The organism is Streptomyces longispororuber (genome assembly GCF_014656095.1).
In the GTDB taxonomy this organism is placed as follows: domain Bacteria; phylum Actinomycetota; class Actinomycetes; order Streptomycetales; family Streptomycetaceae; genus Streptomyces; species Streptomyces longispororuber.
The window spans coordinates 1-54,154 of record NZ_BNBT01000005.1; the positions used below are offsets into that span (position 1 = coordinate 1).

Annotated in this window: 60 protein-coding genes and 2 pseudogenes (1 of these 62 cut by a window edge); 37 read left to right on the top strand and 25 right to left on the bottom strand. The window is 73.1% G+C overall.

Features of this window, described 5'->3' with window-relative positions; genetic code table 11:
* A partial coding sequence (locus IE330_RS02565; RefSeq protein WP_190134162.1) for a beta-ketoacyl synthase N-terminal-like domain-containing protein occupies positions 1-354 on the bottom strand: 354 nt, incomplete at its 3' end.
* 570 nt (positions 355-924) lie between these two features.
* On the opposite strand from IE330_RS02565, the gene IE330_RS02570 reads away from it, so the two are divergent.
* Positions 925-1,092: a hypothetical protein gene (locus tag IE330_RS02570; RefSeq protein ID WP_190134163.1), complete on the top strand. Its 168-nt coding sequence runs from the start codon at positions 925-927 to the stop codon at positions 1,090-1,092.
* Between the two features lie 607 nt (positions 1,093-1,699).
* Here the strand turns inward: IE330_RS02570 and IE330_RS02575 are convergent.
* A complete protein-coding gene (locus tag IE330_RS02575) occupies positions 1,700-1,954 on the bottom strand; it encodes a hypothetical protein (RefSeq protein ID WP_190134164.1) in 255 nt (84 codons plus the stop codon).
* Between IE330_RS02575 and IE330_RS02580 the strand changes: the two genes are divergently transcribed.
* Positions 1,938-2,147 (top strand): hypothetical protein, encoded by a 210-nt coding sequence (locus IE330_RS02580; protein ID WP_190134165.1) that lies wholly within the window; start codon positions 1,938-1,940, stop codon positions 2,145-2,147. The genes IE330_RS02575 and IE330_RS02580 overlap by 17 nt on opposite strands.
* Positions 2,148-2,378: 231 nt before the next feature.
* Here the strand turns inward: IE330_RS02580 and IE330_RS02585 are convergent, their stop codons facing one another.
* Positions 2,379-2,594, bottom strand: coding sequence for a hypothetical protein (locus IE330_RS02585; protein ID WP_190134166.1), 216 nt, complete (start codon positions 2,592-2,594; stop codon positions 2,379-2,381).
* A 257-nt stretch (positions 2,595-2,851) separates the two neighbouring features.
* Between IE330_RS02585 and IE330_RS02590 the strand changes: the two genes are divergently transcribed.
* From IE330_RS02590 to IE330_RS02605, 4 genes are all read left to right on the top strand, one after another.
* Positions 2,852-3,073 (top strand): hypothetical protein, encoded by a 222-nt coding sequence (locus IE330_RS02590; protein ID WP_190134167.1) that lies wholly within the window; start codon positions 2,852-2,854, stop codon positions 3,071-3,073.
* Positions 3,074-3,207: 134 nt separating this feature from the next.
* The gene (locus IE330_RS02595) at positions 3,208-3,447 is read left to right on the top strand and encodes a head-tail connector protein (protein WP_190134168.1); all 240 of its coding nucleotides are present in this window, start codon (positions 3,208-3,210) and stop codon (positions 3,445-3,447) included.
* Positions 3,448-3,518: 71 nt separating this feature from the next.
* The gene (locus tag IE330_RS02600; RefSeq protein ID WP_229925296.1) at positions 3,519-3,707 is read left to right on the top strand and encodes a hypothetical protein; all 189 of its coding nucleotides are present in this window, start codon (positions 3,519-3,521) and stop codon (positions 3,705-3,707) included.
* 130 nt (positions 3,708-3,837) lie between these two features.
* A complete protein-coding gene (locus tag IE330_RS02605; RefSeq protein WP_190134169.1) occupies positions 3,838-4,065 on the top strand; it encodes a hypothetical protein in 228 nt (75 codons plus the stop codon).
* Positions 4,066-4,069: 4 nt separating this feature from the next.
* Here IE330_RS02605 and IE330_RS02610 read toward each other — a convergent pair whose 3' ends face one another.
* Entirely contained in the window at positions 4,070-4,639 is a 570-nt protein-coding gene (locus IE330_RS02610; RefSeq protein ID WP_190134170.1) for a hypothetical protein, read from the bottom strand.
* A gap of 76 nt (positions 4,640-4,715) precedes the next feature.
* On the opposite strand from IE330_RS02610, the gene IE330_RS02615 reads away from it, so the two are divergent.
* The 8 genes from IE330_RS02615 to IE330_RS02650 all read left to right on the top strand — a co-directional run bounded on the left by IE330_RS02615 (position 4,716) and on the right by IE330_RS02650 (position 9,035).
* Positions 4,716-5,189 carry a minor capsid protein gene (locus IE330_RS02615; RefSeq protein ID WP_229925298.1) on the top strand — a complete coding sequence of 158 codons (474 nt, stop codon included), beginning with the start codon at positions 4,716-4,718 and terminating at the stop codon, positions 5,187-5,189.
* An 11-nt stretch (positions 5,190-5,200) separates the two neighbouring features.
* Positions 5,201-5,674: a phage tail tube protein gene (locus tag IE330_RS02620; protein ID WP_190134171.1), complete on the top strand. Its 474-nt coding sequence runs from the start codon at positions 5,201-5,203 to the stop codon at positions 5,672-5,674.
* On the top strand, positions 5,674-6,183 hold the full coding sequence (locus IE330_RS02625) for a DUF7426 family protein (RefSeq protein WP_190134172.1): 510 nt from the start codon (positions 5,674-5,676) through the stop codon (positions 6,181-6,183). Before IE330_RS02620 ends, IE330_RS02625 begins: the two co-directional genes overlap by 1 nt.
* 14 nt (positions 6,184-6,197) lie before the next feature.
* Entirely contained in the window at positions 6,198-6,413 is a 216-nt protein-coding gene (locus IE330_RS02630) for a hypothetical protein (protein ID WP_229925300.1), read from the top strand.
* A gap of 426 nt (positions 6,414-6,839) precedes the next feature.
* A complete protein-coding gene (locus tag IE330_RS02635; protein WP_190134173.1) occupies positions 6,840-8,045 on the top strand; it encodes a hypothetical protein in 1,206 nt (401 codons plus the stop codon).
* A gap of 30 nt (positions 8,046-8,075) precedes the next feature.
* On the top strand, positions 8,076-8,423 hold the full coding sequence (locus IE330_RS02640; RefSeq protein WP_190134174.1) for a hypothetical protein: 348 nt from the start codon (positions 8,076-8,078) through the stop codon (positions 8,421-8,423).
* 37 nt (positions 8,424-8,460) lie between these two features.
* On the top strand, positions 8,461-8,844 hold the full coding sequence (locus IE330_RS02645; protein ID WP_190134175.1) for a hypothetical protein: 384 nt from the start codon (positions 8,461-8,463) through the stop codon (positions 8,842-8,844).
* The gene (locus tag IE330_RS02650; protein WP_190134176.1) at positions 8,841-9,035 is read left to right on the top strand and encodes a hypothetical protein; all 195 of its coding nucleotides are present in this window, start codon (positions 8,841-8,843) and stop codon (positions 9,033-9,035) included. The genes IE330_RS02645 and IE330_RS02650 overlap by 4 nt, the downstream gene beginning before the upstream one ends.
* A gap of 73 nt (positions 9,036-9,108) precedes the next feature.
* Here the strand turns inward: IE330_RS02650 and IE330_RS02655 are convergent.
* Positions 9,109-10,245 (bottom strand): annotated as a pseudogene (locus IE330_RS02655) (IS630 family transposase).
* 76 nt (positions 10,246-10,321) lie between these two features.
* The gene (locus IE330_RS02660; protein ID WP_190134177.1) at positions 10,322-11,053 is read right to left on the bottom strand and encodes a dienelactone hydrolase family protein; all 732 of its coding nucleotides are present in this window, start codon (positions 11,051-11,053) and stop codon (positions 10,322-10,324) included.
* 1,058 nt (positions 11,054-12,111) lie between these two features.
* Here IE330_RS02660 and IE330_RS02665 point away from each other — a divergent pair.
* Complete coding sequence (locus IE330_RS02665; protein WP_190134178.1) at positions 12,112-12,885, top strand: polysaccharide deacetylase family protein; 774 nt, start codon at positions 12,112-12,114, stop codon at positions 12,883-12,885.
* 272 nt (positions 12,886-13,157) lie between these two features.
* Here IE330_RS02665 and IE330_RS02670 read toward each other — a convergent pair whose 3' ends face one another.
* The gene (locus tag IE330_RS02670; RefSeq protein WP_190134179.1) at positions 13,158-13,619 is read right to left on the bottom strand and encodes a pyridoxamine 5'-phosphate oxidase family protein; all 462 of its coding nucleotides are present in this window, start codon (positions 13,617-13,619) and stop codon (positions 13,158-13,160) included.
* A gap of 510 nt (positions 13,620-14,129) precedes the next feature.
* Between IE330_RS02670 and IE330_RS02675 the strand changes: the two genes are divergently transcribed.
* On the top strand, positions 14,130-14,810 hold the full coding sequence (locus IE330_RS02675; protein ID WP_190134180.1) for a response regulator: 681 nt from the start codon (positions 14,130-14,132) through the stop codon (positions 14,808-14,810).
* Positions 14,811-15,097: 287 nt separating this feature from the next.
* Positions 15,098-16,822 carry a sensor histidine kinase gene (locus IE330_RS02680; RefSeq protein WP_190134181.1) on the top strand — a complete coding sequence of 575 codons (1,725 nt, stop codon included), beginning with the start codon at positions 15,098-15,100 and terminating at the stop codon, positions 16,820-16,822.
* Positions 16,823-16,962: 140 nt separating this feature from the next.
* On the opposite strand, the gene IE330_RS02685 is transcribed toward IE330_RS02680, so the two are convergent.
* Entirely contained in the window at positions 16,963-17,859 is an 897-nt protein-coding gene (locus IE330_RS02685; RefSeq protein WP_190134182.1) for a universal stress protein, read from the bottom strand.
* A 36-nt stretch (positions 17,860-17,895) separates the two neighbouring features.
* Positions 17,896-18,387, bottom strand: a complete 492-nt coding sequence (locus IE330_RS02690) for a LysM peptidoglycan-binding domain-containing protein (protein ID WP_190134183.1) — start codon at positions 18,385-18,387, stop codon at positions 17,896-17,898.
* 612 nt (positions 18,388-18,999) lie between these two features.
* On the opposite strand from IE330_RS02690, the gene IE330_RS02695 reads away from it, so the two are divergent.
* The gene (locus IE330_RS02695; RefSeq protein ID WP_190134184.1) at positions 19,000-19,467 is read left to right on the top strand and encodes a Crp/Fnr family transcriptional regulator; all 468 of its coding nucleotides are present in this window, start codon (positions 19,000-19,002) and stop codon (positions 19,465-19,467) included.
* 71 nt (positions 19,468-19,538) lie between these two features.
* Here IE330_RS02695 and IE330_RS02700 read toward each other — a convergent pair whose 3' ends face one another.
* Entirely contained in the window at positions 19,539-19,691 is a 153-nt protein-coding gene (locus IE330_RS02700) for a hypothetical protein (RefSeq protein ID WP_190134185.1), read from the bottom strand.
* Positions 19,692-20,345: 654 nt separating this feature from the next.
* On the opposite strand from IE330_RS02700, the gene IE330_RS02705 reads away from it, so the two are divergent.
* Positions 20,346-21,002 carry a tetratricopeptide repeat protein gene (locus IE330_RS02705; protein ID WP_190134186.1) on the top strand — a complete coding sequence of 219 codons (657 nt, stop codon included), beginning with the start codon at positions 20,346-20,348 and terminating at the stop codon, positions 21,000-21,002.
* Between the two features lie 91 nt (positions 21,003-21,093).
* Here the strand turns inward: IE330_RS02705 and IE330_RS02710 are convergent, their stop codons facing one another.
* Together IE330_RS02710 and IE330_RS02715 are read right to left on the bottom strand one after the other, a co-directional pair.
* A complete protein-coding gene (locus tag IE330_RS02710) occupies positions 21,094-21,756 on the bottom strand; it encodes a class I SAM-dependent methyltransferase (RefSeq protein WP_190134187.1) in 663 nt (220 codons plus the stop codon).
* Between the two features lie 299 nt (positions 21,757-22,055).
* Positions 22,056-22,508, bottom strand: coding sequence for a VOC family protein (locus IE330_RS02715; RefSeq protein WP_190134188.1), 453 nt, complete (start codon positions 22,506-22,508; stop codon positions 22,056-22,058).
* A 201-nt stretch (positions 22,509-22,709) separates the two neighbouring features.
* Here IE330_RS02715 and IE330_RS02720 point away from each other — a divergent pair, with 201 nt between their 5' ends.
* Positions 22,710-23,309: a TetR/AcrR family transcriptional regulator gene (locus IE330_RS02720; protein WP_190134276.1), complete on the top strand. Its 600-nt coding sequence runs from the start codon at positions 22,710-22,712 to the stop codon at positions 23,307-23,309.
* A gap of 310 nt (positions 23,310-23,619) precedes the next feature.
* A complete protein-coding gene (locus IE330_RS02725; protein WP_190134189.1) occupies positions 23,620-26,364 on the top strand; it encodes a discoidin domain-containing protein in 2,745 nt (914 codons plus the stop codon).
* A gap of 87 nt (positions 26,365-26,451) precedes the next feature.
* Here IE330_RS02725 and IE330_RS02730 read toward each other — a convergent pair whose 3' ends face one another.
* From IE330_RS02730 to IE330_RS02745, 4 genes are all read right to left on the bottom strand, one after another.
* A complete protein-coding gene (locus IE330_RS02730; protein ID WP_229925306.1) occupies positions 26,452-27,741 on the bottom strand; it encodes a CynX/NimT family MFS transporter in 1,290 nt (429 codons plus the stop codon).
* A 53-nt stretch (positions 27,742-27,794) separates the two neighbouring features.
* On the bottom strand, positions 27,795-28,517 hold the full coding sequence (locus tag IE330_RS02735) for a FadR/GntR family transcriptional regulator (RefSeq protein WP_190134190.1): 723 nt from the start codon (positions 28,515-28,517) through the stop codon (positions 27,795-27,797).
* Positions 28,518-28,705: 188 nt separating this feature from the next.
* The gene (locus IE330_RS02740; RefSeq protein WP_190134191.1) at positions 28,706-30,010 is read right to left on the bottom strand and encodes an amino acid permease; all 1,305 of its coding nucleotides are present in this window, start codon (positions 30,008-30,010) and stop codon (positions 28,706-28,708) included.
* 233 nt (positions 30,011-30,243) lie between these two features.
* Entirely contained in the window at positions 30,244-30,912 is a 669-nt protein-coding gene (locus IE330_RS02745) for a cysteine hydrolase family protein (protein ID WP_190134192.1), read from the bottom strand.
* A 174-nt stretch (positions 30,913-31,086) separates the two neighbouring features.
* On the opposite strand from IE330_RS02745, the gene IE330_RS02750 reads away from it, so the two are divergent.
* From IE330_RS02750 to IE330_RS02760, 3 genes are all read left to right on the top strand, one after another.
* Positions 31,087-31,419, top strand: a complete 333-nt coding sequence (locus IE330_RS02750; protein WP_190134193.1) for a hypothetical protein — start codon at positions 31,087-31,089, stop codon at positions 31,417-31,419.
* Between the two features lie 235 nt (positions 31,420-31,654).
* Positions 31,655-32,314 (top strand): hypothetical protein, encoded by a 660-nt coding sequence (locus tag IE330_RS39840; RefSeq protein WP_190134194.1) that lies wholly within the window; start codon positions 31,655-31,657, stop codon positions 32,312-32,314.
* A gap of 306 nt (positions 32,315-32,620) precedes the next feature.
* Positions 32,621-33,265 (top strand): CatB-related O-acetyltransferase, encoded by a 645-nt coding sequence (locus tag IE330_RS02760; RefSeq protein ID WP_190134195.1) that lies wholly within the window; start codon positions 32,621-32,623, stop codon positions 33,263-33,265.
* Positions 33,266-33,469: 204 nt separating this feature from the next.
* Here IE330_RS02760 and IE330_RS39845 read toward each other — a convergent pair.
* Positions 33,470-33,523: pseudogene (locus IE330_RS39845) on the bottom strand (hypothetical protein); the annotation flags it as partial.
* A 364-nt stretch (positions 33,524-33,887) separates the two neighbouring features.
* Here IE330_RS39845 and IE330_RS02770 point away from each other — a divergent pair.
* The 8 genes from IE330_RS02770 (at position 33,888) to IE330_RS02805 (ending at position 42,836) form a co-directional block, all read left to right on the top strand.
* Positions 33,888-35,399, top strand: coding sequence for a phosphoinositide-specific phospholipase C-related protein (locus tag IE330_RS02770; RefSeq protein WP_190134196.1), 1,512 nt, complete (start codon positions 33,888-33,890; stop codon positions 35,397-35,399).
* Positions 35,400-35,520: 121 nt separating this feature from the next.
* On the top strand, positions 35,521-35,793 hold the full coding sequence (locus tag IE330_RS02775; RefSeq protein WP_229925308.1) for a hypothetical protein: 273 nt from the start codon (positions 35,521-35,523) through the stop codon (positions 35,791-35,793).
* A gap of 92 nt (positions 35,794-35,885) precedes the next feature.
* A complete protein-coding gene (locus tag IE330_RS02780; protein WP_190134197.1) occupies positions 35,886-36,413 on the top strand; it encodes a DinB family protein in 528 nt (175 codons plus the stop codon).
* Positions 36,414-36,695: 282 nt separating this feature from the next.
* Positions 36,696-38,135 (top strand): FG-GAP-like repeat-containing protein, encoded by a 1,440-nt coding sequence (locus tag IE330_RS02785; RefSeq protein ID WP_190134198.1) that lies wholly within the window; start codon positions 36,696-36,698, stop codon positions 38,133-38,135.
* Between the two features lie 147 nt (positions 38,136-38,282).
* Positions 38,283-38,786 (top strand): GNAT family N-acetyltransferase, encoded by a 504-nt coding sequence (locus IE330_RS02790; RefSeq protein WP_190134199.1) that lies wholly within the window; start codon positions 38,283-38,285, stop codon positions 38,784-38,786.
* 204 nt (positions 38,787-38,990) lie between these two features.
* Positions 38,991-39,854 (top strand): helix-turn-helix transcriptional regulator, encoded by an 864-nt coding sequence (locus tag IE330_RS02795; RefSeq protein WP_229925310.1) that lies wholly within the window; start codon positions 38,991-38,993, stop codon positions 39,852-39,854.
* A complete protein-coding gene (locus IE330_RS02800) occupies positions 39,851-40,831 on the top strand; it encodes a threo-3-hydroxy-L-aspartate ammonia-lyase (RefSeq protein WP_190134200.1) in 981 nt (326 codons plus the stop codon). The genes IE330_RS02795 and IE330_RS02800 overlap by 4 nt, the downstream gene beginning before the upstream one ends.
* Positions 40,832-41,294: 463 nt before the next feature.
* Positions 41,295-42,836 carry an erythromycin esterase family protein gene (locus tag IE330_RS02805; protein ID WP_190134201.1) on the top strand — a complete coding sequence of 514 codons (1,542 nt, stop codon included), beginning with the start codon at positions 41,295-41,297 and terminating at the stop codon, positions 42,834-42,836.
* Between the two features lie 122 nt (positions 42,837-42,958).
* On the opposite strand, the gene IE330_RS02810 is transcribed toward IE330_RS02805, so the two are convergent.
* The 3 genes from IE330_RS02810 to IE330_RS02820 form a co-directional block, all read right to left on the bottom strand.
* Positions 42,959-43,579: a nucleoside deaminase gene (locus tag IE330_RS02810; protein ID WP_229925311.1), complete on the bottom strand. Its 621-nt coding sequence runs from the start codon at positions 43,577-43,579 to the stop codon at positions 42,959-42,961.
* 144 nt (positions 43,580-43,723) lie between these two features.
* A complete protein-coding gene (locus IE330_RS02815; protein ID WP_190134202.1) occupies positions 43,724-44,017 on the bottom strand; it encodes a hypothetical protein in 294 nt (97 codons plus the stop codon).
* A 324-nt stretch (positions 44,018-44,341) separates the two neighbouring features.
* Positions 44,342-45,328: an ArsR/SmtB family transcription factor gene (locus IE330_RS02820; RefSeq protein ID WP_190134203.1), complete on the bottom strand. Its 987-nt coding sequence runs from the start codon at positions 45,326-45,328 to the stop codon at positions 44,342-44,344.
* 56 nt (positions 45,329-45,384) lie between these two features.
* Here IE330_RS02820 and IE330_RS02825 point away from each other — a divergent pair, with 56 nt between their 5' ends.
* On the top strand, positions 45,385-46,665 hold the full coding sequence (locus IE330_RS02825) for an MFS transporter (RefSeq protein WP_190134204.1): 1,281 nt from the start codon (positions 45,385-45,387) through the stop codon (positions 46,663-46,665).
* On the opposite strand, the gene IE330_RS02830 is transcribed toward IE330_RS02825, so the two are convergent.
* Positions 46,639-47,913, bottom strand: coding sequence for an MFS transporter (locus tag IE330_RS02830; protein WP_190134205.1), 1,275 nt, complete (start codon positions 47,911-47,913; stop codon positions 46,639-46,641). The genes IE330_RS02825 and IE330_RS02830 overlap by 27 nt on opposite strands.
* A gap of 67 nt (positions 47,914-47,980) precedes the next feature.
* Here IE330_RS02830 and IE330_RS02835 point away from each other — a divergent pair, with 67 nt between their 5' ends.
* From IE330_RS02835 to IE330_RS02845, 3 genes are read left to right on the top strand one after another with little or no spacing between them, the layout of a single operon-like run.
* Entirely contained in the window at positions 47,981-48,502 is a 522-nt protein-coding gene (locus tag IE330_RS02835) for a CGNR zinc finger domain-containing protein (protein WP_190134206.1), read from the top strand.
* A gap of 46 nt (positions 48,503-48,548) precedes the next feature.
* Positions 48,549-49,184, top strand: coding sequence for a 2'-5' RNA ligase family protein (locus IE330_RS02840; protein WP_190134207.1), 636 nt, complete (start codon positions 48,549-48,551; stop codon positions 49,182-49,184).
* Positions 49,185-49,187: 3 nt separating this feature from the next.
* Positions 49,188-49,709 (top strand): hypothetical protein, encoded by a 522-nt coding sequence (locus tag IE330_RS02845; protein ID WP_190134208.1) that lies wholly within the window; start codon positions 49,188-49,190, stop codon positions 49,707-49,709.
* Between the two features lie 21 nt (positions 49,710-49,730).
* Here the strand turns inward: IE330_RS02845 and IE330_RS02850 are convergent, their stop codons facing one another.
* Entirely contained in the window at positions 49,731-50,552 is an 822-nt protein-coding gene (locus IE330_RS02850; RefSeq protein WP_190134209.1) for an NAD(P)H-binding protein, read from the bottom strand.
* Positions 50,553-50,832: 280 nt separating this feature from the next.
* Between IE330_RS02850 and IE330_RS02855 the strand changes: the two genes are divergently transcribed.
* Positions 50,833-51,303: a MarR family winged helix-turn-helix transcriptional regulator gene (locus tag IE330_RS02855; protein WP_190134210.1), complete on the top strand. Its 471-nt coding sequence runs from the start codon at positions 50,833-50,835 to the stop codon at positions 51,301-51,303.
* Positions 51,304-51,366: 63 nt separating this feature from the next.
* Here IE330_RS02855 and IE330_RS02860 read toward each other — a convergent pair whose 3' ends face one another.
* From IE330_RS02860 to IE330_RS02870, 3 genes are all read right to left on the bottom strand, one after another.
* Entirely contained in the window at positions 51,367-52,086 is a 720-nt protein-coding gene (locus IE330_RS02860; RefSeq protein ID WP_190134211.1) for a GntR family transcriptional regulator, read from the bottom strand.
* Between the two features lie 152 nt (positions 52,087-52,238).
* A complete protein-coding gene (locus tag IE330_RS02865; protein ID WP_190134212.1) occupies positions 52,239-53,243 on the bottom strand; it encodes a proline racemase family protein in 1,005 nt (334 codons plus the stop codon).
* A 29-nt stretch (positions 53,244-53,272) separates the two neighbouring features.
* Positions 53,273-54,154, bottom strand: partial view of a dihydrodipicolinate synthase family protein gene (locus IE330_RS02870; RefSeq protein WP_190134213.1) — the 3' portion only. It continues 51 nt past the right edge of the window; only the last 882 of its 933 coding nucleotides appear in the window; its start codon lies beyond the right edge, outside the window; it ends in the stop codon at positions 53,273-53,275.

Genomic DNA, 54,154 nt, shown 5'->3' on the forward strand with positions numbered 1-54,154 from the left:
CAGCGTCCCGGGGTCGATGCCCGCGTCGTCCAGCGCCTCGACGGCCGTCTCCAGGAGCAGGCGGTGCTGCGGGTCCATCTTCGCCGCCTCCCGCGGCGAGATCCCGAAGTAGTCGGCGTCGAACGCGCCGAGGTCACCCAGGAAACCGCCCTTGGCGGTGTACGACTTCCCCGGCCGCGCCATGGCGGTGTCGACGAACCGCGCCACCTCGAACCGGCCGTCCGGTACCTCCCCGACCAGGTCACGTCCGGCCGCCAAGGCCTCCCACAACCCGGTCAGATCCGTGATCCCGCCGGGCAGCCGGCACCCCAGGCCCACCAGGGCGAACGCGTCGGTCTTGGGCAGAGCCCCCATGATCCCGCCTCCCCGCACGGTCACGCACCGTGCACAACTAATGCGCTGGGTAACGATGAAGAAGGGGGTACGTCAAGTCAAACGCCGCCCGGCGCCACGTGCGCGGTTCGCCGTGCCGAGGCGCCGCCGCTCGTACGGGCGTCCGCCCGACGCCAAGGCACACCCCCAGAAGGCCTGTTCGCCCACCCCCTGCCCCAGGGCCTCCACTCCACCGCCGTCCCCGGGGCCCCGCTGAGCCTGTACTCCCTGACGGCCCCGGCACCCCCCACACCGTCACCGAACGCACGACCAGTCATCAATGTGATGACCGCCCATGCGATAACCACCCCACCTACACCCCACTGCCCTCACGAAACCGCCAGGGTGAGCCCTCGGCCGAGAGCTTGACGACACGTGCAACCGACACCGCGCCCGCCCCGTCCGCGAAGGGGGTGCCATCGGTCCGCACGTAAAAGGGGCCGACGCAGGCTGTGGGGTGAGAGAGCGTCGGCCCCCTGATAACTCCACAGAGGAGCGTCTCCGCCATGGTGGGCCGCTCCGCCCTCGTCGCCTCCGAGACGGCTGTACACCATGAGTGAGATCGCCGAGGCGACCGGCCTCAGCGCGGGCGCGATCCGTACGGACCGGATGCGGGGCCGCTGGCCTGAGCCGGACGGCACCGCGTACGGCGTGAACCGCTGGTACGGCGAGACGGCCACGGCGGCCTCGGCCGGTCGAGGTGGTGACAGGCGCTCCTGATGCCGGGCGGGCGGCCGGGCGGCCGGGTATCGCAGTACGCTGAGTTGCCGGTTGGCCTTCGTACGGCGGAGCTTGCAGAAGGGCCCGGCTCGGCTGCCACCAGGTCGAGCCCCTCACGTAGTTCACGAGCCCGGTCGAGCAGCAGACGATCGGGCTCGCTATGTGTGCAGCCGCCGATCAACCGACCGGAGCCTCGGGCGGGGCTCAGCAGTGCTGAGGAACTACCCCCCAGGGCGATGACCGTCACCATCAGGCTCAGCACCGCCAGGATGACCTGCCACCTTTCGGGGCCTGTCCACTACCTGTTGGGCGCTCGGAACCCAGTCACGCGAACGGGATAAAAAAGCCGGCCGCGCCACGCATGTTTTCGGCAAACCGCACGACACTGCCTCACTGGAACCCCCTGAACCCGTCACACCGCTTTCCCCATCGGCACCCGGGGGTGGGTGCACCCATGGGATTCATGAACCAGGCCAAGACCGAAGTCGCCACGCGGTGGGGACCGCTCCGCCCTGCTCTGCCTTTTCCGCCGCTGCTGACCACGCACCATCTGGACCGGCCCCGCCCGCACATGTCCGGGCCCACGCATGCCCGGGGGAGGTGACCCTCATGGGCGGAACGCCTGGAAGGCAGCGTCCGCAGCGGCAAGACGATCGCGCGCCTGCTCCACTGGCCCATGTACGTCGTCACCGCCCAGCGCGGCGGCGCCCTGGTCGTCGTCGACGAGACCGACGACACCGTCGGCCGCAACGCCGTCGACCCCCTCCAGGGCCCGAGCATCTTCGGCGACGCCGCCAAGCACATCCGCTGCACCCGCGGCGCCCCGATCGCCTGGATCCTCGGCCGTGAAGATCGAAGTCACCACCGCCAACGACGCCAAGGCAGAGGCCCGGCCGATCCGCGGCCTCACAGGCGCCGGCGCCTACATCGACGAGCTGACGCTGCTCCCGAAGGAGTTCGTCAAGAGGCTCATCGACCGCCAGTCGGTGCCAGGCGCCCTGATCTTCGCCACGACCAACCCGGGCAACCCGGGCCACCGGGCCAAGAAGGAGTAACTGAACGCGACTGCGGAACTCGGCATCCCTACCTGCACCGGGGACACCCGGCGCCAGCGCTACCTGGAGCGGCAGGCACGCGCCTGGAAGCGACGGAGTGCTGCGCCGTGATCGACGCGGCCCGGCGCCGGGCGCACACGCGCGTCCGCGGCTACCCAGCCCGCACCCATGAGCTGACGGACGCGAAGGGCCTCGCACGCAAGCGGCAGCGCGAACGGACGGCTCCGCCCGCTAGTCGCTGTTCCTGTGCGTGCCTGGCTGGATGATCTCGTCCAGCACCAGACGCACAGCCTCAAAAGCGGCGGACCGGATGGTCAGCCCCAGTCCGTCAGTCTCATCGGCCGCGGCCCTGGCCGCCGCGTCCAGTTGCTGTTCCTCGCGAGCCGCCCAGTCACGCGCGGCCTGGATACGTCGCAGCAGTTCGTCAGCGTCCACCACATCAGCCATGCGCGGACCCTACCCCCGACTGCCGCACGGAACCCGGAAAGCCCGAAACGGGGGATCACCGATGCCTCACCCTCTCCAGCACCCGCTCGCCACGCACCCCGCTGGAGCGCGCCTAAGCCGACGCCGCAGCGGCTCGCCGATCTACATCGGAGAACCTGGACCTCGCCGGGGTCCTGACCGACGCGTTCGGCCAGACCCTCACCTTCGTACAGGTCAAGGGGCTGTTCATCGCGGCCGCCGCGGCGAACACGAACAACGTGGTCATCGGGAACGCCAGCGCGAACGCGTGGGCAGCGCTGCTCGGCTCGACCGGCACGGTGACGCTGCGGCCGGGCGCCTGCCGGGGCGTCATGACGGGCCCGGCGGACGCGATGGCGCAGGGGGTGACCACCTCGACCGGGGGCGTATTGGACGTCGCCAACTCCGCAGGTGGCACGGGCGTCCCGTACGACGTCGTGATCGTCGGCATGTCCGCGTAAGGGGGGCGTCCGGTGGCCCGGATCTACGCGACGTCGGCGCAGTACGAGGCGTACACCGGGCAGACGGCTCCCGCGGACTTCGCGGCCCGGCTCGCCCGTACCAGCCGCTTCCTCGAACCCGAGCTTTTCCGGCTGTGCTGGTACGACGTGCGGTGTGCGCGCAAGTGCAGTGGTGGGCGGCCACGGGCGGCGAGCTGGGGACAGCGGGCCTGTGGGGCTCGGTGAAGATCGGCTCGATGGCCCTGTCCGGTACCTCGTCCGGCGCCGACGGCACCGCTCAGGGCCGCCGAGTCGCTGACGCGGCTCTGGAAGCTCTCCGGACCCCCGACCTGACCCCGGACGTCTTCCGGCTCGGCCGGGTGGTGCAGTGCTGATCCCGACCACCTGCTCCAGCATCAGGTGGTCGTGGAGGCGCGGGCGGGCGAGGGACCGCACGGGTCAAAGTATGGCCCCCCAACGGCTGTGGGCTGCTTCCTCGACGAGCACCTCCTCCTCCACCTTCTACGCCTCCCCGAGCGTGCGATGCCCGGCCCGCTGGCGCGTCACGCTGCCTGACGGGCGTTGGACGACCGTCATCGCCGCGCTCACCCGCGACGGCGGCAGCCTGCCCACCCCCGACTACCTGGAGGTGTAGCTTCAGTGACGCAGTACGTCCGCATGAACGTCCAGGGGCGCCGACTGTGGACCTCGCGCGGCCGACGCCCCGCGAGCGAGGGCCTCTCCCTTGCCCCGGAGCACACACACTCGGCGTCTCCCACTCGCGCGTGCCGCTGGAGGAGGGCACGTTGGAGCGCTCCGGCCGCGCCGACGTCGACGGCTTGAACAGGACCATCTCGTACGACACCGTGTACGTGGTCCGCCAGCACGAGGAGCTGACCTGGCGGCACCTGCCCGGACGCCAGGCGAAGTATGTGGAGTCAGCGACGAACGAATCCCGGGAGGCCATGCTCCGGCTCATGACGGTCCCGCTTCGCCGCTGGCTACGGGAATAGCTCTTCAGAACCTACGCCGCCAAGGCCGGTCGGCCGGTTGCGGTGCTGCCTGTGAACCGAGAGGGCTGAATACGATCAGGTATTCCTCAAAGACTGTCTTGCGGAACTCGTCCTCTTCATCCTCGGAAGGATCATTGCCTTCGGTATACGCATCTTCCCCGGGGAACTCGTTATCCAGGTATTCCTCCCAGCGCACACGAGCGTCCTGACGCCCCTTCACATACACATGGACTGCATGCGTCCGCCCCGGATCCAATTGCAGTCGCACGTCAGGCTCCGCCGGGCCTGTCGTGCAGCCATATAACTGCATTGTGCCTCTATAAACCGGTCGGTACTCTACTGAATCAAGGTGAGCCCATTCTTCGCCAAGGGTCGGAATATCATCCACGGTGGGCACCTGGAGAAGAGTTACAGGCGCGTAGTGCCAATGCACCTCACTGCAAATCGTGATTGTCCCGGGCGTGAGGAGAACCGGCTTGTGGCTGGCGAAGTCAGGGCTCATGTGAGGAAGTTCGTCGAACTCGGACTCGTACATCTCCATCACGTAGAACTGGCTGTAGTCGACGCTGATCACACCCCGGATGGGCTCCATGCCTCTCCTCCGTCGCCTTCCTTGTCAACCGCATCGACGCTAGGCGACGTTCTGTTGCATGTCTCCCTCAACCAAAAATTCTCTTCCCAGGGCAGGTGAAGTGTGCGCTACACCGTCCTGCTTCTGGGCGGCCTCGCCTGCCTCATCGCCGAGGCTGGGCTGGCTGTGTTCCGGCCGGACGGCGTGTACGCGGCATCTGAGACCGGGCTCCTCGGTCCTGCGGGACGTCCCGGACGGCACCGTCACGCTGACGCGTACCCGGTCGAGGGCACACACCGACCTGACGGACGACGTGACGGGCGTCCAGGTGCGCATGCGGCGCGGCCGAGACCCGCGCGAGGTGGAGGACCTGGCCGACGACGTCTTCGACCTCCTCCACAACCGCCGCGGCCTGGTCCTCAACGGCGTCCACGTGGCGCTGATCTGGCGCCAGTCACAGGCCCCGATGGGCCAGGACGTCCACGGCCGCCAGGAGATCGCCGCCACCTACTACCTCCGGGCCACGCGGCCCTCACCCCACCTGTACGAATAGGAGGCCGCGTCATGTCGACGCCGACCGAGGTCACCGCTCTCGCCCGCCGCTGGCGGCTGGAGATCAACATGGGCAACGAGGCCACACCGGACTGGCAGCTCTGCCCCGCGATCGTGGAGTTCCAGCCCGAGTTCGAGCCGAACCACGAGGACTCCGGCACCTACGACGACGAGGGCTGGGACGACAACGACAAGACCGGCATGGGCTGGAAGGTCACCGCCAAGTTCAACCGCAAGAAGTCGGCCGACTCCACGCTCTACCACCCGGTCCACGAGAAGCTGCGCCTGACCGCGTTCGCCTGGGGTGCCGAGTCGAAGATCCCGGTCGGGTGGATGGACCGCGACGGCCTGCCCGAGGCCTACCAGGGGCGGGCGCTGGTCACCTGGGCGCCGGAGGGCGGCGAGAAGAACGACCTGGATCAGGTCGAGGTGACCCTCACCGGGGCCGGACCGCTGACGCCGATCACGAACCCGCTGGCCGCCTGATGGCCGTCGAGTTCGAAGCCCTGGACGAGCTGTTCGACGACAGCCTCACCTTGCCGGTCAAGGGCAAGACGTACCGCATCCCCTCCCCGTCCGGCCAGGACGGCCTGAAGGTCCAGCGCATCACCACCACGGCGGCCCGGCTGATCGCCGGGGGCGAGGCCCTCGACGCCGAGCAGCTCGACGACGCCGAGGAACGCGACCTGCTGGAGATGTGCCTCGGCCCGGTGTACGAGCAGCTCCTGGCCGACGGCGTCGACTGGGCCTGGATCAGGCACGCAGGCCTGACCGCGATGTTCTGGATCATCGCTGACGTGGAGCAGGCACAGGCGTACTGGAAGGCGGCCGGCGACCCTTCTCGCAGGGCCCCGAACCGGGAGACGCGGCGCGCGAAGGCGAAGGCCACCAAGGGTGGATCGGGCGCGGCGAAGACGACCCGCAAACGGGGCTCCACGAGTGGTACGAGCGCCCGCCCGGCTACCAGCCGCGCCCGAAAGGCCTCGAAGGACTGACATGGGCCAAGCTCTTGGAGCAGTGGCCGCTCATCGAGGCAGACCTCCACGAGGTGTACGGCATCGACGTCGGCACCGGCGTCCTACGGGGCCGCTCCTGGCGCTGGCTGAAGATCCGCATCCCCGGCCTGCTCTCCACGGAGTCCCGCCTCGTTCGGCACTTCGCGCCCGCTGATGACCGGGGGCGGTCGTCACTGACTGAGCGGCTGCGGGACCGCTCAGGGCGCTAGCGGTTTCGCTTGGAGTCGCCATCCCCGCACGCGCGGGGACCACAGGCCCCGACCAGGGACGTTACCCGGCCGATTCCCGCTTTTCCCTCACTTCTTGTGAGACCGGCATTCCAGACAAGTAATCACCAACCCCGCCACCTCGTACCCCGCCCAACTGGCTGCTGGTCACGGACGCTTCCTCAACACCCCTGACGTAGACGCCCAGCGTACCCAGCACCTCCTCACGGCAGGCGCGCCGCGCTCACCACCACGCACGACGGGAGGTGGGCGCCATGGCCCTGCGTCTCGGCGAGCTGGTCGGCTTCATCCGCGCGGACGACTCCGGCTGGCGCGCGGGCCTGTCCTCCGCCGAGCTGCGCCTGCGCGGCCTCCAGCGCTCCGCCGACGGCACGCTGCGCGACCTTCGCGGGCGTTTCGTCTCCGAGGGTGAGGCCGCGGGCGATCGCCGCCGGTGCCGTGGCGGCCGGGCTCGCCGTGAAGGCGTTCAGCCTCGCGGTGGGCCCGCAGATGGAGGGCGTCGCCGAGGTCGCCAAGCTCGCCGAGGAGGCGCAGAAGGCTGCGGCCTCCGGCGCGGCGGACGCGGCCGAGAAACAGAAGGCGTATGCCGATGCGCTGGCCGAGCTCCCGCCCGCGACGCGTGCGACAGCGAAGGCCTTCATCGGCCTGAAGGACAACTACAAGTCCTGGTCGGACAGCCTGGCACCGACCACGATGCCGCTGCTCACGCGCGGCATCGAACTCCTGTGGAATCTGCTGCCGAGCCTGACGCCGTTCGTGCGGGCAGCGGCGAGCACGTTCTCGTCCTTCTTCGACGACCTCGAAGAAGGGGTGAAGTCTGCCCGCTTCAAGGAGTGGGTGGCCGACACCCCGGCGGCGGCCGGGCCCGCGCTCCGCAACTTCCTGACGGTCCCGCGGAACCTGGTGGTCGGCTCTGCCGGGGTCCTGCACGCCTTCCTGCCGATGTCGGCCGGGGTGACCAGCGGACTGGTGGACATGTCGGCGGCGTTCGCCCGCTGGGGCATCTCGCTGGAGGACTCCGAGGGGTTCGCCGAGTTCCTGGAGATGGCACGCGAGGGCGGCGCCACCTTGGGGCAGCTCGCCATCACCGTCTGCGGGCTGCTGATCGCTATGGGGCCGCTGATCGGCTTGACCACGCAGGTGGCGCTCGTGCTGGCGCAGGTCGTCAACGCGCTGCCGCCGAGCGCGCTGTCGGCGCTGGCGACCGCGATCGTCCTGGTCGTCGTCGGGATGAAGGCGTGGGCGGTCGGCGCCCGCGCCATCGCGGTCGTCAACCGGATCATGGCGGCCTCGACGTGGACGGCGATTGCGGGCTGGCTGCGGATGATGGCCGTTGGCGGGCTGGCCTACGCGCGGGTCGCGAAGGCCGCGGTCTCTCGGCTGCGCGCGCGGCGGTCGCGTGGGCGGGCGCGGCGCTGCGGTCCATGGCCGTGTTCGTTCGTCGCCCAACCGGTCCGTACGGCGGCGGTGGCCGTTGCCCAGTTCGCGCTCATGGCCGCGCGGGTGATCGCCTGGGCCGCGGTCATGGCCGCGCAGTGGCTGATCGCCATGGGCCCGATCGGCTGGGTGATCCTGGCCGTGACCGCCCTGGTCGCGCTGGTCATCACGAAGTAGGACACGGTCAAGCAGTACACCCTCATCGCCTTGACGGCCGTCCGTACGGCCGTCGCTGCGGCGGTCCAGGGCGTCCTCGCCGTCGTCGCCTGGCTCGGACGGGTGCCCGGCTGGGTTCTGGGCTGGTTCACCAGCGCCAAGACCGGGGCGGTCAGCGCCATGCGGTCACTGGTCGCCTGGCTCGCCGGGCTGCCGGGCCGGGTCCGCTCCGCGATCTCGGGCCTGCTCGGCGTTCTGCGCGGCGTCGCCGTCGCCGCGTTCAATGCCTTCCGCGCCGCAGCGGCCGCGCGCGGCGGTGTTCCTCGCTTTGATCCGCGGTCTACCTGCGCGGACGTCGGCGGCGATCGGCTCCCTGCGTGGCCTGGTCGGCAAGGGTAAGGACATCGCCCGTGGCCTGTACGACGGTGTCCGTTCGATGGGCGGCTGGCTGAAGTCGTCGCTGACCAGCTTCGCCAAGAGGATCATCCCCGGTCCCATCGCGCGTGCCCTGCGCATCGGCAGCCCCTCGCGCCTGATGGCCGACCAGATCGGGCGGTGGATTCCGCCCGGCATCCTCCAGGGCGCCGAGGCCGAGGCACCGGCCATGAACAAGGGCCTGGCCAACCTCGTCACCACGCCTCCGCCGAGCCAGGCAGCCACGGCCGCCGGCACGCGCGCGGGCGCCCCGGCCGCGGGCGGCGGCCGGACGGTCGTGGAACTGCGCTCCAGCGGCAGCCGGGTCGACGACATGCTCCTGGAGATCCTCCGCGACGCCGCGGCCGTGCGCGGCGGCGACGTCCAGCTCGTCCTCGGGAGGTGACCACGTGGCCTTTCCCCGAGACCCCGCTGGGCCTGCGCATCGAGATCCAGGCGGGCGAGGTGTGGACGGACATCACGGGAGACGTCCGCACTCGCGATCCGATCACGCACGCACGCGGCATCCGCAACAGCAGCACGGGCGCGGACCCGGCCTCGGCGCCGCTGACGATCAACAACCGCGACGGCCGGTAGTCGCCGCGCAACGCGATGAGCCCGTACTCCAGGCTCATCGGCCGCAACACGCCCTTACGCCTCTAGTGCCGCGTCAGGCAACGTTCGCCCTGTCGACGATCTCCTGTAGACGTTGGTCGTGGGCGTGGCGGTTCCCCCAAATGATGTAGCGGCGGATCATGCTGCCCTGTTCCTTGTGGGTGGTGTGGTCGGTGCCGTCGAGGGTGAAGTACCGCAGGGCGGTGAACTGGGCCTCGATGCGGTTGAGCCAGGAGGTGTTCGTCGGCGTGTACGCGATCTCGACGTTGTTCGCGGTGGCCCAGTCGCCGACGCGCTGGCATTTTCTCGTGGTCAGGTGCGGGGAGAAGTTGTGACAGACGATCGCGATGCGGACCTGGGCCGGGTGAGGGTGCGCAGGTAGCGGCAGAACTCCAGGAACTGGGTGCGCTTCTTGATCGGCTTGATGTGGCCGTAGAGCTTGTCCCGGGCCAGGTCCAGGGCTGCGAACAGATGGCACATGCCGCCGTAGCGGTTGTAGGTGGCCCGCCGCCTGCGGCGCGGTTCCCGGTCGGGGTCCTTGTGCTTGCCTCCGTGTTCGGCCGACTGACGGCCGGGGTGCGGCATCAGGTTGAGAGGCCCGAACTTGTCCACGCAGAAGACCACTTCGGGCTCGCCGTCCTCGGGTATGACCTCGCCGTCGGCGATCGCGTAGAGGTGCTCGACTCGGGCCTTCTTGGCTGCGTAGTCCGGATCGCGGGAGGTCTTCCAGGTCTTCATGCGTTGAAAGGAGATGTCTTCCTCGCGGAGCAGGATGCGCAGGCCCTCGTGGCTGATGTCGTCGACCACCCCCTCGGCAACCAGGAAGTCCGCCAGCTTGGCCAGGCTCCAGATGGAGAACGGCAGGTCGTGCTCGGTCGGCTTCGACTTCGCGATCTCCTTGATCTCGCGCCGCTCGGGCAGTGTGAAGGTCTTCGGCCGGCCGCCCTTGTACTTCGCGTACAGCGAGTCGAAGCCGTCCGTGTTGGAGTTGTGGATCACATCCCTCACCCGGTCCGCGCTGGTGAACGACACCTCGGCGATCTTCGCCACCACCGGCAGGCCCTGCGCGGACAGCAGGACCATCTGGGCCTGCCGCCATGTCACCACTTGACCCGGTGCCTCTGCGGATGATCCGCAGCACGCGTTGTCCCTCGTCATCGTCGATCTGTCGAACCTGAACTCTCTCGGCCACGCCGACCATTTCAGTGAACGCGCCGATCGGGATCCGGGTTCCCGATCGGCGCGTCGCGGGACTGCGGTCGGCGGTATCAGCCGAGGTGCCGGGCGAAGAACCTCAGTGTGCTCTCCAGCTCGAATGCCGGGATCTCCCCGTGTTTGCCGGGGTTGGCGTGCAACGTTTTCTCGGCCGAGGCCAAGGCGTCGAACAAAGCCAAGCTCTGAACCCGCGGGACCCGCTCATCGTCCCACTGCACCAAGAACTCCACTGGGACGGTGATCCGCGCGGCGGCCTCGGCCGACGCCAGCGCCCCGCCCAAGCCAAGTACTGCCGCACGGACCCGCGGTTCGGCAGCGACGAAGGGAACACCGAGTCCGCATCCCAGCGAGACCCCCCAGTAGCCCACCGGGCCGACGCCAACGTGCGCAAGTTGCTGAACCGCGTCCAGGACGGCTCGCCATTCCGGCACGGTCTGGCGGGCCACGAGTGCCTGGAAGCCGGCGATCAGCGGGGCCAACTCTTCACCGGCTTCCACGCGAGCCTGGTTCTCAGTCGCGATCCGGTCGTAGTCCTCAATCTTCGGCCGGTCGCCATGGGCGGGAACGTCGACTGCGACGACCGCGAACCCGCATTCAGTCACGAAGCGGCGTGCACGAGCCAGGACGTCAGGAGCCTTCTTGTGCTGACCGCCACCGTGTCCCATCAAGACGAGCGGACGAGTGGCGACGGCGCCTTCCGGCGTCCACAACACGCCAGGAATATCACCGAGGGTGAAGAGCTGTTCGGGGACGCCGCCGGACGACGTCTCAGAGATGAAGCGCATAGCGATTCATGCCTTTCGGGATGCCTCTGCGGGCACTCCCTAGGCCATGCGAGGGAGGGAGGCCCGACCTGTCAAAGCGTTGATCGGTCTCACCTCCTCAGTTCGCAGCAGTGCACGGCGGCAGGAAGGTATCACGAAGGGCTCCGCCCTGGCCCGGGCGGGGATGCCGACAGGGCGAACGTTGTCTGATGCGGCACTAGCTGCTTGGCGGCCCCCGCTTCCTCGACCTCGACGGCTCACCGGACACGTACGCCTCCACCTCCGACACGGCGGCGCGGGGCATCACCGGCGACCTGAACCTGCGCATCAAGGCGGGGGCGTCCTGGACGCGCCGGGCGCCCGGACGCTGATCGGCAAGTGGGAGACGGCCGGTGACCGACGGTCGAACCTGCTCCAGTTGACGGACGGCCTGTCTGTTGGCCGTCGCGGCGTCCGTGGATTTCAGCGTGACGGCGTCGGCGTCTCCGGCCGTGGCGCACGCGGACGAGGACGTCGTCCAGGAGCAGCATGCGCCGGCGCTGGTGCCTGCTCCGCTGTGTGACCGCGGTGGGGGTGACACAGGCCCCGGTTGGATGTCCGGCAGAGCGCTGACCGCGGCTGGGTGCCCGGAAGGCCCCGGCTCGTCGGTCAGTTGCTCGGGAGGGCTCCAGCCGGATGTCGACGGCCACCTACCGAACGACGCTTGGGGGCCGTGGTGTTGACAGACGAGAGGCGGCGCGCCTCATTCGGCACCAGCAGGTGTCTGCGGGTGCTTCCGGTCGAGTTTCGGATTGTCAAGATCGTCCTTGGGGCCCTTGCGGTGACTGGCCGTCAGCTCCGCCTCGGCCCGGTACTGGTGATGCTCGGCCACTCGCTTCCCGACGTTCCCGCAGCGCGCGTGTGCTACTGCCCGGTTGCGGTCGCGTGGCGTCGTGGGGGCCGGGGAGTTGTCCGGGAATCCTCACGGAATTGTCCGTGATCGGTAACGAAGGGAGCGCTTCGCCTGCGGGGCTCGTCCTGCGAGGTGGCCGCAAGGTGGCCCGGGGGATCGGCCAGGAATTGTGTGAGAGGGGCGGGGCATGACACGGCATCGTGGTGGGCGGAGCTGGTACAGCAAGGTGATCGGGGCGGCGTTGGGGGTGACGGTGCTGGCCACCGGTGCCTCGGTGTGGACCGCGCAGGCCGGTGGCGCGGACGAGCCGGCGCCGAAGGCCTCCGCGTCGGCCACGCCGGGCAGTGACGTCAAGCCGGTCGACGAGTCCATCGTGCACGCCTCGGAGGAGGGGAAGCGCGGCGTCAACATCACCATCGACGACGGCCCCGACCCCGTGTGGACGCCCCGGGTTCTCGACCTGCTGCGCGAGTACAAGGTGAAGGCCACGTTCTGCATGGTCGGGACGCAGGCGCAGGCGCACCCCGACCTCGTGAAGAAGGTCGTCGCGGCCGGGCACCGGCTGTGCGACCACTCGGTGTCGCACAACACCGCCATGGACAAGGACACCCAGGCCTATCAGTCGCGGCAGATCCTCGACGCCGAACGCATGATCACCAAGGCTTCCGGGGGCGTGCGGCCCCTGTACTACCGGGCGCCCGGTGGGGCCTTCACCCCGTACAGCCGTAAGCTCGCCGCTTCCCGGGGCATGCGCCCGCTGGGCTGGAACGTGGACACCAAGGACTTCGAGCGGCCGGGTACGGACGCCATCGTCGCCACCGTCCAGCGGGAGCTGTCCAACGGCCCCACCCTCCTCTTCCACGACGCGGGCGGCGACCGCACCCAGACCGTCGAGGCCCTGCGCCGCCTCCTGCCCTGGCTCAAGCAGCAGGGGTACTCCTTCGGCTTCCCGGTGCGATGACAGCCGCGCCGAGGAGCGTGCCCTCATCGACATCTCTGTGCTGGAACGAGCGTTCTATCCACGCCGCGTTATGGTCGTCGGCCGTGGCGGCGGGCGATGTCGTTCCGGGCCGGGTGCAGCTTCGCGCCTTCCCCTCGTATCACCGTGAAGCCGTACGCCCGCCTGCGACGGTGCCCTCCTCGCGGTTCCCGCCCGCGTACGGCAGGTCGTTCACGACGCTGGCGGGGCTTCGCCCCTGCCCGCCGGCGCGAGCCCCTTGCCGCCGACCCGGTTCAGGCGTTGGTGGGATCGTTCGCGGGCGTGAGGCGGATGCCGGTGACCAGGTCGGGGTGGATACGGACCGCGTAGTCCATGGTGCGGTCCACCCAGGGGTGGAGCAGCGCCTGGTAGCGGGCCAGTTCGCGGGGGTCGGTGACCAGGCGGGCGTAGCCGGTGACGACCACGCTCCAGCCCAGGTGCCTGACGGGGTCGATGGCGTCGGCCTCGTAGGCGACGACGACGCCCGAGCCCGCCGAGTGGGTGTGCGAGGTCAGGGCCGAGCCCTCGTGGGTGCGGATGACGATGTCCCCGCCGTCGAGGAGGTGGTTGACGGGGCGGATCGTGGGGAGCGCGTGCTGGGTGAAGACGACCCTGCCCAGGGAGACGGTGCCCAGCAGCCGGAGGGCTTCGGCACTGTCGAGGTGCACGCTGTGCCGGGGTCCGGCGGCGGGGCGCAGGCTGCTGTCGGCGGTCATGGGGAGGCTTCCGTACGGGTTCGTGACGTACTGCCGGATGTTCTCGGCAGGCGTGCCGGTGCCGCGGCGGCGCCGATGGCCGCGGTGTCGCTTCCTGCCGGGCGGTACGGCATCCGCGCGTCCTTTCGCACGTCGCAGGTGGAGCCCGCCGCGCCCCGGACGCGTCCGCCGGGGGACCCGCGATGGGCGCGAGTCATGTCATTCGAACGCCCTTGGCACGGGCGGCGGTAGGGCCGTTCGGCCCTCGTCCGTGTCCCGGGGGCCTGTCCGGCGGGCGTCCCGCCGGCCGGACGTCCTGCCGCGCACCGGGCGGCCCGTCGACGCCGTGCTCCCGCGGTCGGTGTCCGTACGGCGTTCCCGTATCGGCGGATGATGGGGACGGGGCGCGCGAACAGGGCCGATCGGCCCTGGTCCCTCGGCCCCGAGCCGAGAAGGATCCCCACCGGGACACCCCCTCCGCGCGCCTCGGCGAGGGAGACCGGTCGGACGCCGACGACACAGGAGCACGGGATGGCGGACAGTGAGCAGAGCGGCCCCGACACCCCGGTCCGGGTCTTCCTGCTGGACGACCACGAGGTGGTCCGGCGCGGGGTGCACGACCTGCTGAACGACGAGGCCGACATCACCGTGGTCGGGGAGGCCGCCACCGTCGAGCAGGCGCTCGTCCGCGTCCCCGCGCTGCGCCCGCACGTGGCGGTCCTCGACGTCCGGCTGCCGGACGGCGACGGCGTCACCGTGTGCGGGGAGCTGCGTTCCCGCATGCCGGACCTGGCCTGCCTGATGCTGACCTCGTTCGACGACGAGGAGGCCCTGCTCGACTCGATCATGGCGGGCGCGTCCGGGTACGTCCTGCAGATCCAGGGCACCGACCTGGTGGCGGCCGTGCGTACGGTGGCCCGTGGCCAGTCCCTTCTCGACCCGAGCGCCACCGCCAAACTGATGGCCCGGCTCCGCGGCGAGCAGCGGAAGCGGGAGGAGCCGGAGGGGCTGACCGAGCGGGAGCGGGAGATCCTGGACCTGGTCGGCGAGGGGCTGACCAACCGCCAGATCGGCCGACGGCTGTACCTGGCCGAGAAGACGGTGAAGAACCACATCTCCCGGCTCCTCGCCAAGCTCGGCGTCGAACGGCGCATCCAGGCCGCCGTGATCGCCACCGAGGCCCGCGACCGGCTGCGGCGGGAGGGCCGCTGAGGCGGTGTCATGCCCGGCGCGTGTTGGGCGTTGCGGCTCCGGGCAGGGGAGGGCGCCCGTGGCCCCTCGCCGACCGAGGCCGGGTCACGCGGCACACCGCCGACCGCGGCGGGCCCACAGCCCGACGCCGGCCCCGCCCGAGCCGACCGCCCGCCCGAGCCCTCAGGTCCGGGTGCCGCACACGGCGGATCCACCTGATCCTGTACCGTCCCCTGCGGCCGACCGTTACCGTGAGACCACGGGGACGGTCCGCCGTCAGCATGCTGAGGGGACGTGGAGGACAGCCGGTGGGAAGCGCCGAGGAAGCTCGGGTGGCCCGCGTGCGGCTGCCGCAGCTCAGGCTGGACGAACTGCTGGAGGAGCTCCAGGCCCGCCTGGACGCCGCCCGCAGCACCCGGGACCGGGTGCACAGCCTGCTGGAGGCCGTCCTCTCGGTCGGGCGCGAACTGGACCTGGAACAGGTGCTGCGCGGCATCGTGCAGGCCGCGGCGGTCCTGGTGGACGCCGAGTACGCGGCGCTCGGCGTGATCGGGCCGGACGGCAAGCGGCTGTCGGAGTTCCTCACGGTGGGCGTCACGGACGAGCAGATCGCGGAGATCGGCCCGTTCCCGCAGGGCCACGGCATCCTCGGGGAGCTGATCCGCCACCCCGAGCCCCTGCGGCTGAACAAGCTCTCCCAGCACCCGTCGTCGTACGGCTTCCCGCCCCACCACCCGCCGATGAACAGCTTCGTCGGCGTCCCGATCCGGGTGCGCGAGCAGGTCTTCGGCAATCTGTACCTGACCGAGAAGCGGGGCGGGGCGCAGTTCGACGAGGACGACGAGTCGGTCCTTTCCACGCTGGCCGTGGCGGCGGGCGTGGCGATCGACAACGCCCGCCTGTACGAGGAGTCCCGGCTCCAGGAGCGCTGGCTGCGGGCGAGCGCCGAGGTCACCCACAGCCTGATGTCCGGCAGTGACCGCGGCGAGGTGCTGCGGCTCATCGCCGAGCGGGCCCGGGAGATCACCGGCGCGGCCCTGGCCGTGGTCGCGGTGCCCATGGAGGGCACCGACTCGCTGACGGTGGAACTCGCCATCGGGCAGCAGGCCGAGCCGCACCGCGGCCTCGTGCTGCCCGTGGGCGGCAGCCTGATCGGTGAGGCCTTCCTGGGGGCCACCCCCGTCTCGAGCCCGGACATCTCGTGCGACCCGCGGATCTCCGTGGAGCCGTCACGGTTCACGGGCCTCGGCCCCGCCGTCGCCGTTCCCGTCGGCTCCGGCGACGGCCTGCGGGGCGTCGTCCTGCTGGTGCGGGCGGCGGGCCGGACGGTGTTCTCCGAAGCGGAGACCGAACCGCTGCAGGGCTTCGCCGCGCAGGCCGCGGTGGCGATGGAGCTGGCGGAGCGGCGCAGGGACGCGGAGCAGATCGCGGTGCTCCAGGACCGCGACCGCATCGCCCGGGACCTGCACGACCTCGCCATCCAGCGGCTGTTCGCCACCGGCATGACCCTGCAGAGCGCCGGCCGCTTCATCGAGCACCAGGAGGCCTCGGAGCGCGTGGCGCGGGCGGTGGACGACCTGGACGAGACCATCAAAATCATCAGGTCCACGATCTTCGGGCTGCGCTCGCGCGACGAGGCCGCCGGTCCCGGCCTGCGGGCACGGGCGGTCCGGGCGGTCGGCGAGAGCGCGCCGGTCCTGGGGTTCGCGCCGAGCGTACGGATGGAGGGACTGCTGGACACCCACGTGCCGAAGGAGACCGCCGACCACGTGATGGCCGTCCTGTCCGAGGCGCTGACCAACGTCGCCCGGCACGCGCGGGCGAGCCGCGTCGACGTCGTCCTGGAGACCGACGGGCGCCACGTACGGCTGCGGGTCTCCGACGACGGCGTGGGCATCCCGGCCGGGGGCCGCCGCAGCGGGCTGCGCAACATGTCCGAACGGGCCCAGCAGCTCGGCGGAGCCCTCGACTGCACGAGCCCCGAGGGCGGCGGCACGACGCTGGTGTGGCGCGTACCGGTCACGGAGCAGTAGCCGGCTACGGGAGGTCCGTTCCGGCGCGTCTCCCGCGTCTCGCGCCCCTCGCGCCCTTCGCGTTCGGGGGAGCCGCGACCGTGGGCGGCGGGGTAGCTCACCGGGCGGCCTGGACGGCCTCCCGCGCGGTGACGCGGAGTTCACGCCCGCTGCGGTACGACGGCGACCGGGCAGGCGGAGTGGTGCAGGAGCGCGTGCCCGACCCGGCCGAGCTGGAACCCCAGGTGCGCGCGGCGCCGCGGGGCGCCCACGACGAGCAGGTCCGCGCGGTACGAGGCGTCGAGCAGTGCCCTGCGCGCGGAGCCCTCGACGGGGTGCTGGAGCACGGCGACGGACGGGTGGTCCGCCACGGCGCCGCGCAGCGCCGCCGCGAGCCCGTCCGCGGCCCGCCGTTGTGCGGGGCAGGCCGGCTCCCCGGGGGAGCGCGCGGGCCCGGAGGCGTCGTACCGGACCGGACGCCGCCAGGCCCGTACGGCCTCCAGCGTGACCCGGCGGCGCTCCGCCTCGGCACAGGCGAACTCTACGGCGGCCGCGCACTCCGGTTCCGCGCCGACGCCCACCACGACGCGCTGCCGCGTGCCGGCCCTGGCCTGGTTGTCGTGGCTGCCGCGCAACACGATCACCGGGCAGTCCGCGCGGGCGGCGACCCCGAGGCTGACCGAGCCGAGCAGCAGCTCCACGATGCCGCTGCGGCCGCGGGAGGCCACGACCAGCGCGGTCGCGTTGCGGGCCTCCCGCAGCAGGGCGGGGACCGGCTCCTCGTCCCGGACCCGGACGGAGACCCTGAGGCCCTGGCGCCCCCGCCGGGCGCGCCGTGCCGCCGCGTCGAGGACGGCGTCGGCCCGCTCCTTCGGCGCGAGCCGGCCCGGCTCCCCGGGGAGCGCGGTCCCCTCCTCGTCCTCCTCCTCGCCGTCCCGGGACGCGGCGTGCACCAGGCGCAGCGGCACCCCGCGCAGGACGGCCTCGTCGGCGGCCCACGCGACGGCGCGCAGGCTGTGCTCGGAGCCGTCGACGCCCACGACGAGCGGGAGCTCCATCCGCCTCACCTCTCTCCCGCCGCCGGTGGGGCGCCGCTAGGAGCCGATCGGGATGCGCAGCACCTGACCCGGCACGATCTTGTCGGGGTCGGTGAGCTGGTCCGGGTTGGCCCGCATGATGCGCTGGTGCAGGGAGGCGTCCTCGTAGTACGTCTTGGCGAGCGCCGACAGGGTGTCGCCCCTGACCACCTTGTGTTCGCGGTAGCCGTAGTAACCGGGCGCGATGCGCGGCCCGTAGAGGACCGGGACGGTCACGACGTTGATCTCCCTGCCGTCGTCGGCGCTGATCTCGAAGACCTGGACGAGCAGCCGGTCGGCCCGGAACGCCGCCCGGCGGAGATCGACCCGCACGTGGAACTGCCCGTGCTCGCCAGTGCCGCCACCGACCGTGAAGTGGCCGGTCACCTCGTCGTGCCCGTCGCCGACGCGGTAGTGCAGCGTCGCTTCGTGACCGGTGCCGACGCCGCCCACGTGGACCACGTCGTCCACCAGGTCGAACGTGCGCGGCTGGTCGATCCGGTTCGTCATGAACCCTCCCGGAGGACGAAGGGACGTGCGTGCTCCTGCCTCTCACTCAACACCCTTTCGGCGACGGGACAAGAGCGTGTTTCGGGCGTACGGCGATGGGCCGCGCGGGTTGCGGGGCGGCGCGGTGTGTGTGGCTGCGCGGGGCGCCCGGGTGCCGCTCGGGTGCTGTTGCGGCCGCGGGGGTCGGGCGGCTCCCGCGGCCGGTCCCGTGGGGACCGTGAGGGGCGCCCCTCACGGCCCGGTGCTGTTGCGGCCGTCAGGGCCGTTCGGCCCCCGTCCCGGTGCCGTTCGGCCCCGGTCGGTGCCCGCCCGGCCGCTGCACGGGGCGGGCGCCGGGCCTGGACGCTGGAGTCACCAGCCGCCGGGACGACAGCGCGAGGTACCCGATGACCAGCAGCGCCGCTCGCAGCCCTGCGGCACCTCGCCCTCTCGCGGCCAGCGCCGCTCCATTCCCTCGCGGCCAGCGACGCTTCATTCGCCGTCAGCCGACGGCCGCCGCCCGTCGTATCGGCAGCCCTGTGGCGAGCGGGGCGACAAGCCGAGGAGGCCCACGCAGATGCAGCACACCCCCCGACGGCCGCGGATGGCGCCCCGGCGCAAGGAGGCACGGACATGACGACGACTCCCTCCGGCACCCGCATCACGCAGGCACTCTCCACCGAGCACTGCCTCCGCCTCATGAGCGCCGCCCGCGCCGTCACCCTCCCGCAGGGGCAGCGACTCTTCGACGAGGGAGGGCGCGCCGACTGGTTCTGGGTCGTGCGCACGGGCACCGTCGCTCTCGACATGCACGTGCCGGGCCGTCGCTCCCCGGTCATCGAGGTGGTCGGCTCCGACGAACTGGTCGGCTGGTCCTGGCTGTTCCCGCCGCACCGGTGGCAGCTCGGGGCCTCGGCCGCGAGCGAGGTGCGCGCCTACGAGTTCGACGCCACGGCGGTGCGGATCATGTGCGCGAGGGACCCGAAGCTCGCCACGGACGTCGCCCGCTGGGTCGGCAGGGTCCTGGCCCGCCGACTCCAGGCGGCCCGCACACGCCTGCTCGACCTCTACGCGCCGTACGGCAGCGGAGGTTCGTGGTGACGACGATGGGGTCGCCCCCCTGCCGCATCAGCCAGGCCAGGACGACTTGCTTCCGGGTGGCGGCCAGTTCGTCACAGGGCGCTCACGACGTCCGTGCCCCGTGCCTCCTCGGGGCGGGCCCGGTCGACGACGGGGCCCCGGATGCCTTCGATGACGCGGGTGGCGCGCAGGAAGGCACGGTCCCCGGGGACCGGGATCCGGTACGGCACCCAGGGCATGGCCATGCGCCACAGCAGCGAGTCCAGTGCCGTCCCGCACGCCCGCCTCGACCGCGGCGGCGATCCGGTCGCCCTCCCGGCGCGGCATGCCGCCGGACAGGCCCTTGCGGAGGATGTCGCGGCTGGCCAGCCACTGCGGTCCTTCCCCCGCGATCCCCGCCCCGGTGAGCCGCCCCAACGCCTCCCACATCGAGGTCCAGCCGCGTCCCCGCGCCCTGGTCCTGCCGCCCCAGCCTCTCAACCAGACCGAGCGGGCCCGCTCGGCCCAACCGGAGCAGCAGCCCGGTACCAGGGCACCGTCAGGAGACGGCCAGCTGCCTCGCCGGGCACTGGCCCTCCCCGCTTCTCTCCCAGCACGCAGGCCGGACACATGCCACCGCTGCTCATCACACCCTGTATCCGCGCCCGTGCCGGAATCCGCACACCGCCTCGTCCTGGTACGGAGCCTCAACGATCCGTCCCTTGGCAGGTCATGCCTCCCCACGGGAGTACGGGAAGCCTGCCGCAGTCGGTCCGCCTGGACTTCGAGCATGCGGGCGGCCGCTGTGTGCACACCCCGTACTTCGGGGAGGCGGACGCATGGAAGTTCGCCGCGACGGCACACGACTGAGCTTGTCGGTGTGCCGGTGTGTGTCGTGGTGGGTTGGATACGATCGCCACATGACTGTGGGCGAGCGCATCGCGCAGGCTCAACTCCTTTACGAGCGTGCCGTGTTCGGCGGCGATACCGCTGCCCTGGCGACGGCCCATCTGGGTCTCGACGAGGTCGAGGCGGGTCTTGCGCTGGCCCGTGGTCGGCTGATCCATGCCCGCTTTCTGGCGGAGCGGGTGGAAGACGAGCGTGAGTTGGAGCTGTTCGAGCGTGCTGCCGCACTCTACGGCCGGCTCGGTCAGCGCCAGGGCGAGGGCGAAGCGGTGTTCTGGATCGGCGCCTTCCACCAGGTGGTGCGCGACGACAACGAAGCCGCCCTGCCGTGCTTCCAACGCGCCCTCGACCTTGCCACCCAGGCCGACGACCCGCTGACCATGTCCTATGCCCTGCGGCACCTCGGCTTCGCCGACCACATGGCCGGGCGCCTCGACGAGGCCCGCGCTCACCTCGAGGAGTCCACGCGCCTGCGCCGGGAACTGGGGTTCCTGCCAGGGGTCGCGGCGAACCTGGTCGGACTGGCCTATCTCGCCGTACAACAAGAGCGGCGGGACGACGCGCGGGCACTGCTCCAGGACGCCGCAGAGCTCGCCGAAAGCACCATGTCCCACGGTGTCCTGCGCTGGGTGGCGGAGGCCCGCGAAGAGCTCGGCCTGCTGGAAGGCTGACCTCAAGCCAGAGTCGCCTGTCGAACCTCGCCGGGCCGCCGACCGCCCATGCGGAACGGTCACCGGCCTGACGGCCACGAGTGCTCCCGCCTCACAGGGCGCCCCTGCGGAAGACCAGCGTGTAGCGCCAGAACAACCGGCGTCGCATCCGCGCGCCGGGCAGGATGCGGCGGGCCTCGGCGGCCACCTCGCGGGAGCCCATGGTCGCCGGTCGGGTCGCGGCCGTCATTGAGGCCGGCCGGGGCGCCGGGCGGCCTCCGTTCCTGCACCAGCCCACCACGGCGTTCGCCGGGACCGCGACCGCGCCCAGTACGTGATCGGCGAGGGTCTGCGGGCGGGACAGGCCGACCACGACGAGCGTGCCGCCCGGCGCGAGGTGGCGCCGGAAGTGGGCCAGCGCGTCGGCGAACGGCAGGTGGTGCAGGGTCGCCACGCACGTGATGACGTCGTACGGGCCCGGCGGCAGCCCGGTGAGCGCGTCGGCGGCCACGAAGGTCACCGGGGCGCCGGGGCGGGTCTGTTCCCGGGCCCGTACGAGGATGTCCGGGTCGGCGTCCACGGCGGTCACGGAGTCGGCCCGGGTGGCGAGGAGCCTCGCCAGGTCGCCGCTGCCGCAGCCGACGTCGAGGGCCCGGCCTACGCGCCGGGGGAGCTGCCGCATGATCCAGCGGTGGTAGTGGGCGTTGTGGTCCCACGGATGGGCGGCGTTGAACCGATCGAGGGCGCGGATTACTCGGGACGGCAGGGGCTTCATGCTTTGAGTGTGCGTGGAACAGACGCTCGCGGACATCCGGACCAGGCGCCCCGCACCAGGCCCCACGCACCAGGCCCCCCGCTGCGCGCCGCCCGCCGGTGCCCGGCCACCTTCCTGTGTGCGCCCGCCTCCCTGCGCGCCCCCGACTGTCCCCGTAACCGTCCCTGCTCGTGCCGCCGTCCCTGCCCGTGCCGCGGTACCGGTTCGTGCCGTCCCGTCAGGGGCCGACCCTGCCGTTCCCACTCGTGTCCGACCTGCCGTCCCCGCCCGTGCTTCGTCCGCGCTCCGGGTGGCGGGCCTCACGTCCCGGCAGCGCCCTCAACGACTCCCTCGGCGACTCCTTCCGCGTACGCCCCGGCATACTCAGCCGTCGGCGCGATGGGTGTGATGACGTCGATGAGGACGCCGTTCGGGTCGGCCACGATGAAGTGGCGCTGGCCGAAGTCCTCGGCGCGCGGCGGGAGTTGTGGGCGCAGGCCCTCGTGGACGACGAGGCGGTTCCACTCCGCGTCCACGTCCTCCACCTCGAAGTTGAGCAGCAGCCCCCGTGCCGGCTCGCGGTAGCCCTCGGGCAGGGTCGGGTGGGTGTGGTCGAGCAGGGCCAGCTCGTAGGGGGAGTCGCCCGGTCGTCTCAGGCTCACGTACCAGTCGGACGTGAAGGTCGTCTCGAAGCCCAGGAGCCGGGTGTAGAAGGCGTGGGACTCGCGCAGCCGCGCGGTGGCTATCACGGGGTAGAAGCCGGTCAATCGCATCAGGTGCCTCCTGGCCCAGGTTCGTCATGTGTCGGCAGGGCGCGCGGCGGGCGTCACGTCTCCGGCGGGCGCCACTGCCGTACGGGCGTTCGCATACCATCGGTACGCGAGTGAACGTATTCGCATACCAGTGGTATGTCAACGAGGTGGAGGACCGGCACCATGGCCGAGCGGCGGGAGCAACGGGCGCGGCGGCATGACATGGCGGCAGGGCATCCCGGTGTCCGTGCGCGGCAGCGGGAGCAGACCCGCGCGAGGCTCCTGGCGGAGAGTCGGCGGCTCTTCGCCGCGCGCGGCTACGCGGCCGTGGGCCTGGCGGAGATCGTCGAGTCCGCCGAGGTCACCAAGGGTGCGCTGTACCACCACTTCGGCGGGAAGGCGGAGCTCTTCCGCGCCGTCCTGGAGGAGGTGCAGCGGGAGGTCGGCGAGCGCGTCGCCGCGGCGGCCGAGCAACAGAGCGACCCCTGGGAGCAGTTGGCCGCGGGGTGCCAGGCATTCCTCACCGCGACCACGGAACCGGACCTCCAGCGGATCATGCTCATCGACGGCCCCGCCGTCCTGGGCTGGAACGAGTGGCGGGCCATGGACGAGGCCGCGTCCGCGCGGCACCTCACCGAGGCCCTGGCCGTGCTCGTCGAGGCGGAGGTCATCCCGGCGCAGCCCGTCGCCCCGCTGGCCCGGCTGCTGTCCGGGGCGATGAACGAGGCCGCCCTGTGGCTCGCCTCGTCCACGGACCCCGAGGACCTGGCCCACACCCGCGCCGCGCTGGACCGGATGCTCCGGGCGCTCCGGCAGGGGTGAGCGCCCCGCGCCCCCTTCCAGGCCCCTGTCCTCTCCCGTTCCTGTCACCCCTGCGGGAACCTCGCGGCGGCGACCGCGCGCAGCCAAGGAGTTGCCCCGCCGTCAGGAGGGGCGTCGTGCCACCCGGGCGTCGTGCCACCCGGGCGTCGCGCCACCCGGGCGTCGCGCCCCCCGGGGCTCCGCCCCACGCCGCTGACGCGTTCTGATCGGCTTGCGTTAGAAACTTGACCCGTCGTACGCAGTTATTGACGTGACTCGTTCACAAAATTTATGGTCCGTGGACCCTCACGGACCACCATGACGGAGAACAATGACGTACTCCCTGGTTTCGCGGCCGCGTGCCGCCCGGCTGTCCGCGGCGGCGCTCGCCGGAGTGCTCCTCGCCGCCGTGCCGCCCCCCGCAGGCTCGCAGCCGCAGCGGGGCGCCGCCTCCGCCACCCCCCACTCCACCTGCCGCGACGGCGCGGGCTGGACCCTCGACAGCACCCGCGTCGACCCCGAGGACACCCACCACGCCTTCGTCGGCAACGGCTACCTCGGGCAGCGCGTGGCGCCCAACGGCTCCGGATACACCGACAGCGACGCCAAGACCGGCTGGCCGCTGTTCACCCCGCGCTACGACGGCTCCTTCGTCTCCGGCCTGTACGCGCACAATGCGCGCACCGCAGGGAACCGGCAGGCCGTCGCCGCGCTGCCCACCTGGACGCCGCTCACCGTCACCACGGGCGGCGCGGGCGCCGACACCTTCAACTCTTCGACGCGGCCGGGCCGGATCTCCGCCTACCGGCAGAGCCTGCTGCTGCACTGCGGAGTCGTCCGCACCGCGCTCACCTGGACCGCCGCCGACGGCCGGAAGACCGACCTCGTCTACGAGGTGGTGGCCGACCGCGTCAACCCGCACGTGGGTGCCGTACGGCTGCGGATGCGGCCGCACTGGAGCGGTGAGGCGACCGTCACCGACGTCCTCGACGGCCGCGGCGCCCGGCGGATCCAGCAGACCGGCGGCGGCGACCGCACCCCCGCCCGCCACGCGGACGCCGACCACCCCGCCCCCGCCATGGACGTCACGTTCCGCACGGACGGCACCAAGGTCGCGGGCGCCGTCGCCTCCACCCTGCGCGGCGGGCACGGCGTCCACCACGCCCGCGTGCGACGCGCCGCGCAGGCGCAGGACTTGACCACGCGTCAGGGCCTCACGCTGCCCGTCCGCCGCGGGCGGAGCTACGAACTCACCAAGTACGTGGGCGTCGACACGGCCCTCACGGGCGTCGACCCGGGCGCGGCGGCGGTGGCGGCGGACCGGCGCGCCGCCCACCGGGGCTGGGACGCCCTGCTGCGCGCCCACACCGCCGCGTGGGCCCGGCTGTGGCGCGGCGACATCGAGGTGCCGGGCCGGCGCGACCTCCAGACCTGGGTGCGCTCCGCGCGGTACGGGCTGCTCTCCAGCACCCGCGCAGGCGCCGCCAACAGCATCGCCCCTGCGGGACTGACCAGCGACAACTACGCGGGCCTCGTCTTCTGGGACGCCGAGACGTGGATGTACCCGGGGCTGCTCGCCACGGACCCGGAGCTCGCCAGGTCCGTCGTCGACTACCGCTACCGCACCCGCGCGGCCGCCCGCGCCAACGCCCGCGCGCTCGGCTACAAGGGCCTCTTCTACCCCTGGAACAGCGGCAGTTCGGGCGACCTCGCCAAGGAGTGCCACAGCGTCGACCCGCCGCACTGCCGCACGCAGATCCACCTCCAGGCCGACATCTCCCTGGCCACCTGGCAGTACTACCTGGCCACCAAGGACACGACGTGGCTGCGGGAGCGCGGCTGGCCCGTCCTGAAGGGCATCGCCGAGTTCTGGGCCGCCCGCGTCAGCCGCAACGCCGACGGCAGCTACTCCCTCAAGGACACCGCGGGCCCCGACGAGTACAGCAACGGCGTCGACGACGCGGTGTTCACCAACGCGGGCGCCGTCACCGCCCTGCGCCACGCCACCCGCGCCGCGACGCTCCTCGGCGAGCGGGCCCCCGCCGCGTGGTCGCGGATCGCCGACAGGATCCGCATCCCGTACGACGCCCGCCGCAAGGTCTTCGAGCAGTACGACGGCTACGACGGCGGCCTGATCAAGCAGGCCGACACGGTGCTGCTCATGTACCCGCTGGAGTGGCCGATGCCGAAGGGCGCCGCGGCGGCCACGCTCGACTACTACGCGCGGCGCACCGACCCCGACGGCCCGGCCATGACGGACTCGGTGCACGCCATCGGCGCCGCCGGGATCGGCGAGCCGGGCTGCTCCACGTACACGTACCTGGAGCGCTCCATCAGGCCGTTCGTGCGCGGGCCCTTCGCGCAGTTCTCCGAGGCCCGCGGCGACAAGGCCGGGGCCGAGGACCCGCTGTCCGGCTCGCCCGCGCACGACTTCCTCACCGGCAAGGGCGGCTTCCTGCAGACCTTCACACACGGCCTGACCGGCATGCGCCCGCGCGAGGGCGCGCTGCGCCTGGACCCGATGCTGCCGCCGCAGCTCGCCGCGGGCGTCACCCTGCGCGGCCTGCGGTGGCAGGGCCGTACGTACGACATCGAGCTCGGCGCCCACCGCACGACGGTGCGGCTCACGCACGGAGAGCCCATGACCCTCGACACGCCGCAGGGCGAACAGGTCGTCAGCGAGGGCGCACCCGCGGTCCTGAAGACCCGCCGCCCCGACCTCGCGCCCACCGGCAACAAGGCGCGCTGCGTCCCCGCCGAGGCCTCCTCCGAGGAGCCGGGCATGTACGCGGGCGCCGCGGTCGACGGCAGCCCGGCCACGGCCTGGGTCCCCGACGCGGCGACCGGCACCCTGACCGCGGACCTCGGCGAGCCCGTCCGGGTCCGCGGCGTCACCCCGACCTGGACCGGCACCGAGCCGGTGTCGTACGCCGTCGAGGTCTCCCTCGACGGCCGCCGCTGGCACGCCGTGGACGGGACGGACCGCTCCCGCCTCGCGCGCTTCGTCCGGGTGACAGTACGGGGCGAGCCCCGGGCGAAGGAACGGCCCGGCATCGCCGAGCTGACCGTGCGCTGAGCACCCGCGCGGCTTGACGGCACGGGCCCCGCCTCCGCGCGAGCGGCGGCGGGGCCCGTGCGCGTCCCGTGCCCGTGCCGGGGCGGGTCAGGCCGCCGGGGCCCCCTCGGTGCCGCGCACGTGCCGGTCGCGGGCCGCGCCGAGGCCCACGGCGACCTGCGGGACCAGCAGGACGAGGAGCACGACCACCGGGACGGTCCAGTCGTGCGAGGCGTCGTGGACGGCGCCCAGGACGGCGGGGCCGGTGGCGGCGAGGACGTAGCCGAAGCACTGCGCCATGCTGGACAGTTGCGCGACGTGCCGGGCGTCCGGCGCCCGCTCCACGATGAACAGCAGCGCGAGACTGATCGCCGCCCCCTGCCCGAGGCCGAGCAGGCTCATCCACACGTAGGCGCCGCCGGCCGGCGCGGCCAGCAGACCGGCGTACGCGACCGCGCACAGCACCGCGCCCAGGGCCGCGAGGGCGCCGGAGCCGAGCCGCCCGCCGACGACCACCGGAGCCAGGAAGGAGCCCGCGATGCCGAGCAGCGAGGAGAACGACAGCATCCACCCGGCGTCGCCCGCGCCCATCCCGGAGTCCTGGAGCAGCGTCGGCAGCCAGGCCGCGGCGGCGTAGTAGTTCAGCGACTGCAGCCCCATGTACGCGGTGACCTGCCAGGCCAGCGGGGAGCGCCACAGGCCGCGCACCGGGTGGGCCGCCTGCCGGGCCGCCGCCGCGCCGACCCTGGTGTACGAGCGCACCTGGGGCAGCCACACCACGAGGGCCAGCAGCGCGAGCGCCCCCCAACAGGCCAGTGTCGTACGCCAGTCCATGCCCGTGGCGTCCCGCACCGGCAGGGTGACGCCCGCCGCGAGCGCGGCGCCGCCGAACAGCGACATCGAGTACAGGCCCGTCATCAGGCCCGCGCGGGCGGGGAAGTCCCGCTTGATGAGCCCGGGCAGCAGCACGTTGGCGACGGCGATGCCCGCGCCGATGACGACCGTCCCGGCGAACAGCGCCACCACGGAGTCCAGCATCCGCAGGGCCGTGCCCGCGCAGATCAGGGCCATGGTGCCGAGCAGCGCCCGCTCCGTGCCGAAGCGGCGGCCGAGGCGCGGCGCGACCGGCGCGAGCAGTCCGAAGCAGAGCAGGGGCAGCGCCGTCAGGAGGCTGGTGGCCGCCGCCGACATGCCGCTGTCGTCGCGGATGGTGTCCGCCAGCGGGGACACGGCGACGAGCGCGGGGCGCAGGTTCAGGGCGAGCAGGACGACACCGAGGCCGAGGTGGAGCGCGCGCCGGCCGGTCACGCCGGGTGGCCGGGGCCGGGTCCTGGCCGGTGGCGTGGCGTCGTCGTCCCGCGCCACGGCGGCCGTGGGGGCGGGCGCTTCCCTGCACATGAGGTGTCTCCTGAGGGGGGTGGGGTGGTGCGGTGGCGGCCGTGGGCCGGTGTTCAGCCGGTGGGTCCGGCGTCGTCGTCGTGCGGCGGCTGGGCGCGCAGCGCCGCCATGCCCTCGGCGAGGTGCGCGAGCACGGCGGCCTCGGCGGCGGCGGGGTCGCGCGCCTCGATGGCGTCGAGGATCGCCCGGTGCGCGCCGATCTGGTGCCGTACGGAGTCCGGGACCGGGGCGCCGACCACGGACTGCAGGGTCGAGCGCGTCGCGTCGCTGAGGTGCCCGTACAGGTCGGCGAGGACGTCGTTGTGGGCGGCGGCCGCCACCGCGCGGTGGAAGGCCATGTCCGCGTCGATGAAGGCCTCGATCTCCCCGGCCTCCCAGGCCCGGCCGCGCTCGGCGAGCGCCGACCGCAGCGCGTCGAGGTCCTCCGGCGTGCGCCGCTCGGCCGCGTACCGCGCGGCGTCCCGCTCCAGCGACGCGCGCACCTCGTACGCCTCAAGGACGCCGGCCTTGCGCACGCGGCGCTGCACGGCGGCGCCGAAGTCGCTGCTCGCGCGCACATAGGTGCCGTCGCCCTGGCGCGGCTCCAGCATCCCGGTGTGCACCAGGGCGCGGACCGCCTCCCGCACGGTGTTGCGCCCGACGGAGAGCTGCTCCACGAGCTGCGGCTCGGCGGGGATCTTCGTGCCGACCGGCCACTCGCCGTCGGCGATGAGGCTCTCCATCTGGGCGATGACGAGGTCGACGAGGTTGGTCCGTGCGGGGCTGCGCAGCGGCATCGGCGGGGTGCCCTCTCTGCCTGGGCGACGGGAACGAGGCAGACATGGGAACATCCCATGTTTGAGGGTGTCAAACGACGGCGAGCGGCGACACCCCCGCAGGAGCGCGGCGGGCGGGCCCGCCGGACCGGAACGCGCGGCCCCGGTCCCGGGCCCCGGCAGCGGTGTTCCCCGAGGGGGGCGGCCGGTCAGCCGGTGCGTCGCCGCCTGACCTCGTACGCCCCGAGCACCACCGCCACCGTCAGCAGGCTCAGCCAGAACTGGGCGCGGCTGTCCGGCAGGAACGCCATCGCGCCGATCACGGCGGTCATGGCGGCGACGGTGAGGCGGCTGAGCCAGGGGAAGCCCCACATCCGCAGCGTGAGCCGCTCGGGGGCCGTGCGTTCGAGGACGCGGCGCATGCGCAGGTGCGCCAGGGCGATCGCGAGGTAGACGAAGAGCGCGACGGCGCCGTAGGAGTCGATGAGGAACTGGAAGACGACGTCGGGGGAGATCCATGCGGCGACGACCGACGCGTAGCCGACGGAGGTGCCCGCGAGGATGGCCCGGCGCGGCACGCCGCCGCGGCCGAGCCGGGTGAAGCCGCGCGGCGCGTCGCCGCCGCGGGTGAGCGCGAAGAGCATCCGCGACGACGTGTAGAGCGCCGAGTTGAGGCAGGACAGCACCGCCACCAGCACGACGGCGTTCATGACGGTCGCCGCCGCGGGCACGTCGAGCCGCTCCAGGACCGCCGCGTACGGGCTGACCTCGACGGCCTCGTCGGTCCAGGGGACCACGGTGACGACGAGCAGGATGGACAGGACGTAGAAGGCGACGACGCGCAGCACGATCGACCGGATCGCCGCCGCGACGGCCCGCTCCGGCTCGGTGGACTCCGCCGCCGCGATGGTCACGATCTCGGCGCCGGTGAAGAAGCCCACGCACGGCACCACGGCGGCGAGCACCGCGCCCACGCCCTCGGGCGCGAACCCGCCGTGCGCGGTGAGGTGGCCGAACCCCCCGGCGGCGTCGGGCCACAGCCCCAGCACGTACAGCGCGCCGAGGAACAGGAACACGACGATGGCGAGCACCTTCACCGACGAGAACCAGTACTCGAACTCGCCGAAGGACCGCGCGGAGACCATGTTCGTCGCCGTGAGCAGCGCCATCAGTACGAGGCTGACGGCCCACAGCGGCGCCCCGGGCAGCCACAGCCGGACGATGCGCCCGCCCGCCACCGCCTCCACGGCGACCACGATCACGAAGAAGTACCAGTAGAGCCACCCGACCGCGAACCCGGCACGGGGGCCGAGCGTCTCGCGCACATGGGCGTAGAACGAGCCGAGCGCGGGCCGCGCCACCGTCATCTCGGCGAGCATCCGCATGATGAGCACGGTGAGCACCCCGGCGGCCAGGAAGGAGAGGACGGCCGCGGGCCCGGTCTGCCGCACCACGACACCGCTGCCGACGAAGAGTCCCGCCCCGATCACCCCGCCCAGCGCGATCAGGTTCATGTGCCGTCGCTTGAGGCCCTTCTCCAGGCCGCCCGTGTCGGTGCCCGCCGGGCCGCCCGCGCCGGGGCCGGGGTGTTCCGTGTCCGCGTACTCACGTCAGGCGACGCTAGACGGCGAACGCTGCGGCGCTGTTGCCGCCGTGTTGCGGTCGGGACGGCCGGGGGTGGCCGGGCGACGGCCGCCCACGCCCGTCAGGCGTCCGCCCCCGCCCGTCAGGCGTCCGCCCCCGCCCGTCAGGCGTCCGCCGCGGCGGACAGCCGCGCTGTGATCTCCTCCGCCGTGAGCACGAGCGCGAACCCCTTGCGCAGCACGGCCAGTTCCGGCTCCTGGCGCGCCTCGTCGTCGGTGGCCGTGGTGTCCGCGCCGAACACGACGCGGTAGCCGCGCTCGTACGCCTGCCGCGCGGTCGTGCCGCAGCAGTAGTTGGTGAGCGTCCCGGTGACGATGACCGTGTCCCGGCCGAGGTTGCGCAGGACGGTGTCCAGCGGGGTGTCGTAGAACGCCCCGTACGACGGCTTGCGGATCAGCACCTCGTCCTCGCGCGGCCCCATCCCGCCCCAGATCCGCGCGGGGCCCGGCCTGCGCCACCCGTCGGCACCGTGCGGCAGGTACCGCAGCGCGTGCGGGCGGTCGAGCCCGAGGTGGGTGTCGTCGAAGACGGTCCAGACGACCGGGACGCCCACCGTCCTGCAGTGCTCCACCAGGCCGCGCAGCCGGGGCGCCATGCGCGTGGCGGCGGGCACCCAGTACGGGCTGAACCCGGGTGCGACGAACTCCTCCTGCATGTCGACGACCAGCAGGGCGGAGCGTTCGGGACGCACGGCGAAGGACGCCCGTCCGCGCTCGTAACCGTCCCGCGCCCGGGCCGCCACCCACTCCTCGGTGTACGCGGTCGACTCCATCCAAGCCTCCAGAACTCGTCATATCGGGGTCCGTGCCGCGGATACATCGGGCTGGAATACATCGTCCCGAGGTATCTGTTGCGAGGTGACGATAACAGGGCGGCGGGCCCGGCGGCATCGGTTCGTCGGGGGATGCCGGGGTGCCCGTGCGGCCTGCCGGGAGATGATGGGTGCGTGCTGACAGTCGAAGAGGTACGGGACCTGCTGGCGCCGCGGGTCGTAGGGGCGTGGGACCAGGGCGGCGGCTTCACCCTTGAGGTGGTGGACCTCGAAGTCGTCCAGCGCGGGCGGCAGTTCAGCGTCTACCTGGAGGTCGTCGCGCCGGACGGGCGCTGGCTGGTGCGCTGCGACCGCGGCAGCGGCGAGTCGCACCTCTTCAACCCGTGCCCGCCCGAGACCCTGCTGGCCTGGGTGGCGACGGCGCTGCGGATCGAGATGTTCGAGTGGTGGGAGACCAAGGGGGCCGAGCGGCGCACCGCGAAGCAGGGTGTGCGGCTCGACGGCTGACGGCGGTGCCGCGGCCGGGCCCCGCCGCCTCGATGGCAGGCCGTGCGGTGATCTATGGGGCACCGTTACATGATCTTCGGATAGCCGTAATGACGGCTGAACTAGGTTGATTGCGTACTCGCCGGACAGCGCGGACGGCGAGGGCAAACAGGACAGTGCCCGGTGCGCCGCCGCCCGCCCTGCGGGGCCGCGCCCGTGTGCGCACCGATCCACCACCGTGAAGGGGAACCACGCCATGACCAGCACCCACCGCCGCAGCACCCTGCGTACCGCCACCGTCTCGGTCCTCGCCGGTACGGCCCTCCTGGCCCCGGCCGCGGCCGCGCTGGCGAGCGCGCCCGCCGCGGAGCGGCCCGCCGCGGTGCGGACCGTCGCCGCCAAGCCCGTGAAGATCGACATCGGCGCCGGTGTCACCGTCACCGTCAAGGACGGCAAGCCGTACTACAACGGCAAGGCCCTCAAGCCGGGCCAGATCGTCGACGACGGCATCTACCTGCACCTGAGCGCCGACGGCAAGCGCCTGTACAGCAAGACGCAGGGCGGGGGCACGCCGTACGCCATCTGGGACGTGAAGACCGGCAAGAGCCTCGGCACCCAGAAGAACAGCCCCACCGCCCCGGTGAAGGCCGCGCTCACCGCCAAGCCGTCGGCCACCTCCGTGAAGGCCTGGCAGGAGCTGCGCGTCAGCGGCAAGGCCACCGGCATCAAGGCGGGCACCAAGGTCGGCCTCCAGCAGAAGCAGCGCGGCGCGTGGAAGACGCTGCCCGCCTCCACCACCGTCAACAAGTCCGGCGCGTACAGCCTGCGCGTCAAGCTCGGCCTCAAGGGCAAGAACGAGCTGCGCATCAAGAGCGGTGCCACGCTGTCGCCCGTCTTCACGGTGACGGTCCGCTGACCCGCCGCCGCCTCGACGCGGCGTACGGCGCCCGGGCGCCCGCCACCCTTCGGGGGTGGGGGCGCCCGCGCTGTTTTCCCGGGCGGGGCGGCCCCTCCGGGCTGGGCGGCGGGCCTCCCGGGCAGGGCAGGGCTGGGCCAGGCGGGGCGGGTGAAGGGGCGTGCGGATGGGCGCGTGGACGGGCCGACGGACGCGGGCGGACGGGAATTCGGTGTCGGTTCCACCCCGGCGACCAGCATGATCGAATCGACCCGGGACCGGCCCCGGACCGATCCGCATCCGTACCGCAGCCGAAAGGTGCCGCTCATGCCCCTCGTCCCCGCCGACCCGACCGTGCTGCACCCCATGCCCGGCCAGCCCCGCGTGGTGCTCCTCAAGCCGCTGATCACCTCGCCGCTGATCGAGGTGGGGGAGTTCTCGTACTACGACGACCCCGACGACCCCACGGCCTTCGAGACCCGCAACGTGCTCTACCACTACGGGCCCGAGAAGCTCGTCATCGGGAAGTTCTGTGCCCTCGGGGAGGGCGTCCGGTTCCTCATGAACGGGGCCAACCACCGCATGGACGGGCCCTCCACGTTCCCCTTCCCGATCATGGGCGGCTCCTGGTCCGACCACTTCGACCTCATCACCGGCCTGCCCGGGCGCGGGGACACCGTGGTGGGCCACGACGTGTGGCTCGGCTACCGGTCCCTGGTGATGCCGGGCGTCCGCGTCGGCCACGGCGCCGTCGTCGCCTCGGGCTCCGTGGTGGTCGACGACGTGCCCGACTACGGCGTCGTCGGCGGCAACCCGGCCCGCCTCCTGCGCCGCCGCCACAGCGACGAGGACATCGCGCGGCTCCTCGAAGTGGCATGGTGGGACTGGCCGTTGGAGCACCTGACACGGCACATCCCGACGGTGATGGCGGGCAGCGTGGCCGACCTGGAGGCGGCGGCGCCCACGGCCTAGTACGAGCGACTCGTGGGCGGCCGTCAGGGCCTCGTACGCCTCGTCGTGGCGGGCCGGCCGGTGCAGGGCGACGCCGAGTTCGAGCCGGGCCGGTTCGCTCCAGGCGGGCATCCGCACGGCCTCGAAGCGGCGCAGCGCGTGGCGCAGGCGCTCGCGGCCCCGGGAGCGGCCGCGCTCCAGGTCCGACAGGGCCCGCACGCTCACCCCCGCGGCGTGCGCGAGCCCCTCCTGGCTCAGCCCGGCGGTCGTACGCAGCACGCACAGGAGCTCACCGAACCCGCGCGCGGCCGGTGAGTCCGTACTTATAGCCGCATGCCCCCTGATCAGCGGGGCCCGGCCGGAACGGCGGTCCCACCGGCAGAAGTATGCAAGACATTACTTCTGCCGGTGGAACAGCATGGTCCCGCTCTCTCACACCGTGTTGGCTCATGGGTGTCGGGCGCGGGACCGGACGACATCGTCACCGGCCACGCGCCACGACCGCCGACATCACCCCCCGGTCACCGCTGCCGCACCGCCGGCTTCGGGGCCGCCCTCACCCGTGGACCACGACATGCGTACAAGGGACTCTCGCGCCCTGCCGGCCGTACCCTCCTCACCGGCCGTACCCGAGCCACCGGCCGTGACGGCCACGAGCAGCGAGGCGGAGCCCCGCCCCGGCTTCTCCCGCGGGCACCGTGTGCTGCGCACACTGGCTCTCCCCGTCCTCTCGCTGCTCTTCCTCGCCGCGATGCTGCCGACCCCGACGACCGCGGCGGCCGCCTCCAGCAAGTACGGCAACGCCCGCTTCGACCAGTGGTCGTGGCTGACCACCCACAACTCGTACGCGTACAACCCGGTGCCCGCGCTTCCGCCGCGGAACCAGTCGCGCACCATCTCCCAGCAGCTCGGTGACGGGGTGCGGGGGCTGATGCTGGACACGTACGACTACGACAACCGGCAGACGCAGACGAAGGAAATCCGTCTGTGCCACACGGAGTGGGCCTGCTTCGAGACCCTGGAGAACGAGCTCGGCAAGGTCGTCGACTTCCTGAAGAAGAACCGGCAGGAAGTCGTCACCATCTTCCTGGAGAACTACGCGGCGGAGGAAGGGCTCACCCGCACGATCGGAAAGGTGCTGGAGGACAAGGACGCGAAGGACCTGCTGTTCTCGCCCTCCACCTACAAGATCGACCAGGGGAACTGGCCGCTCCTGCGCACGATGGTCGCGGACAACCAGCGCCTGGTGGTGTTCCAGGACAAGTGGACCAAAGACGTGCCCGTGAAGTCCGTCCCCAAGCAGGGCGAGCAGCCCGTCGAGTACGGCCAACTCATGTACACCTGGAAGCGCACGGTGGAGACGCTGTACAGCTACGACGGCCGGCCGCAGGGCTGCGAGGCCCGCGGGCAGAGCCGCCCGCTGAACGAGGTCCCGATGAAGGACACGAAGGCGCTCACGCCGTTGTTCACCATGAACCAGTTCAACTCGGACTCGCTGGACCCGGAGAAGAAGTCGCGGGGTGACAACGGCGACGCCCTGAGGAACCGCATTGAGAAGGACTGCCGTCCCGCCGCCGGGCGGAACCCGAACTTCGTCGCGGTCAACTTCCACCAGCACTCCGACACCGAGGGCGTCACGCCGCTGTCGGTCGTCGACGACCTGAACCGCACCACGTACATAGACGAGCCGCACCCGGCCCTGTGGACCGTCAACTCCAACAAGCAGTACGTCGGCACCTACGCGTCCAACCGCTGCATGGTGCGCGGCGATGAGTTCGACACGGGCGAGGGCGGCCTGGTCACCCAGCGGGACTGCGCGAACCCTGCGCCCAGCAGCCACCAGTGGACCGCCACCAAGCCCTCCTACGACGGCAAGGGCCACTACTGGATCAAGGCGGGCAACGGCTCCTGCCTCACGGTCCCGTACAACAACGGCACCCCGCCCGGCAGCGGCACGCAGCTCTTCTGGTGGCCGTGCGAGACCCGCTGGTCCTCCGGGAGCCAGCTCTGGAACGTCATGCCGGCGACCCTGTACGGCGGGGCCCGCGGCTACTACTTCGTCAACCAGTGGACGGGCAAGTGCCTGACCCTGGACCCCTCGACCACCGGCGGCAAGGTCGGCAAGGTCACACAGGCGGCCTGCCCGCCCCGCTGAGCCCGACCCACCCGTGACGGTGCCCCCGGAGCCCTCAAGCCCCGGGGGCACCGCCACGCCGTATCCGCGCCCGCGCCCGTGGACGGGCATCGCCCGCCGGGTCCGGGGCAACCGGCGGAGTATGACGACTCATGACGAGCACCGCGGTACCCCCGGCATGGGAGAGATGGAACGAGGAACCCCACATCGCCTCGCGGCTCGCGACAGCATGTGGACGGTGGCCTGGACGGCCCTGTGCGTCCTGCTGGCCCTCTGGTCCCTGGCCTGGGGAATCGGCGCGGCCCGCGGCACCACCCACGCCTGGGTGTACTGCTTCTGCGGCCTCATACTCCTCGCCTGCGCCTTGTGGGCCCGCCGCTCAGCGATCCGGAACAGTCCGCCGCGGCATCTGTGAGGTGAGGGCTCGTCGCGGGCATCAGGTTCGACGCCTGTTCGTTGTCGGCGAAGGCGGTCGTGGGCCGGGTCCTCGGCTGCCAGGGTGTGCTCATGGGTACGACACCGGATGGGCGGATCATCCCGCCCGCGCATGCCGACGAACGCGCCATGCTGGAAGCGTGGCTGGACTTCCACCGTGCGACGCTGGCCCTGAAGTGCGCCGGCCTGGAGGACGGGCCGTTACGGCGCGCTGCGGCGTCGCCGTCGTCGATGACGCTGCTCGGCCTGCTGCAGCACATGGCCGAGGTGGAGCGCAACTGGTTCCAACGCGTCTTCGCGGGCCTGGCGGTGGCGCCGGTCTTCGGGGAGGACAACCCCGACGGCTTCGCCCTCCGGCCTGAGCGAGGGCTGGACGAGGTGAGGGCCGCGTGGGAAGCGGAGGTCGCCCGCGGCCGTGAGCTCATCGCCACCGCGTCGCTGGACGACTCCGGCCGCCTCTCCGAGCGCGACGCGGGAGTCGTCGGGGACCGGGCCGTCTCCCTGCGCTGGATCATGATGCACATGATCGAGGAGTACGCGCGTCACAACGGCCACGCCGATCTCCTCCGCGAACGGGTCGACGGAGTCACCGGCGTGTGAGACGGGTGGCGAGGCCGGAGGCGCCGGGCGCCGCGCGGCGTGCGGCGTGCGGCGTGCGAGATGTCGGGCGGGGCCGGAGGTGCGGGCGCGAGGCGGTGTGTGCGACGGGGGCGGGGGGCGGGGCGGTGGCGCCAGGGGCGGAGCAACATGTGAGACCTGGTACGAGGCCAGAGGCGTCGGATACCAGGCGCGAAGCGGCGCGGGAATCCGTACAACCGTTCCAGTACGTCGAGGGTCTTGGAGGCGTATCTCTGATCGACTTCCTACTAGGGGGGAACGGACGTGCGACGCCACATCCGTCACGCCATCGCGATCGCCGCGGCGGCCACCACACTCTCCGGAGGCCTGCTGGCCTCCACCGGCACCCCGGCCGAGGCCGCCCCTGCGGCGCCCGCGCCCAGCCGGTACTCCGACGACTTCAACGGCGACGGCTACCACGACCTGGCCATCGGCTCCCCGGACGCCGGCGTGCAGGTCACCGGCACGGACGGAACCACCACCACGCTGGGGAGCGCGGGCTACGTCACCGTCTCGTACGGCAGCAAGGACGGTGCCCAGAAGACCGGCCTGAAGGCGCTCACGCAGAACAGCCCCGGAGTGCCGGGCGACGCGGCCCAGAACCGGCGGTTCGGGCAGGTCCTCACCACCGGCGACTTCAACGCCGACGGCTACGCGGACCTCGCCGTGGGCGGCCGGGACCAGGTCAGCCTGCTCTGGGGCAGCCGCACCGGCCTCAAGGGCGGCACCCTGATGGCCGACCCCCTGGACTGGCCCGGCTACGGCACGGTCCTCAAGGCCGGTGACTTCACCGGCGACGGGAAGACCGACCTGGTCGTCGGCCACGGCACCAGGCTCGACCTCTTCAAGGGCCCCTTCAAGGCGGACGGCTCGCCCGTCTCGACGAAGAAGGTGGACACCGGCCGCAACTACCCCGTCTATGACGAGGGGGCGCAGGACCGGATCGCCGTGGGCCGCGTCAACAAGGGCTCCACCGACGACCTCGTCGTCCTGGGCGAGGAGCGCATGCGGGGCCGGGTGCTCCTCGGCGGGGCCTCCGGGCTGCGCCTCACCCCGGCCACCATCCGCGGCGGCAACAGTGTCGCCGTAGCGGACTTCGACAAGGACGGCTACGGCGACGTGGCGGTGGGCGACGCGGCGTCCGTGCTCGACACCGAACGCTCCGCGGGCGTGGTCCGGGTCAACTACGGGGCCTCCAACGGGGTGGACGAGAACCGCAGCATGCGGATGTTCACCGAGGACACCCCCGGCGTCCCGGGCGGCGTCCAGCAGGGCGACCGCTTCGGCGCCTCCGTCGCCGCGGCCGACCTCAACCGGGACGGCTACGCCGACCTGGTCGTCGGCGCCCCCGGCGAGCGCAAGCCCACCTGCGAGCACTGCTACATCAGCGGCGGCGGCCTGTACGTGCTGAAGGGCTCGACCAAGGGCGTCACCGGCACCGGCGCCGCGTTCTACGCCTACAACGCGCCCGGTCTGCCGCGCCCCGCCGGTACGTACCGCATCCCCTCGCAGCTCAAGGCCACGGACCTGAACAACGACAAGCAGCCCGAGATCACCATCCCGGTCCGGGCGACCGCGCCGCAGGTCTGGTCGGTCGGCACGAAGGGCGGCAAGGTCGCCGGGACCTCGCCCACCCGCGTCGTGAACGCGCCGGTGGACCCCCAGATCGGCGTCGGCCTCGAGTTCGGCGTACTCGCCCGCTGACGGGTTCGCCACACCGTTCGACCCCCCGGGGGCCACGCCGCTGCGTCGGCCGCTGCCCCCCGGGGGGTGGGGGCTTGACGGACGCGTGGACCGGCACCGTGACCCTGCGCCTTCAGCTCGTGCTGATCCGTGGGACAGAGTGGAGGCATGACGACGTACAGGACGATGCCTTTCCACCTGGAGACCGCGCGGTTGGCACTGCGGCCGTGGGCCGAGTCGGACGCCGCTGACTTCTGCGCCCTGCTCGCCGAACGCGGCAAGGGCACTCCCGCGGTGGAGCACATCCGGACGTCCATCGCGGAGCTGCTCGCCGCGACGGCGACCACGGGGATCGCCCTGTTGCCCATCCAGCGCCGGGACGAGGGCGACTTCATCGGCTACTGCGGGCTGATCATCGGCCGTTCCACCGTGGAGGAGCCCGAAATCGCGTACGAGCTGTTCCAGCACGCGCATGGGCGTGGCTACGCCACCGAAGCGGCCGGCGCGGTGCTCGACGCCGCTGTGGCGACCGGGCGGAAACGGCTCTGGTCGACCGTCGGCGCGTGGAACACACCGTCGCTCCGCGTCCTGGAGAAGCTCGAGTTCGAGCGGCACCACGCCTCCATGGAGGACAACGGCGAAGTGGTCTGGCTCACGCGCTCGTTGCCGTGACGCAGATGGTGGTGGCCCGCGACGGCCACCGGTGGCGAGCTGCCTGGCCGGGCTGCCCACCCCCGCCGGAGGCGCCGACGGCCAGGCCCCGCCGGTCCTGGCGCAACGGCGGAATCCCGACCACGAACCCCTCTGGACTTTCCATCCAGGGCGTGTACGTTTGGTCCAGAGCCGCACGGCACGCGGGGAGGGCGAGGCACTGCCATGAGCGCCGAGAACGGCACCGGCACCAGTACGGGAACGGGCACCAGTACGGGAACCGGCACTGGCGTCCACGACGGACCCCTGAACCCCGTCGGCGCTCGGGGCGCCGACGGGGTTCAGGGCGCCCCCGCCGTCCAGACCGCGGCCCCGGAGGGCGATCCGGCCGCGGGCCGTGAGCGGAGTGCCGAGCGGGACGCGATCATCGCCGCCCTCGTGCCCGTGGCCGAGGGCATCGCGGCCACCTTCGGCTCGCTCTGCGAAGCCGTGGTGCACGACTACCGGCGGCCGGAACGGTCCGTCGTGGCGATCGCGGGCGAGGTCACCCACCGCAGCGTCGGCGGGGCCATGAGCGAGATCGGCCTGGGCATGCTGGCCCGGGGCGACGCGGCGGCCGACGAGCTGAACTACCTCACCCGCACCCAGGACGGGAAGCTGGTCAAGTCGTCCACCATGCTGCTGCGGGACAGCGGCGGCGCGGTGTTCGGGGCGCTGTGCGTCAACCTCGACATCACCGCGGTCCAGCAGGCCGGCGCCCTGCTCGGTGAACTCGCGGGCGTCGCCGCCCCGCCGGCCGACGTGCCGACCACGACCTTCGGCGACGACATGGAGTCCGTCCTCGCCTCGGTCGTCGACGCCTACCAGCTCCGCCGCAACCGGCCGTGGAGCGAGCTCGACCGCCCCGCGCGCCTGGAGCTGTTCCGCGACCTCGACGAGCGCGGCGTCTTCGCCCTGCGGGGCGCGGTCCCGCGGGTCGCCGCCCGCCTCGGCATCTCCCGCGCCTCCGCCTACACCTACCTCGCCAAGTCCCGTGACCGGGCCGCACCGGGGCCCGGGCCCGACACCCCACCAGGAGCACCCGCATGACGAGCACCCCCCTGGTCACCCTCGACGACGTGCGCGACGCCGCCGCCCGCCTCAAGGGCGTCGCCCACCGCACGCCCGTCCTGCGCTCGCGCACCCTGGACGCCCGCGTCGGCGCCGAGGTCCACCTCAAGTGCGAGAACTTCCAGCGGATCGGCGCCTTCAAGTTCCGCGGTGCCTACAACGCCGTCTCCCGGCTCACGCCGGAGCAACTGGCCAAGGGCATCGCGTCGTTCTCCTCCGGCAACCACGCCCAGGCCATCGCGCTCGCCGCCCGTGAGACGGGCAGCAGCGCGGTGATCCTGATGCCGGAGGACACCCCGCGCTCCAAGCGCGAGGCCGCCGAGGGCTACGGCGCCGAGGTCGTCACGTACGACCGCTACTCCGGCGACCGTACCGCCCTCGGCCAGGAGCTCGCCGCCGACCGGGGGCTCACCCTCATCCCGCCGTACGACCACCCGGACGTCATCGCCGGGCAGGGCACCGCCGCGCTCGAACTCCTGGAGGACGTCGGTGCGTTGGACGCGCTGGTCGCGCCGGTGGGCGGTGGTGGGCTCATCGCGGGCAGTTCCACCGCCGCCAAGGGGCTGCACCCGGACATCCGCGTCATCGGCGTGGAGCCGGAGGTGGGCGACGACACCAAGCGGTCGCTCGAGGCCGGGCGCCGCGTCTCCGTACCCGTCCCGCGCACCATCGCCGACGGCCAGGCCATCGAGACCCCGGGGGAGCTGACGTTCCCCATCAACCAGCGCCTCGTGGACGAGGTCGTGCTGGTCTCCGACGACGAGATCCGCGCCGCGATGCGCTTCGCCTTCGAACGCCTGAAGATCGTCGTCGAGCCCAGCGGCGCCACGGCCCTCGCCGCGCTCCTGGCCGGTCGCCTCACCGACGTACCGCCACGCGTCGGCGTCATCGTCTCCGGCGGCAACATCAACACCCACCGCTTCGCGGAACTCTGCGCCGACCCGGCGGAGCGCTAAGTCTCCCGCCGGGCGCGCCCGTTGGCACCCGGCTCGGGTGGCCGCGCCCGGCGGCCCCCCGGGTCGGCGGACGCGCCGCACGCGAGGTTGTACGCGAGGCCGTACGCGAGGCCGTACGCGAAAGCCCCACCCCGCGTGCACGGGGTGGGGCTTCATCGGAGCGCCGGGCAGGCCTTGCACCTGCATTTCCCCGCAGGAAGCGGGGCGTCTTTCCTTGGACCACCGACGCGCGGTCAGCCACTGGGTGTTCCGGTGACCGGCTCAAGATCAAACATAGCACATGGGTCTCATCCTCCACGCCCGCCCCGGAACACCGGACACCAGGGCCACGGGGCGTCGCCGTCCCCGGCCTGGGGCTAACCCCCGCTGACTTCGGAGGCCGCCCCCAGGGCATGCGCACCTCTCCTCCCACCATGATCAGAGCAACGGCCGTGGCGAGCGCACGAGATGAGGAGCGACGAGGATGACGACGTACGGGCAGCAGCGGATCGGGCGGCGGAAGCTGCTGGTGGCCACGGCGGCCACGGCGGCCACGGCGGCCACGGCCGCCGCGGGCACGGTGCCGGCGGCACCGGTGGCGGGCGCGGCCGCACCGGCCTCGGTGCACCGGGCCGCCGGTCGGCGGACCACCGGCCAGGAGGCGGCCGCCGTACGGGCCTTGGAGCGGGCCGCCCACCCGCTGCGCTCGACCGAGCCGGGCGGCCGTACCACCGACCTGCGGGCGCTCGGCTCGATGATCGGTGACGCCAGGGTGGTCGGCCTCGGGGAGGCCACGCACGGCTCGCACGAGTTCTTCACCATGAAGGAGCGGGTCTTCCGCCACCTCGTCGAGAAGAAGGGCTTCACCACCTTCGCCTTGGAGATGAGCTGGTCGGCGGGGCTGCGGATCGACGAGTTCCTCCAGGGCGGCGCGGGCGACGCCCGGCAGGTCGCAGCGGAGACACTGGCCGGTTCGCCGTGGGAGCGCGAGGAGTTCGCGAGCCTCATCGGCTGGATGCGCGACCACAACCGCCGCCGTCCGCGACGCGGGGTGCGCTTCATGGGGGACGACATCGGCGCCCCCGCCCTCGGCGACCGGATCTTCACGCGGGTGACCTCGTACGTGCGTGAGGCGTGCCCGCGGTCGCTGCCGCGCCTGGAGGAGCTGTACGCGGAACTCCGCCCGCTCGACGACGTCTTCGCGTACCTGCGCAAGCCCCTCGCGGAGCGGCGGCGGAACGCCGTACGGGCCCAGGAGGCGCTGGACCTCGTCACCGCCCGCGCGGGCGCGGGCGGCGAGCACCACGAGCGGGGGACGCGGCACGCCGGGAAGGGGGAGCGCGGCCCCGGGACCGGGGGGCGCGAGAGGGCGGCGCGGCCCACCCGGGACGAGCCCCATGAGCGGGCGGCGCCGCACACCCGGAGCGAGGACCATGAGTGGGCCGTGCAGCACGCCCGGAACATCGCCCAGACCTTCGCCTTCGTCTCCCTCGACCCCTCCGACCCGGACTCGGTGGCCGCGGCGGAGCACCTGCGCGACCGGGCCATGGCCGACAACGTCGCCTGGTGGCACCGCCGGACCGGCGACAAGATCCTCCTGTCGGCGCACAACGGCCACGTGGGCTACCTGTCCACCGACCCCGAGATGTACCCCAGGACCCAGGGCGCCTACCTGCGCGACGCCCTCGGGCGGGGCTACCTCGCCATCGGCTTCACCTTCAACCGGGGCTCCTTCCTCACCAAGGACGCCCCCTTCGACAGGGACTGGAAGAAGACCACCGTGCCCCCGGCCGCGCCCGGCATGCACGAGCACACCCTCGACCGGGTCCACCACCGGGACCACTACCTGGACCTGCGCGCCCTCACGGACCCGGCCCGCTCCTGGCTGGGCACCGCCCGCCCCGTCTACGACGCCGGGTCGGTGTTCACGGCCGACCCCCTCCCCACGCTCGCCGTCGGGCGGGCCTACGACGTCCTCGTCCATCTGCACCGGGTCCGCGAGGCCGTGAAGCTTCGCACCCCGTAGGTGGGGCTCCGGACTACGAGGGTGCAGGGCTGCTGCCCGCCGACCGGACGCCCGCCGGATACCGGGTGTACGGCGAGGACGCGCTCGCGCGGCTGTCCTTCATCGGGGCGGCCGCCCCGGCCCTACCCGGCGCGGCCCCGTCGGCGCCTCCGGGCCATGGCCCGGTACAGCGGGTCCGTCAGGTCGGTGCGTACCCCGCCGCCCACCGCGGGGTGCGGCCCCAGCGTCGAGTGGCGGGCGACCGTCTCGAAGGGCAGGGCGATCTGAGGGACGCCGAGGGCCGCGATCCGGGCGCTGGACGTGCCGAACACCACCGCGCGGACCCCGGCCCACAGCAGCGCGCCCGCGCACATCGGGCACGGCTCCGCCGTACTGACCACGACGTGGCGCGCCATCGACAGGCCCCGCGCGGTGGCGGAGCGCAGCACGTTCATCTCCGCGTGCGCGGTGGGGTCCTCGTCCTGCACGGTGTTGGCGGCGCCCGCCACCACCTCCCCGCTGTCCGCGGCGACCAGGACCGCACCGAACGGCCACCGCCCCGAGCGCGCGTACGCCACCGCCGCGGGCATCGCCCGTACCGCCGCGGCCCGCAGGCCGGTCGGCCACGGCCCGGTCCACCACTGCCCGTCGGGCCGCTCGTCGGACGGGGCGCTCCCCGTAGCCGACGGAACCGCCACCGCGGATGACGCCACGGATGACGCCACGGACAGGAACCGGCGCCGCGTACAGAAGACAGGGGTCATCCGACCTGATGTAGCAGCCCGGCCCCGCGCACCCACGGAGGCCCTGCCCCCGCCCCGGCCCCGCACCCCGTTCGGACGCCGCCGCACGGCGGCACACGCCACCCCCGGCGCGGACGGCCCGGCCCGGGGTGCCGCGGGCGCGGGTCAGTGGGTGACGACGTTGTGCGCCGGGATGATCTGCGGCTCCACGTCGGCGTGGCCCAGGTCGGCGAGGACCGGCTGCAGGACCTTCGCGAAGTTCTCCAGCGCCTCCTCGGACTCCCACACGTCGACGATCCGCCAGCCGCCGTCGACCGGTCCGGCCGCGTGGGAGATCAGGCCCGGCGCGGGAACGTCGGCGAGCGAGGTGAACTCGCCGCCGTCGGTGAGCCGGCTGACGCACGCGTCGTAGAGCTCCTGCCCGACGCCCGGGATGTCGAACGTGACGATGATGGCCATGTCGTCCTCCGCTGTCCGCTCGCTGCGCGGCGACCGCTCCCGTCGACGCGATCCCCTGGCTGCCTACCCGGGCCCCGCCCGTACGACGACGCCCGGCGGGGGCCGGACGAGGCAGCCGAGGGGCGCCGGAAGGCCCTCGCGCCCTCCCGCGAGCCGTCCGACACCCGTGGGCGCTCCCACGCGCCGCCGTGGCCACGCGGCTGCCCGGAGGCTGCCGTACACGCCGGTCGCCCGAAGGCTGCCGTACGCCGTCTGACCGGGGCATGCCGTACGCCGTCTGACCGGAGGCCGCCGTACGCCGCTCCCGCCGGGGGCGGCACCCGCTCAGCCCGCCCCCGGCGCCTGGGCCAGCGTCTCGCCCGCCCGGGTCCGCGCGTACAGCACGTGGCGGCCCGAGCGGTGGGCGCTCACCAGGCCCGCCGTGCGCAGCAGCGTGAGGTGCTGGGAGACGCCCCCGGGCGTGAGGCCGGTGCGCCGGGCCAGGTCGGTGGTCGACGCGGGGGCGGACAGCTCCGCGAGCAGGACCGCCCGGGCCCGGCCCACCACCCCCGCCAGCGCGTCGGAGACCCGCACCGGCCGGGACTGCCAGAGCGTGCCCACGCCCCGCGGCGGGTACCGCAGCGACGGCTGCCAGGGCTCGTTGAGGACCGAGAAGACACGCGGCCACACGAAGGCCGACGGCACCAGGAGCAGGCCCCGGCCGTCGAGGCGGCGCGAGCCGCGCGCGGTGCGGTGCTCCAGGTGCAGCGTGCCGCCCGCCCAGGTCACCTGGGGGTCGAGGTCCTGGAACAGCCGCTGGGCGCCCCCGTCCACCAGGCGGCTCGCGCGGTAGCGGATGTCGTCCTCCAGGAGGGTGAGCACCCGCGACCAGTACGGGGCGAGGGCCAGCTCCCAGTACGCCTCGATCACGTCCGCGAGGCGGCCGAGTTCCGCCTCGGGGTCCGCGCGCAGCGCCGCCATGCGCGCGGGCGGTACGTCGGCCTTGGTGCGCAGCAGCGCCGGCGGCGTGCCGCGCACCGTGGCCAGCTCCACCGCAAGCGACGGCAGCGGCGTCGTGGGCGGCGGGCAGAGGAAGCCGGGCACGTACCCCGCCCACGGCGCGTGCGCCGGTACCGGAACGAGGTCGAACAGCGGCGACAGGTCGACGCCCGACGCCGCGAGCCGCGGCCGCACCTGCCGCACCCAGGCGCGGTGCAGGCCGTGCTCGTCCGCGCCCTTCAACACCCGGACGCTCGCCACCACTTCCCACAGCGGGGACAGCGCGAAGCGGGTCCGGGCCACGTCCTCCGTACCGAATGCGATCTCGATCATTCAGCTCAGGCTAAATCACTGGGCCGTGGCGCCCGCCGCCCCGCATCGTGCCCCGCATGACCTCCGCACACGGCTCCCCGTGGGGGCTGCGGGACTTCCGGACGCTGTTCGCGGCCGGCGCCCTCAGCCACCTCGGCACCAACGTCGGCTACGTGGCCGTCCCCCTGCTCGCCGTCACCGCCCTCGACGCCGGGCCGGGCCAGGTGGGCGCCCTCGCCGCGCTGTCCACCGCGGCCTTCCTGCTCATCGGCCTGCCCGCGGGGGCCTGGGTGGACCGGCTGCCGGGCCGCCGCGTCCTGGTCGCCGCGGACGCGGCCCGCGCCCTGCTGCTCGCGTCCGTGCCCGTGGCCTGGTGGCTGGACGCGCTGTCGCTGCCGCAGTTGTACGCGGTCGTGCTGCTGAACGGCGCCGCCACCGTGTTCTTCGACGTCGGCTCGCAGAGCGTCCTGCCCGACCTCGTCGGGCGCGACCGCCTGGTGCGGGCGAACACCGCGGTCATGGGCCTGATGGCGGGCGCCAACATCGCCGGGCGCGGCGCGGGCGGCCTCGTGGTCCAGGCGTTCACGGCGCCCCTGGCGCTCGCGGCGGGCGCGGTCGCCTACCTCGCCTCCGCGGTCGGCCTCACCCGGATCGGCCGGGGGCACGCGCCCGCCGCGGCGCCCGGCGCCCGGCGGCGGCTGCGCGCGGAGATCGCGGAGGGGCTGCGGCACGTGTTCGGCCGCCCCGAGCTGCGGGCCATGGCCCTCGGCGCGACGCTGAACAACCTCGGCGGGCAGTTGGTCAACGCCGTCCTTCCGGTCCTGTTCGCCCGTGAACTCGGCCTGCCCGCCGGGGCGCTCGGCCTGTACTGGGCGGTGGGCGGCCTCGGTCTGCTGGTCGGCGCGCTCTGCGCCCGCCGCCTCGCGGCCCGCCTCGGCCACGGCCGGGCGATGGCCCTCGCCGGGCTGTGGCTCGCCCCCGCGGGCCTGGCCGTGGGGCTGGTCGGGGACGGGCCCTGGCTGTGGGTGGCGGGCGCGGGCTGGCTGCTCGCCACGGCCCGCACGGGCCTCGACAACGTCCTGGGCGTCACCCTGCGCCAGCACCTCACCCCCGACCCGCTCCTCGGCCGCATGAACGCCACCTTCCGCTTCCTGCTCACCGGCGCCCTGGCGATCGGCTCGGTCCTCGCCGGTGTCATCGGCGAACTGGTCGGCGTACGCGCGGCGGTGTGGACCGGTGCGATCTGCCTGACGTGCGCGTTCCTGCCGGTCTTCGGCTCACCGGTGCGCGCCCTGCGGGAGCTCCCGGCGCTCGCGCAGCCGCCCGCTCCGTCACCGGCGACGGAGCGCGCCCCCTAGCCCGGCCTGCGCCAACGGTGGTGCTACGAAGGCCTGTGCGGCCCGCTGCGCGCGCTCGGCCCGGCGGACCGCGAGCGGAGCCGCCAGGCCCGTCACGGCGAACAGCGCCCCCACGACGTACCAGCCGGGACGGCCCCACGTGACGCACAGGGAGAGGAGCAGGCCCGGTCCGAGAGCCTCCGCCAGGCCCGCGCCCAGGCCGAACACGCCCAGGTACTGGCCGGTGGCGCCCGGCGGGGCGAGCGCGAAGGAGACCTCGAACCCGGCCGCCGCGTGCCACAGTTCGCCCACGGCGTGGACGACCACGGCGACCAGGAGCAGCGTCACGGCGGCCCACGTCGGCGGGCCCGCGGCCAGGGAGATCAGCGCGCAGGAGGCGAGGAAGGCCACCCCCGAGCGGCGGTAGGCGCGCCCGCCCGCCGCGGGGGAGTCGACGCCGCGGCTCGCCCGCACCTGGAGGGCGACGACGATGACGGTGTTGACGAGCATGGTGCCCGACACCAGCCAGGACGGGGCGGTGGTGGCCTCGACCAGCCACAGCGGCAGCGCCACCGTGAGCACCTTGAACTGCACCGCCATGACCCCGTCGAGAACGGTCAGGACCAGGTAGGGCCCGTCGCGCAGGGCGGCCCGGCGCGGCCCGGGCGCGACGGGCACCGGCCTGACCGGCGGCAGCGGCAGCACGAGCACCGCCGAGGCGGCGAACGCGAGCGCGTTGCCGACGACCAGCAGGTGGTACGCGGTGAGCGTGCCGGCGTGCACGGCCACGCCCGCCAGCAGGGCGCCCAGGGAGATGCCGACGTTCGTCACGGCCCGCAGGTACGCGCGGAACTCCTGCGGCCGCTCGCCCCCGTGGTGGCGGATGAGCGGGCTGCGCGCCGCGACCCCCGCGGCCTTCGCCCCGGTGGCCACGCTCACCGCGACGACGAACGGCCAGAAGCCGTCCACCAGCACGAACGCTGCCGTGGCGAGGGCCTGGACGGCGAGGGTGGCGGCGTACACGCCCCGGGCTCCGCGCCGGTCCGCGAGGTGGCCGACGGCGATGCCCGCGGCCAGCGAGACGCACCCCGCGATGCCGAGGCCGAGACCCACCTGGTGCGCGGGCAGGGCGACCGCCTGCGTGAAGTACAGCACCCCGGCGGTCAGGTAGAGGCCGCTGCCGACGGTGTTGACGAAGTTGGAGGCGGCGATGACGCGCCGCGGACCCGCGGGAGGCAGCGCCTTGGACAGGGCGGACGGAAGGCTCATGGCCGCCCCGCACGCGGGTGGGCGGCACCGGTGTTCTGCATGGCCACGACAGTGCTGTAATAGTCTTGTGCAGCTCAACCCTTACGGTGTGGACGCGGTCCGACTGGCCGCGGACCTGGCGAACCGGCGCCCGGAGAGCCCCCAGGAGCTCGCGGCACGCTGCCGTGCCGCCGGACTGACCCTGGAACGCCCCGCCGTGCCCGAGGACCTGGACCGGGTCCTGGCCCTCCTCGACGCGTGGGAGGAGGTCGTCGACGCCGCCGCCGAGCCGGAGCGCGCCGCCCTGCTCAACGCGATGCTGGCGGCCGGCACGAGCCACCCCCGGCTCACCGACCACGCGGGCGACGGCTGGCACCTCCACTACCGCGACGACCACCAGTCGCTCGGCTCCCTCCTGTACGCGCTGATCGCCGTCGGCACCGCGCTGCACCTGGTGGGCCGGGGCATGCACCGGCTGCGGCGCTGCGCCGTCACCGAGTGCGTCACGACCTTCGCCGACACCTCGCGCACCGGGGTGCGCCGCTACTGCTCGCACCGGTGCGCCAACCGGGACGCGGTACGCCGCCACCGGGCGCGCGCCGGACGGTGACCCCGCCCGCGGGCCCGCCGCCGCGGCGGTGGGATCATGGCCCGTCATGAGCACAGACGGGCGCGCGGCCCGGCGGGACCGGGGGGCGGACGGGTGGCCCGACACCGTGGGGGACACGGCCCTCACCATCAAGGTCCCCGAGGCCGACCCCTTGGTCAGGGCCGGGTTCCCGGCGCACGTCACCGTGCTCTACCCCTTCCTGCACGAGAGCCGTGTCGATGCCCGGGTGGAGCGTGACCTCTCCACCCTCTTCGCCGCGCACGCCGCGTTCGAGCTGACGTTCACCGAGTTCGGCCGCTACCCCGGCGTGCTCTACCTCGACCCCTGGCCGCACGACCCGGTCGTGGCGCTCACCAAGGACCTGACCGGGCGCTGGCCGGAGGCGGTCCCGTACCGGGGGATCTTCGGCGCCGGCCTCGCGCCGCACCTGACGGTCGCCAACAGCGAGGGCCCCGCGACGCAGGACGCCGCGTACGCCGCCCTGGAGGCCGAGCTGACGCCCGCGCTGCCGCTGACGTGCGCCGTGGCCGCCGTCCACTTGATCACCTGGGACGGCGCGCGCTGGCGGGACCGGACGGCGTACCCCCTCGGCGGCGGTGCGCGCCCCGCGGGCGCCCTCACGCGTACGGGTGATGTCCGGTGCAGGGGCGCTGACAACTCGGCCCGCCCGCCCGACGCTTGAGGCATGGACAACGCGAGCACACGTCCGGTCCGCGCCCTCGCCCGCCGAGCGGCGCGGCTCGCCGCCGTGGTGGCGGCCCTCGGCCTCTCCGCCTGGGCCGCGCCCGTCGGCGCGGCCCCCGTGGCGACGGGCTGCGTCGTCAACGGGCAGCCGCAGCCCGGACCGGAGATCAACGGAACGAACGGCGACGACGACATCCGCTGCGACAGCCTCGGCCCCGGCGACGTGGTCTTCGGGTACGACGGCCGCGACACCGTGCGGGTCACCTTCAACCGCGCCGGTGTCGTCAACGGCAACCGGGGCGCCGACACCATCCGCGTCGAGGAGGAGAACACCGGCCTCGTCCAGGCCGGTGACGGCAACGACGACGTCGTCGCCTCCTTCAACGGCCCGTCGGGCAGGATCCACGGCAACCCGGGCGACGACCGGCTCCAGGTCCTGCTGAACGAGGGCGTCGTCGACGGCAACGAAGGCGTCGACACCTGCTTCGTCAACGAGGGCACGGTGCTCAACTGCAACCCGTGACCCGGGCCGCGCGGCCGGGCCTCACCCCGTGAAGTCGGCGGCGTGGTCGCGGGCCCAGGTGGCGAAGGAGCGGGCCGGTCGGCCGGTCAACTGCTCGACGCAGCGGGTGAGTTCGACGGGTGTGCCGTCGTGGGCCCGCCACCAGTCCAGCAGGCAGTCGGCGAAGCCCGGCGGCATGTAATCCGCCACCTCCTTCTTCCACTCCTCGCGGCCGACCTCCCGCACGGGCACGTCGCGGCCCATGACCCGGCTCAGGACGGCGATCTGCTCGGCGAAGGTCAGCGACTCCGGACCGGTCAGGACGTACGGGCGGCCGCCGAGGGCGGGGTCGGTGAGCACGGCGAACGCGGCCCGCGCCACGTCGGCCTCGTGGATCGGGTCGCTGTGCGAGTTCGGGTAGGGGAGGCTGACCGGCCGTCCTGCCCGCAGGCTCCAGCTCCACGCCAGCGCGTTGGCGGCGAACGCCCCGGGGCGCAGGAAGGTCGTACGGAACGGGGCGGGCTCCAGGGCGGTCTCCGCGTCCAGGTGGGACCTGGCCATGGGGTTGTCGGCGGCGTCGGGGGCGAGGACCGCGGAGGACGACAGCAGGACGACGTGCTCGACGCCGGCCGCGGCGGCCTCCTCGGCGAAGGCGCCGGCGCACGACGGCTCGGCGTACAGGAAGACCGAGGTCACGCCCTTGAGCGCGGCCGCGAAGGTGGTGGGGTCGGTCAGGTCGCAGGGGACGGTGTCCGGGCCTTCGGGCTGCCGCGACGCCGCGCGCACGGCGACCCCGTGCTCGCGCAGCAGGGCGGTGAGGCGGCGGGCGACGGCGCCGCGGCTTCCGGTGACGAGGACGGTCATGGTTGGAGTTCCTTCCGGTGGTGGGGTGCGGGCGCGGGCACGCGCGGGGAGCCGGGAACCGGTCCGGCGGGGTGCGGGGGCGCCGCGAGGTCCGCGGGCGGGCGGCGCGGAGCACCGGTCCCGCATTGGGTGGCCCAGGGAGGCGTGTCCCCGGGGAAGTCGGCGAAGCGTGTCCCCGGGCGAGCCCGGATAGAATGCCCGCGTGGCGAATAAGCTTCGCCACGAAGATACATCGTGGTGCAACATCTTCGCCACGCATATTTTTCTGGGGAGACGCAGGATGCCGAACCGCCCGGAGCTGCTGGCCCGTGTGATCGCGGAAAGCCAACGGCACTACGCCGCGTACACGCTGTTCAACCAGGCCATGGCCGACCGGGTCGGGCTGCACCCCACCGACGTGCAGTGCCTGGCGCTGCTCGACCTGGAGCCCGGCCCGGTCACCACCGGCGACATCGCCCGCCTCACCGGCCTGGCCTCCGGCTCGGCCTCCCGCCTGGTCGACCGGCTGGAGAAGGCGGGGTTCGTGGAGCGCCGCAGCGACCCGGAGGACCGCAGGCGGGCCCTGGTCGCGCTGGTGCCCGACGCGGGGGAGCGGCTCGCGCGGGCCTGGGAGGCCCCGGGCACGGCGTTCGGCGCGGTCCTGGAGAGCTACAGCGACGAGCAGTTGGAGGTCATCGCGGACTACCTCCACCGGGCCGCGGAGGTCGGCCGGGACCAGGCCCGCCGCCTCGGTTCATCGCCGGGGCGATGACGAACCGCCGCGCCTGAACCGGTCCCGCCTCCGGGCAGGTTAGGGCCCGGTGTGCTGCCGGGCTCAGCCCTGGCTCAGGCGGACGGTCAGGCCGTGGCGGGTGGGCCTGCGGCGCTCGGGGGCGCCCTCCGCCCACAGGGAGCGGACGTGGCCGAGGTGGCGCGTCATGCAGGCCTCCGCGCCCCGCGCGTCGCCCGCCACCATCAGGTCGAGCAGCTCCAGGTGCTCCCGCGCCGACGGCAGCAGCCGGCCGCTCTCGTCCAGGGCGGTCAGACCGTACAGGCGGGAGCGCTTGCGCAGGTCGCCGACCGTCTCCACCAGGCGGTCGTTGCCGCCGAGCGCCAGCAGGGAGAGGTGGAAGCGGCGGTCGGCCTCCAGATAGCCGATGAGGTCGTGGTCGCGGGCCGCGGCCACGATCTCCTCGGCGACCGGCCGCAGCGCCTCCAGGTCCGCGCGGTCCGCGGTACGGGTGATCCGGCCGGTCATGGGGACCTCGATGAGGGTGCGGATCTCCGTGTACTCGTCCAGGTCGCGCTCGTTGACCTCGGTGACCCGGAACCCCTTGTTGCGCACCGGCTCGACGAGGCCCTCGCGCGCCAGGTCCAGCATCGCCTCGCGCACCGGCGTCGCGGAGATGCCGAAGTCCTCCGCGAGGCCCGGCGCCGAGTACACCTCGCCCGGGCGGAGTTCGCCCGAGATGAGCGCCGCCCGCAGGGCGTGGGCCACCTGGTCGCGCAGGCGCTCCCGGGTGGTGATGAGGTTGCGCTGCTTGAGGTGGCCCATGGTCGTGGTGTCCCTTCGTGACCCCGCCGCGCACAGCCGCTCACGGCCGCTCGCACCGTGACGTGGCGCCCGGGGCGGGGCGGATCACCAGCGTACAATGTCACGTTGTCGTCGCCGCGGCCCCGGCGGGGCCCGGCCGGTACCGGTGCGGGTCACAGCAGGAACCCCCCGGGGAACGGGTCGTCGGGGTCGAGGAAGTACTGGGCCGTGCCGGTGATCCAGGCGCGTCCGGTGACGCGCGGCACGACGGCGGGGACGCCGCCGACGTCCGTCTCGGCGACGAGGCGGCCGGTGAACTCCGTACCGATGAACGACTCGTTGACGAAGTCCTGGTGCAGCGGCAGGGCGCCGCGGGCGTGCAGTTGGGCCATCCGCGCGGAGGTTCCCGTCCCGCACGGGGAGCGGTCGAACCAGCCGGGGTGGATGGCCATGGCGTGCCGCGAGCGGCGCGCGTCGGAGCCGGGGGCGGCGAGGTAGACGTGTTTCAGGCCGCTGATCTCCGGGTGCAGCGGGTGCGCGGGCCGCTCGTCGGACGCGTTGACCGCCGCCATGACGGCGAGGCCCGCCGCGAGCAGCTCGTCCTTGCGGGCCCGGTCGAACGGCAGCCCCAGGGCGCCGAGTTCGACGAACGCGTAGAAGTTGCCGCCGAAGGCGAGGTCGTACGTCACCGTCCCGTACCCCGGTACGTCCACCTTGCGGTCGAGGCCGACGCAGAACGCGGGCACGTTGGTGAGCGTGACCGCCCGCGCCGCCCCGTCCTCGACCTGTACGTCGACGGTGACCAGGCCCGCCGGGGTGTCGAGCCGGACCGTGGTGACGGGTTCGGTCACGGTGACCATGCCGGTCTCGACGAGCACGGTGGCCACGCCGATGGTGCCGTGCCCGCACATCGGGAGCAGCCCGGAGACCTCGATGAAGAGCACGCCGTGGTCGGCGTCGGGGCGGGTGGGCGGCTGGAGGATCGCGCCGCTCATCGCGGCGTGCCCGCGCGGCTCGTACATCAGCAGGGTGCGCAGGTGGTCGAGGTGGTCGATGAAGTGGAGCCTGCGTTCGGCCATGGTGGCGCCGGGGACGACCCCGACGCCGCCGGTGATCACGCGCGTGGGCATGCCCTCGGTGTGCGAGTCCACGGCGTGGAAGACGCGACGCGTCCGCATGGAAGTCTCCCTGGGATCAGCGGTGGTCGTCAGCGGTGGCCGTCGGCGACGGCCTTCTCCGTGGCGGCCCGCACGCGGGCGCCGGCGTCCGCGGTGAGCGGCAGGCGCGGCGGCCGGGTGGGGCCGCCGCGGAACCCGACGACGTCCATGGACGCCTTGATGGCCTGGACGAACTCGGTCTTCGAGTCCCACCGCAGGAGTGGGTGCAGGGACCGGTAGAGCGGCAGGGCCGCGGCCGTGTCCCTGGCGGTCGCGGCGCGGTAGAGCTCGGCGCAGGAGGCGGGGAAGGCGTTGGGGTACCCGGCGACCCAGCCGACGGCACCGGCGAGGGAGAGCTCCAGCAGGACGTCGTCGGCACCGGCCAACAGGTCGAGCCCGGGCGCGAGTTCGGCGATCTCGTACGCGCGGCGCACGTCGCCGCTGAACTCCTTGACCGCCACGACGTGGCCCGCGGCACACAGGTCGGCGAGCAGGTCCGGGGTCAGGTCGACCCTGGTGTCGAGCGGGTTGTTGTAGGCCACGACGGGCAGCCCGGCCGCGGCCACCTCGGCGTAGTGGGCGCGCACGGCCCGCGCGTCGGCCCGGTAGGCGTTGGGCGGCAGCGCCAGGACACTGCCGCAGCCCAGTCCGGCCGCGTGCTCGGCCCAGCGGCGGGCCTCGGCGCCGCCGTACGCGGAGACGCCGGGCATCACCCGGGCACCGTCGCCCGCGGCCTCGACGGCGGTCCGCACCACGCGGGCGCGCTCGTCGGCGGTGAGGGTCTGGTACTCGCCGAGGGAGCCGTTCGGCACGACGCCGTCGCAGCCGTGGTCGAGGAGGCGGCGCACGTGCTCGGCGTACGCGTCGTGGTCGACGGACAGGTCGTCGCGGAACGGGAGCGCGGTGGCGACCATGAGGCCGCGCCACGGGAG

What these genes read in the sequence shown, in the direction of transcription:
- IE330_RS02570 (WP_190134163.1), top strand. Translation starts at nt 925, where the DNA reads ATGAGTGAGATCGCCGAGGCGACCGGCCTCAGCGCGGGCGCGATCCGT.
- IE330_RS02585 (WP_190134166.1), bottom strand. Translation starts at nt 2,594, where the DNA reads ATGGCTGATGTGGTGGACGCTGACGAACTGCTGCGACGTATCCAGGCC.
- IE330_RS02600 (WP_229925296.1), top strand. Translation starts at nt 3,519, where the DNA reads ATGGCCCCCCAACGGCTGTGGGCTGCTTCCTCGACGAGCACCTCCTCC.
- IE330_RS02615 (WP_229925298.1), top strand. Translation starts at nt 4,716, where the DNA reads ATGTCTCCCTCAACCAAAAATTCTCTTCCCAGGGCAGGTGAAGTGTGC.
- IE330_RS02620 (WP_190134171.1), top strand. Translation starts at nt 5,201, where the DNA reads ATGTCGACGCCGACCGAGGTCACCGCTCTCGCCCGCCGCTGGCGGCTG.
- IE330_RS02625 (WP_190134172.1), top strand. Translation starts at nt 5,674, where the DNA reads ATGGCCGTCGAGTTCGAAGCCCTGGACGAGCTGTTCGACGACAGCCTC.
- IE330_RS02645 (WP_190134175.1), top strand. Translation starts at nt 8,461, where the DNA reads ATGGGCGGCTGGCTGAAGTCGTCGCTGACCAGCTTCGCCAAGAGGATC.
- IE330_RS02660 (WP_190134177.1), bottom strand. Translation starts at nt 11,053, where the DNA reads ATGCGCTTCATCTCTGAGACGTCGTCCGGCGGCGTCCCCGAACAGCTC.
- IE330_RS02665 (WP_190134178.1), top strand. Translation starts at nt 12,112, where the DNA reads ATGACACGGCATCGTGGTGGGCGGAGCTGGTACAGCAAGGTGATCGGG.
- IE330_RS02670 (WP_190134179.1), bottom strand. Translation starts at nt 13,619, where the DNA reads ATGACCGCCGACAGCAGCCTGCGCCCCGCCGCCGGACCCCGGCACAGC.
- IE330_RS02675 (WP_190134180.1), top strand. Translation starts at nt 14,130, where the DNA reads ATGGCGGACAGTGAGCAGAGCGGCCCCGACACCCCGGTCCGGGTCTTC.
- IE330_RS02685 (WP_190134182.1), bottom strand. Translation starts at nt 17,859, where the DNA reads ATGGAGCTCCCGCTCGTCGTGGGCGTCGACGGCTCCGAGCACAGCCTG.
- IE330_RS02690 (WP_190134183.1), bottom strand. Translation starts at nt 18,387, where the DNA reads ATGACGAACCGGATCGACCAGCCGCGCACGTTCGACCTGGTGGACGAC.
- IE330_RS02695 (WP_190134184.1), top strand. Translation starts at nt 19,000, where the DNA reads ATGACGACGACTCCCTCCGGCACCCGCATCACGCAGGCACTCTCCACC.
- IE330_RS02700 (WP_190134185.1), bottom strand. Translation starts at nt 19,691, where the DNA reads ATGGCCATGCCCTGGGTGCCGTACCGGATCCCGGTCCCCGGGGACCGT.
- IE330_RS02705 (WP_190134186.1), top strand. Translation starts at nt 20,346, where the DNA reads ATGACTGTGGGCGAGCGCATCGCGCAGGCTCAACTCCTTTACGAGCGT.
- IE330_RS02710 (WP_190134187.1), bottom strand. Translation starts at nt 21,756, where the DNA reads ATGAAGCCCCTGCCGTCCCGAGTAATCCGCGCCCTCGATCGGTTCAAC.
- IE330_RS02715 (WP_190134188.1), bottom strand. Translation starts at nt 22,508, where the DNA reads ATGCGATTGACCGGCTTCTACCCCGTGATAGCCACCGCGCGGCTGCGC.
- IE330_RS02720 (WP_190134276.1), top strand. Translation starts at nt 22,710, where the DNA reads ATGGCGGCAGGGCATCCCGGTGTCCGTGCGCGGCAGCGGGAGCAGACC.
- IE330_RS02725 (WP_190134189.1), top strand. Translation starts at nt 23,620, where the DNA reads ATGACGTACTCCCTGGTTTCGCGGCCGCGTGCCGCCCGGCTGTCCGCG.
- IE330_RS02730 (WP_229925306.1), bottom strand. Translation starts at nt 27,741, where the DNA reads ATGTGCAGGGAAGCGCCCGCCCCCACGGCCGCCGTGGCGCGGGACGAC.
- IE330_RS02735 (WP_190134190.1), bottom strand. Translation starts at nt 28,517, where the DNA reads ATGCCGCTGCGCAGCCCCGCACGGACCAACCTCGTCGACCTCGTCATC.
- IE330_RS02740 (WP_190134191.1), bottom strand. Translation starts at nt 30,010, where the DNA reads ATGAACCTGATCGCGCTGGGCGGGGTGATCGGGGCGGGACTCTTCGTC.
- IE330_RS02745 (WP_190134192.1), bottom strand. Translation starts at nt 30,912, where the DNA reads ATGGAGTCGACCGCGTACACCGAGGAGTGGGTGGCGGCCCGGGCGCGG.
- IE330_RS39840 (WP_190134194.1), top strand. Translation starts at nt 31,655, where the DNA reads ATGACCAGCACCCACCGCCGCAGCACCCTGCGTACCGCCACCGTCTCG.
- IE330_RS02760 (WP_190134195.1), top strand. Translation starts at nt 32,621, where the DNA reads ATGCCCCTCGTCCCCGCCGACCCGACCGTGCTGCACCCCATGCCCGGC.
- IE330_RS02775 (WP_229925308.1), top strand. Translation starts at nt 35,521, where the DNA reads ATGACGACTCATGACGAGCACCGCGGTACCCCCGGCATGGGAGAGATG.
- IE330_RS02780 (WP_190134197.1), top strand. Translation starts at nt 35,886, where the DNA reads ATGGGTACGACACCGGATGGGCGGATCATCCCGCCCGCGCATGCCGAC.
- IE330_RS02790 (WP_190134199.1), top strand. Translation starts at nt 38,283, where the DNA reads ATGACGACGTACAGGACGATGCCTTTCCACCTGGAGACCGCGCGGTTG.
- IE330_RS02795 (WP_229925310.1), top strand. Translation starts at nt 38,991, where the DNA reads ATGAGCGCCGAGAACGGCACCGGCACCAGTACGGGAACGGGCACCAGT.
- IE330_RS02800 (WP_190134200.1), top strand. Translation starts at nt 39,851, where the DNA reads ATGACGAGCACCCCCCTGGTCACCCTCGACGACGTGCGCGACGCCGCC.
- IE330_RS02805 (WP_190134201.1), top strand. Translation starts at nt 41,295, where the DNA reads ATGACGACGTACGGGCAGCAGCGGATCGGGCGGCGGAAGCTGCTGGTG.
- IE330_RS02810 (WP_229925311.1), bottom strand. Translation starts at nt 43,579, where the DNA reads ATGACCCCTGTCTTCTGTACGCGGCGCCGGTTCCTGTCCGTGGCGTCA.
- IE330_RS02815 (WP_190134202.1), bottom strand. Translation starts at nt 44,017, where the DNA reads ATGGCCATCATCGTCACGTTCGACATCCCGGGCGTCGGGCAGGAGCTC.
- IE330_RS02820 (WP_190134203.1), bottom strand. Translation starts at nt 45,328, where the DNA reads ATGATCGAGATCGCATTCGGTACGGAGGACGTGGCCCGGACCCGCTTC.
- IE330_RS02825 (WP_190134204.1), top strand. Translation starts at nt 45,385, where the DNA reads ATGACCTCCGCACACGGCTCCCCGTGGGGGCTGCGGGACTTCCGGACG.
- IE330_RS02830 (WP_190134205.1), bottom strand. Translation starts at nt 47,913, where the DNA reads ATGAGCCTTCCGTCCGCCCTGTCCAAGGCGCTGCCTCCCGCGGGTCCG.
- IE330_RS02840 (WP_190134207.1), top strand. Translation starts at nt 48,549, where the DNA reads ATGAGCACAGACGGGCGCGCGGCCCGGCGGGACCGGGGGGCGGACGGG.
- IE330_RS02845 (WP_190134208.1), top strand. Translation starts at nt 49,188, where the DNA reads ATGGACAACGCGAGCACACGTCCGGTCCGCGCCCTCGCCCGCCGAGCG.
- IE330_RS02850 (WP_190134209.1), bottom strand. Translation starts at nt 50,552, where the DNA reads ATGACCGTCCTCGTCACCGGAAGCCGCGGCGCCGTCGCCCGCCGCCTC.
- IE330_RS02855 (WP_190134210.1), top strand. Translation starts at nt 50,833, where the DNA reads ATGCCGAACCGCCCGGAGCTGCTGGCCCGTGTGATCGCGGAAAGCCAA.
- IE330_RS02860 (WP_190134211.1), bottom strand. Translation starts at nt 52,086, where the DNA reads ATGGGCCACCTCAAGCAGCGCAACCTCATCACCACCCGGGAGCGCCTG.
- IE330_RS02865 (WP_190134212.1), bottom strand. Translation starts at nt 53,243, where the DNA reads ATGCGGACGCGTCGCGTCTTCCACGCCGTGGACTCGCACACCGAGGGC.